Raw genomic sequence first — 57,671 nt, 5'->3', positions numbered from 1 at the left:
AGGTCGACGGCGAGCGTCTCCTCGCCCGAGTCGGCCGCCTCGAAGACGGCGCGCAGGCGGCCGCGTACGGAGCGGAAGCGGGTCACGTCCGCGTCGGCGGCCCGCCTGGCCGCGGACGCGTTGCCGCCGAACAGGTCTCTGACCGCGTCCACCGTGGTCAGGGAGTCCGTGCCGCGGCCCGGTTCCTCGCTGTTGACCAGGCGCACGGCGTAGTCCGAGTAATGGGCCAGTTCCACTTGTAGTCCTTACGGAGGCGGGCTAGGGTCGTCCATGTCTTGGTAATGGGCGTTCTTACGTCCAGGGTATTACGAGGTGGAGGCGTTCCGATGACGGAAACCACTGCGGGAACCGACTGGCTCGCCTGGCAGGAAAGCTGGGACCGGCAGCAGGAGTGGTACATGCCGGACCGCGAGGAGCGGTTCCGGGTGATGCTCGACATGGTCGAGGCGACGGTGGGCCCCGAACCGAGGGTGCTGGATCTCGCCTGCGGTACGGGCAGTATTACGGACCGGCTGCTCAAGAGGTTCCCGAACGCCACGAGTACGGGTGTCGACCTCGACCCCGCGCTGCTCGCGATCGCCGAGGGGACGTTCGCCGGGGACGAGCGGGTCACGTTCGTCACCGCCGACCTCCTGGATCCGCAATGGCCGCACGCGCTGCCGCACGACTCCTACGACGCCGTACTCACCGCCACCGCGCTGCACTGGCTGCACGCCGAGCCGCTGGCCGGTCTCTACGGCCGGCTGGGCCAACTCGTGCGTGACGGTGGCGTGTTCATGAACGCCGACCACATGCGCGACGAGGCGACCCCGCGGATCAACGAGGCCGAGCGCGCCCTGCGCGTCGCCCGCCGCGAGGCCGCGCAGTCCGCGGGTGCGCTCGACTGGGCCCAGTGGTGGGAACTCGCCGCCGAGGACCCGGTGCTCGCCGGGCCGACCGCGAAGCGGTTCGAGATCTACGGGGAGCACGCGGAAGGCGACGTGCCGTCGGTCGAATGGCACACCGGCACGCTGCGCGAAGCCGGCTTCGCCGAGGCCCGCGCGGTCTGGGCCTCGCCCGTGGACGCGCTGGTGCTTGCGCTGAAGTGACGTGTGGGGGTGGGAGGTTGAGGCCGCCCACCCCGTACGGGCCGGGTCAGGTGCCGCGGACGAACGTCGCGCAGTCCGGGCAGTCGTCGAGGTACCGGTGCCGGCACTCCAGGGTGTGCCGCAGGTAGGTGAGCGCCTGCTCGCGGTGAGCGATCTCTTCCTCGAGATCGGCGATCTTCGCCCGTACGACCCGCTGCGCGGCCACCTTCGTCGGGGCCATCGCCGCCATGACCTCGGGCAGCGACAGGCCCACGCGCCGCAGCCTGAGGACGGTACGGGCCTGCTCCAGGGTTCGGTCGTCGAACACGCGGTAGCCGTGGGTGTCACGTGACACGGTCAGGGCGCCCACATCCTCCCAGTGCCGCAACACATGTGCCTCGACGCCGAGTTGTGCGGCTGCCTCGCCGACCGTCCGCGTTGTGCCCATGACCGCCTTGCCCTCCGGCTTCTTGCCTTCGTGTCGACCTGAACCCCTAGCTTCGCCAGCATGCCTGAAACGATGCGTCCGGTGGGCGCCCTTCCCCCTGCCTCCGTTCTGGTCACCGGGGCGGCCGGCCACCTCGGCCGCGAGATCGTCGTACGCCTCCGGGCGCGCGGAGTGCGTGTGCGCGGTCTGGTGCGCCGGGAGCCCGGAGCTGCACCGCCCCTGGGCGTCGCATGGGCGGTCGGAGACCTCACGGACCGGGCCGCGGTGCGCGCGGCGCTCGCCGGCGTCGATGCGGTCCTGCTGATCTGGCCGTTGCCGGAGACCGGGGAGCCGGCCGATGCGCTGGTCGCGGAACTCGCCGCGTTCGCGCCGCGGGTCGTCCAGGTGTCGTCCACGGCGGTCGACGACACCGCTCTGCGGCAGAGCGATCCCATCGTGCAGGTGCACGCGGACATGGAGACGCTGCTCCGGGAGGCGGGGGTACGCCCGGTGGTCCTACGGAGCGACACGCTGGCGTCCAACGCACTCGGCTGGGCGGGCCAGTTGAGGGCGGGGGACGTGGTCGCGGGGCCGGAGACGGCGCGTACCGCGGTGGTCGACGAGCGCGATGTCGCCGATGCCGCGGTGTCGGCGCTGCTCGCCGAGGACGGCCGACTCACCTGCGGGCCACACCTGTTGACCGGGCCGCAGGTACTCGAGCGCGCCGACCAGGTCGCTCTGCTCGGTACGGCACTGGGGCGGCGCCTGCGCTTCGAGCCGGTGCCGGCGGAGCTGGCCGCGGCCCGGATGCGGGCGGACGGGCGTCCGGAGCGGCTGGTCTCCGCCCTTGTCGAGGCAGCGCTGGGGAGGCGGGGGTCAGATCTGGTCACGGACCATGTGAGGCGCCTCGTGGGGCGCCCGGCCGGGGGATTCGGCGCGTGGGCGCTCGACCACGCGGCCTGCTTCCCGCCCGTCCGGCGAGGTTGAAGCTCGTCCGCACGCTTGCGACGGTCCGCCCCCGGCCCGTCCGGCTTACGAGCGAGTGCCCCCGGTCGCCGGCGGGGTCGAGGGTGGCGGGCACCCCCGACCCCGGGCGAAGCGCCGGGAGGCTACAGCACCTTCGACAGGAACGACTTCGTGCGTTCGTGCTGCGGGTCCGTCAGGACGTCACGCGGGTGGCCGGATTCGACGACGACGCCCCCGTCCATGAAGACGAGCGAGTCACCGACTTCCCGGGCGAAGCCCATCTCGTGGGTGACGACAATCATCGTCATGCCGTCCTCTGCGAGGGACCGCATCACGTCGAGCACCTCACCCACCAGCTCGGGGTCGAGCGCCGACGTGGGCTCGTCGAAGAGCATCAGCTTCGGCTCCATCGCGAGTGCGCGCGCGATGGCCACCCGCTGCTGCTGACCGCCGGAGAGCTGCGAGGGGTAGGTGCCCGCCTTGTCGGCGAGCCCCACCCGGTCGAGCAGCCGCTCGCCCCGCTCCCGGGCCACCGCCTTCGTCTCGCCCTTGACCTGGACCGGCGCCTCCATGACGTTCTCCAGCGCCGTCATGTGCGGGAACAGGTTGAAGCGCTGGAAGACCATGCCGATGTCCCGGCGCTTGAGGGCGACCTCGCTGTCCTTCAGCTCGTAGAGCTTGTCGCCCTTCTGCCGGTAGCCGACCAGGTCGCCGTCGACGTAGAGCCGGCCGGCGTTGATCTGCTCCAGGTGGTTGATGCACCTGAGGAAGGTGGACTTGCCGGAGCCGGACGGGCCGATCAGGCAGAGCACCTCGCGCGGTGCGACCTCGAGGTCGATGCCCTTGAGGACCTCGACGTGACCGAAGGACTTGTGGACGCCCTCGGCCTTGACCATGGGCGTCATCGCTTGGCCTCCGGCGAACGGGTGGAGAAGGAGAACAGGTTGGTCCGCAGCTTCTGCAGCGGCGTCGGCGGCAGACTCCGGGACGAGCCGCGGGCGTAGTACCGCTCCAGGTAGTACTGACCGACGCTGAAGACCGTGGTCAGGACCAGGTACCAGAAGGCGGCAAGGAACATCATCTCGACCGTGGCGCCGGAACTGGTTCCGATGTCGGTGGACTCCTTGAGGAGCTCGTAGTACTGCACCACGTACACCAGCGAGGTCGTCTTCAGCATGTTGATGACCTCGTTGCCGGTGGGCGGCACGATCATCCGCATGGCCTGCGGGATGACGATCCGGCGGAGCGTCTTGCGGTGGCTCATGCCGAGCGCCTGGGAGGCCTCGGTCTGTCCCTCGTCGACCGACATCAGGCCGGCCCGGCAGATCTCCGCCATGTACGCGGCTTCGTTCAGGCCGAAACCGAGCAGCGCCGTCAGGAACGGCGTCATGAAGTCGGACCATTCGTCCTTGTAGATCGGCCCCAGGTTGATCGTGTCGAAGACGAAGCCCAGGTTGAACCAGACCAGGAGCTGGACGAGCACCGGGGTGCCACGGAAGAACCAGATGTAGAACCAGGCGATCGACGACGTCACCGGATTCTTGGACATCCGCATGACGGACAGGATGATGCCGCCCACGATGCCGATGACCATGGCGACGAGGGTCAGGATGAGGGTTTCGCGGACACCGTGCAGGATGCGGTCGTCGAAGAAATAGTCCGGGATGACGCCCCAGTTGATGTCGCCCTTCGCGAAGGCGGCGACGATGGCGACGAGGAGGCCGAGCGCGATCAGCGCGGAGACGTACCGGCCGTAGTGACGGACCGGGATGGCCTTGATGGCTTCCGGACGGGGCGGAGGGGTGTCCTCCGGGCCCGGCTTGTTGATCTCAACAGTCACAGGTCATGCCTTTCAACAGCGACGGGCGGTGTCACTTGCCGCCGTTGATCTCGGCCGAGGTGATGGCGCCGTCCTCGACACCCCACTTCTTGACGATCTTGTCGTACTCCTTGTTCTTGATGATCGCGTCGACGGCTTCCTTGATCGCGTCCCGCAGTTCGTCATTGCCCTTGGGCACGGCGATGCCGTACGGAGCGGCCTGGACCTGCTCGCCGACCAGCTCGAAGTGCTTGCCGCCGCCGGAGGTCTTCACGGCGAACGCGGCGACCGGGAAGTCGGAGGATCCGGCGTCCGCGCCGCCGGACCGCAGCCGGGTCTGCGCCTGCTGGTCGTTGTCGAAGGTCTCGAGGGTGATCTTGCCCTTGCCGGCCTTCTCGCACTTCGCCGACTCGTCCTTGGCCAGGTCGTGCGAGACCGTGCCCCGCTGCACGACCATCTTCTTGCCGCAGAGGTCGGCCCAGGTCTTGATGCCCTGGGTGTCGCCCTTCTTGGTGTAGATCGAAACGCCCGCGGAGAAGTAGTCGACGAAGTCGACGCCCGCGCCGACCGCCTTGCCGGTCTCCGGGTCGACGCCTTCCTGGCGGTCCTTGGTGTCGGTCATGGCCGACATCGCGATGTCGTAGCGCTTGGAGCGCAGACCGCCGAGCAGGGTGTCGAAGGTGCCGTTCGAGAACTTGAATTCCACGCCGAGCTGCTTGCCGAGCGCCTTGGCGATGTCGAGGTCGATGCCGACGACCTTGCCGCTCTTGTCCCGGTACTCCACCGGCGGATAGGCGATGTCCGAGCCGACCTTGATGACGCCCTCGTCCCGGATGTCCTTCGGAAGCTTGTCGGCGAGAGGGGCGGAGGACTGCTTTTCCTTGGACGCGCCGGAATCGGCGGTCTGGTCGCCGCAGCCGGTCAGGATCAGGGCGCCGGCCACCGCCGTCGCGCCGACCGCGGCGATACGGGACTTCGCGGGGCGACGGCGACAGCTGCTGCGTGCGGTCATGGTGGGTTCCTCCGGCGGGGGGTGTAACCGATCGGTCGGGCACACACCTTCGGGTGTCGCGACCTAGTGTGATTACGGCATCCTGCCATTCGGACGCCCTGGTTCAGGGGCCAGGCATGTCAAAAATGGATAACAGCAACCGGCTTGGTGCCGGTTCTTGTCCGGTTCGGGTGTGCCTTCTCCCGATCAGTACCTGGGTGGCCGTAGATTCTCCGATCCGTCTCGGATTCCGGCGCCGTTCATTTCGCCGTCTTCTGCGTTCCGGGCGCCGCGCCTAATGTCCGGATTTCGGACTATGAGGGATCTCACCGCTCAGTATCGGACTCGTCTGCCGCCCGTGCCATCCGGTAAAACAGAGCGTTACACCCCTCATCCGGGGCTCAGGGCGCGTGTGCGGCGCGCCCGCGTGTCCGTACCTCCCCTTGTGGAGGCGGTCCAACCGCCGAGACAAGGCACGGACACGGTGCCCGCCCACCCCTCAACCAGGGAGTGGTCACCCTCAATTGATAAAGACTTAAGGGGTCAGACAACAGTGGCAGCGGAGATCGTCAATCCTCGCAGCGACGCCGGTACGGACGGCCCGGAAGAGGCCTTCGACCCGGCATTCGCACTGCACCGTGGCGGCAAGATGGCCGTGCAGGCCACGGTGCCGGTCCGGGACAAGGACGACTTGTCCCTCGCGTACACACCGGGCGTCGCCAAGGTGTGCAGCGCCATCAACGAGAAGCCGGAACTGGTCCACGACTACACGTGGAAGTCGAACGTGGTCGCCGTCGTGACCGACGGGACCGCCGTGCTCGGACTCGGTGACATCGGTCCCGAGGCCTCGCTCCCCGTCATGGAGGGCAAGGCGATTCTGTTCAAGCAGTTCGGCGGGGTCGACGCGGTGCCGGTGGCGCTCGCGACCACCGACGCCGACGAGATCGTCGAGACCGTGGTGCGGCTCGCCCCCTCCTTCGGCGGCGTGAACCTCGAGGACATCTCGGCGCCGCGCTGCTTCGAGATCGAGCGCAAGCTCCAGGAGCGCCTGGACATCCCGGTCTTCCACGACGACCAGCACGGCACCGCCGTGGTCACCCTCGCGGCGCTGCGCAACGCGGCGAAGCTCACCGAGCGCACGCTCGGCGAGCTGCGTGCGGTGATCTCGGGTGCGGGTGCGGCGGGCGTGGCCATCGCCAAGTTCCTGCTCGAGGCGGGGATCGGCGATGTGACGGTCACGGACCGCAAGGGCATCGTCAGCAGTGACCGCCAGGACCTCACCGAGGTCAAGCGCGAGCTCGCCGAGCTCACCAACAGGGCAGGTCTGACCGGATCCCTGGAGGACGCGCTGTCCGGCGCGGACGTCTTCATCGGCGTCTCCGGCGGTACGGTCCCGGAGCCGGCGGTCGCCTCGATGGCGCGAGACGCCTTCGTGTTCGCCATGGCCAATCCGAACCCCGAGGTCCACCCCGACATCGCGCACAAGTACGCGGCCGTGGTGGCGACGGGCCGTTCGGACTACCCGAACCAGATCAACAACGTCCTCGCCTTCCCGGGCATCTTCGCGGGTGCGCTGCAGGTGCGGGCCTCTCGTATCACCGAGGGCATGAAGATCGCCGCGGCGGAGGCGCTCGCGGGGGTCGTCGGGGACGAGATCGCTGCGGAGTACGTCATTCCGTCTCCGTTCGACGAGCGGGTCGCGCCTGCGGTGACCGCGGCGGTCGCTGCGGCCGCGCGGGCCGAGGGGGTTGCGCGGCGGTGAGTGCCGCGTTGCGCGGGCTGATCCGGGGCCGCTGAGCCGCTCCGGTGATCGAGGACGGACGATGGCGGGGCACGTTCCAGGCGTCGGCCTGGAACGCCTCGTCCCCGATCGCCGGCCCGGCCGCACGACGTCCTCGGTCGCCGCCGGGCCGGGTGTGCCGTAACGGGGTTGATCCGCGTCACACCGCGGCGCGGTACCGCGACCCGAGGCCCGCGGCCTATCGTCAGCCGCATGTTCGCTGCCTACGCTTCCCGAATCGACCGTGACCAGCCGCTCGACGGCCTCGAGTTGGGGGAGCGTCCGGCCCCCGAGGACCGTCCCGGCTGGACGACCGTCAACGTCCGCGCCACCTCGCTCAACCACCACGACCTCTGGTCGCTGCGCGGTGTCGGTCTGCCCGAGGAACGACTGCCGATGATCCTCGGCTGCGACGCGGCAGGTGTCGACGACGACGGGAACGAGGTCGTCCTGCACTCCGTCATCGGCCAGACCGGTCACGGAGTCGGGCCGAAGGAGCCGCGCTCCATCCTGACCGAGCGCTACCCGGGCACCTTCGCCGAGCAGGTCTCCGTGCCCGCCTGGAACGTCCTGCCGAAGCCCGCCGGCCTCTCCTTCGAGGAGGCCGCCTGCCTGCCGACCGCATGGCTCACCGCGTACCGCATGCTCTTCACCAACGCGGGTGTCCGCCCGGGTGATTCCGTACTGGTACAGGGTGCGGGCGGTGGCGTCGCGACCGCGGCGATCGTCCTCGGCAAGGCGGCGGGCCTACGGGTCTTCGCCACCAGCCGCGACGAGGCGAAGCGCAAGCGGGCCCTCGAACTGGGCGCTGTGGAGGCGGTGGAGAGCGGCACGCGGCTGCCGCAGCGGGTGGACGCGGTCATCGAGACGGTGGGCGCCGCGACCTGGTCGCACTCCATCAAGTCCCTCAAGCCCGGCGGCACCGTGGTGATCTCCGGCGCGACCAGCGGGGACGCGCCCTCGAAGGCCGAGCTGACCCGGGTCTTCTTCCTGGAGCTGAAGATCGTCGGCTCGACGATGGGGTCCAAGGACGAGCTGGAGGACCTGCTGTCGTTCTGCGACGCGACGGGCGTACGTCCGGTGATCGACGAGGTGCTGCCGCTCGACCGTGCCCGCGAGGGTTTCCAGCGGATGGAGGCGGGCGGCCAGTTCGGCAAGATCGTCCTTACGGTCTGAGGCCGGACCGGCGGTCTGAGGGCGGAATGCGGCCCGAGACGCCACCGACCGCCTTCCGGGGCAGGCCTCCCCTGCCACCGTTCTGTCAATGAAGGTTGACGGTCGGGATGCTGTCAACGTAAGTTGACGGCATGACCGAAGCGACGGATCTCGCCGAGCGGGCCGGAGATCGTGATCCACGGGTCGGGCTGCGGGCGGTCGCCGCATTGCGGCGGCTGCTCGAGCAGCTCGAGTCGGTCCAGGTGCGCAGTGCGCGCAACCAGGGCTGGTCGTGGCAGGAGATCTCCGCCGAACTCGGGATCAGCAGGCAGGCCGTGCACAAGAAGTACGGGAGGCGATGATGTTCGAGCGGTTCACCCAGGGGGCGCGTGCGGTGGTCGAAGGGGCCGTCGCGTACGCGGAGTCGCGTGAGGCTCCTGCCGTCACGGACGAGCATCTGGTGCTCGCGCTGCTCGATGCGGAGGGCACGAAGGGCTCTTTCGTCCTGCATGCACTGGGGATGGAACGCCAACGGGACACGGTGGAACGGGAGTTGGCCGAGGCTCGGCGCCGTGGCGGGGTCTCGGACGCCGATGCGCGGGCCCTGGCCGGTCTCGGTGTCGACGTCGACGCGATCGTGGCACGGGCGGAGGAGGAGCACGGCGAGGGGGCGCTCGCGGGCACGGCCCGCCGGGCGAGACGCCGCCTCACCGGGCACCGCCCCTTCACTCCCGAGGCCAAGGACGTCCTGGAGAAGTCGCTGCGGGCGGCCTTGGGGCGAGGTGACCGCAGCATCGGCGACGAGCACCTCCTGCTCGCCCTCACCGCCCGCCCCGGCGTCCCCCGAGACGTGTTGGCCGGCCACGGGCTGTCCCATGACGCGGTGGTACGGGTGCTGGGGTAGGTCGAGGCTGTCATGCCCGTCCGCGGGGTCCGGACGAGGCCGGGCGGGTGGCGGCCGAGGCTGCCAGGCCGATGCCTGGCAGCCCGCGGGGCGCGCGGCAGCGCCTCGGCGGCACACCGGCCGTCAGTCCTGCTGCGAGCCGCCCCCCGCCGGGTCCGCCCCGGAACGGAGCACCGCCCCGATATGCGCCGCCGCAACGGAAAGATGACGCCGGGCGTCCCGCAACTGCGCCTCCGTCACTCCATGATCACGCGCAGCGTCCCGCACATCGTCGCGGAACCGGTCGAGCAGCCGCTCGAGGTCCCGCGCGGGGTCACCGCTCGACGCCTCACGGGCCCACGCGGGTTCGTCCGGTTCCGCATCGTCCGCCGGTACGCGTTCCACGGTGACCTCGGTGGCGGCGGTGTCCTTGCCCGGACCGGGCGAGGGTGACGAGGAGTCGGCTGACGAGGCCGACCCCGGTCCCCACCCGAACCGCCCGAACTCACGGGTGAGTTCGGTGAGTCCCTCGCGCAGTCCCGTCGGCCAGTCGCCGCGGGTGAAGTGGCCCTGGACCTGTTCCTGGACCCGGCGCGCCATCCGCTGCACCTCCTCGCGGGCCTCCTCGTGCGCGGCCTGTGCCTGCCGGCGGGCCTCCGTGGCGTCCTCGCGCGCCCTGCGCGACTCGTCCTTCGCGCGGCGGGCCTGGTCCTTCCACTCCTCCTTCGCACGGCGCAGCTCCTCCTTCGCCGTGCGCCAGGCCTCACTGTCCCCGGCTCCGCCCTTCCCTGAACTGCCTTGTCTCGCACCGGACTTGCCTGCGCCGTTGCGGTTCGCCCCGGCCGCCTCGCGCATCTCGCGGCGCAGGTCGCCCGCGGCGCCCCGTACGTCGTCGCGGATCTCGGCGGCCAGTTCGGCCACGGAGTCGCGGATCTCCAGTTCCAGGTCCGCCAACTCGCCGCTGCGGTCGGCGAGTTCGGCGCGGCCGGCCTCGGTGATCGAGTAGACCTTGCGGCCGCCCTCCGAGGTGTGGGTCACCAGGCCCTCGGCCTCCAGCTTGGCGAGCCGCGGGTAGACCGTGCCGGCCGAGGGCGCGTACAGGCCCTGGAAGCGCTCCTCCAGGAGCCGGATCACCTCGTACCCGTGGCGCGGGGCCTCGTCGAGGAGCTTGAGCAGGTAGAGGCGCAGGCGCCCGTGGGCGAAGACGGGGGGCATGTCAGAGCACCTTTCCGGTGGGCGGGACGTCATCGGCGGGAGGAGTGTCGGCCGGTGGTTCGTCCTCGTGCGGCGCGGGCCGGTGGAGCAGCGCGATGGCGCCTGAGACCGTGTTGGCCTTGAGCGAACCGCCGCCCGCGCCGAGTCGGCCGGTGACCCGCTTGGCGCCCCAACTGCCGCCCACGTGCAGGTCGTCGAAGGAGTTGGAGACCGCGCCGCTCGCTGTGTTCGCCTCGACGCTCGCGTCGGCGGAGTGCGGGAGGCGGACGGCGATCTCGCCGGAGACGCTGTTCAGCTGGATGTCCGTCGGGCCGTCGCCCGGCTCCACGTCGACGATGGTGTCTCCGCTCACCGTGTCGGCCCGGACCGATGCGCCCGAGCCCTCGACGACGGTGAGTCCGCCGGACACCGAGCTGAAGCGCAGTTTTCCGGTGACGGCCTGGGCCTCCACGTTGCCCGATACGGTCTCGGCCACCACCGGGCCGGAGAGGGCGAGCAGGGTGGAGTCGCCGCTGACGCCCCGGACCGTGGTCTTCGCCGTGATGCCCGAGATGACGGCGCCGGCCCCGACCACGCCGACCTCGACGCGGGTCGCGGCCGGGACCGCGAGGGAGACGATCGCCCGGCGGCGGTGGCCCTTGCGGTCGAACCACTTCAGGAAGTTCTGCCAGGGCAGATCGTCGTACGCGACAGTGAGGACGCCGTCCTCGACGGTGACGCGGAGCGGGGGACCCTCGATCTCCGTGACCTCGAGGCGGGCGGAGTCGTCGTGGTTGTCGTCGGTGCCCACGACGTTCACGGTGCCGTCGACCGTGCGGACGTGGAGGTCCGTGAGGGGGTCGTCGAACGTGAGCTTCTGTGGCTCCGTGACGTCCCACGATGTCCTTGCCATGGGGTGACCTCCGTCTTGGCGGGGAGTCGCGCCATATCGCGTCTCCTCACGACACACGATATATCGCGGAGGCTCGACGTCAAGGTCTGCGGTTGTTCTGCCGTCTCCGGAGGCAGGGGCCCCGCGCCTCGCGCCAGGGCGCCCGGATCCGCCTCAGTCCTCCTCGTCGTCCAGTCGCGCCAGCCACGTGGCCAGGCGTTCCACCGGGACCTCGAAGTCCGGATTGAGATCCACGAACGCGCGCAGCTGCTCGGCCAGCCACTCGAACGTGACCTCCTCCTCGCCGCGCCGCTTCTCCAGCTCCTCGATGCCACGGTCGGTGAAATACATGGTGCGTGCTCCGTCGGTTTCAGGCGGTGGTGGATTCGTTCCCAGGTGAACAGGGAAGGTGTTGGTGCCCCGAGCGGGGCCCGAGGGGGAAGGGGGCTCGTACGGGGACGGGAAAAGCATAGGCAGGCGCATACCGGCCATGGCACGCAAGGACCCTCGCGTGCGAGCCACCGTCCGATTACTCTGCGCAGGCGGTGTCGGCCGTGCAGGCGGATGCCGTGGAGGTGCGGGGGACTTCAGGGAACGGGGTGAGTCATGGGGAACGGAACGAGCCGGATCGCGCAGATCGACATGCCCGACGGTTCGCAGGTGTGGGCCCGGATCTCGGTGGCCGACGATCCGGCGGAGCCGTCCGGTGAACTCTCGTACACGGACACCGGGTTCAGGGACCGGGCCCAGCTCCAGGTCGAGAGTCTGCACTCGGTCGTGACGAGTGTGGCGCGCTCCCTGGCGGGCCCGTTGCGTGCCGTGAAGCCCGACGAGGTCAGTGTCGAGTTCGGGATCGAACTCACCGCCAAGGCCGGGCGGGTGGTGGGCATGCTCGCGGACGGCGAGGCCAAGGCGAGTCTCGCGGTCACGCTCACCTGGCAGGGCGGCCCGCCCGATCTGGAGGCCTCGGACCCGGCGGGTACGCGTACCGAGGACCCGCCGCCACCGCCGGTCCCGCCGGCCGATCCTGCGCCGACCGTGCCCCCGCAGCCGCCCCCGGCCGCCGTCCCGCCGATCCCCATGACCGCGCCGAGCCCTCCGCCACCCGCCGGTGCCCCGCGCTCGGGCGCATCCCCCGGCGCTGCGGGGCGCACGGACGACACCGACCCGCCGGCCGGAGGCGGCGCGTGACGGACGAGAGCGACCGGGGCGCACCGGGACGCCCCGACGCCGCTCAGCGTGCACTGCGTGAGCTCGTGATGGCGGCCACCGTGCGCATCCATCGGCCCGGTGTCGGGTATGCCCAGGGCGAGCCCGGGACGTTTCTCGGCAGCGGATTCTTCGTCGCGCCGAACTGGGTGCTGACGTGTGCACATGTGGCGCTCGGCGGGGAAGGGGGTGAGGTCGTGGTCGTCCACGGAGGCGGGCCCGGCGTGGACGTGTCCACCGTGCACGGGGAAGTGGCCGCCACCGTCCCCGAGCGCGCGGGCCCCGACGCACGCGGCAACTGGCCAGGACCCGATCTCGCCCTCGTCCGGCTCCGCGAACCCACCCACCACGAGTGCGTCTACGTGTCGGAGCGGCCCGCCGCCTACTTCGGCGAGGGGACGGTGTTCTACGCCGGATGGACCGTCCTCGGCGGCGAGATGCAGGCCCTCGACGGACCGCTCACCGTGCAGGGCACGCTCGGCGGCTGGTCCGCCGGAGTCCAACTACGCCTGGGGCACAACGACTTGCCGCCCGGGGTCTCCGGTGGACCGGTCATCGACCCGGTGCGCGGCGAGGTCGTCGGCGTACTCAAATCGCGGTCGGACCGGGGGAGCGGCGGCACCTGCACCGGCATCGAGCAGCTCCGGGCGCTGCCTGTGCCGCGCCAGGCGCTGCGGGCCGAGCACGACGACCTCTACCAGGCCGTCTTCCACGCGCACGACCGCTACCACCGCGACCGCCAGCGGCACCCCGGCGCCGGCCGGTCCACCTGGACGGACGTCCAGTCCCGCCTCGGAGTGCGGCCCGGTCGCGCCCTCGAGCCGGACGAGCGGGCCCAACTCCTCGGGAAGCTCGCCGAGTTGCCGCCACCGGTGAGCACCCGCACGCTGCTCGACCTGCTCGAGTCGCTGCCCGACTTCCCGGCCGAGCTGCCGTCGCCCGCGCCGCGCGCCTGGCGGGACGGACTCGGCGCGCTCTACGAAGGGGCGCGCCAGGACGGTGCGCTCGAACTCCTCCTGGCGTACGCGATGGGGGTCATCTCCGCCGAGCAGCCCTATGTGGCACCCGGCACGGAAGCGGCCGAGCAGAGTCTGTGGGAGTGGGTGCGCAGGTCGGCGGGGCGCACCGGTCGCCCGCGTCTGCGGGACCGGCTCGCCGAGCAGCACATCGAGCATCTGCGGCGGCGGCAGCAGCCGAGCGCCCCGGACCTCCCGGTCTCGGCCGAGGGCGACGGCGGCCAAGTGCCGTACCCCTTCACCCTGTTGGAGATCGGGCAGCGGGGCTGGGAACCCGACCACTGCTTCTGGCGGATCTGCGTGGTGCGGCAGGACGGCACAGTGGTCCGGCTGCCCGAGGGAGACCGCGCACCCCTGGACGACCTGCCGGCCGTGCTCGCCGGACCGCTGGAGGAGGCTTTCCGGCGCTGCGACGAGCCCGGGCGGCCCGGGGCCCTGCAGGTCGCGCTGCCTCCCGCACTGTTCGGACTGGACGTCGACGCCTGGCAGTCGAGCCCGGACGCCGCACCGCTCGGCGCGCGCCGGCCCGTCGTCGTGCGCTGCGCCGACCGGGACAAGGCGGCGGTGGACGGCGCCGTTGATCCGGGGGCGGCATCGGCCGGAGAGTACGAGGAGCCCGGGGAACCCGGTGAGCGTGAGGCGCGGTGGCGTCGTGTGCACGAGCACGAAGCCGGTGTCGAGGTACTGGACTGCGACGACGGGCTGCGGATGCCGGTGCCGTCCGTGGACCGGCTCAGAGGCCTTCCGCACGGCGCCGTCCCGGTGCTCTGCCGGTACGGCGACCGGCGCTTCGAGGACGACGGTGTGGCGCTCGCGCGGATCGTGCACGGCGGCTTCTCCGTCGCCCTGTGGCGGCGCTGGCGGGGTGAACGCGACGCGGTGTGCGGCGAGTTCCACCGCCGCGCGGGAGAGACCGTCGCAGGCGCCGGCAGCGCGGCGCGGCTCCCGGGCCTGGTGCACGAACTGCGGGCGGGCCTGAGCGAGAGCCGGCCCGAGACCTACTGGGCGGACGGAATCACCCTGTTCTATGACGACCCCCACCTTCCGCTCCTCGGCGCGGACGACCTGCTGGAGGCGCCGTGAGACGACCTGACACCGGTACCTCCGAGCACTTATCAGGCCCCCTCGCGGTGGATACCGTGAGGCACGTCCGGACGGCTGCCCTGGTGGACGAGCGACGACGAGGAACCGGATCATGACCGAATCCAGCGAATGGCTCATCTACCGGGGTGCGGGCGAGCCCCACGGCGGGATGGCCCGGCTCCCGGCACCGCCGCCCTGGCGCGACTTCGCCGGCCGGGACGCGGAGAGTGGCGACGGCTCCGAGGACCGCAGGCTCGGCATCCACCGGCACCTCGCCGAACTGCACCGGCCGGGCGCCGAGGAACTCGAGATGATCAATGCGGCGCTGTATCTGCGCCGCCCCCTCCTGGTCACCGGCAGCCCCGGCGCGGGCAAGAGCACCCTCGCGCACTCCGTCGCGCACGAACTGGGCCTCGGCGGCGTCCTGAAATGGTCCATCGTCAGCCGCTCCGGACTCCAGGACGGCCTGTACCACTACGACGCCATCGCCCGGCTGCAGGACGTACAGATCGCGGCACAGGGCGGCGGGCCATCCACCGACGGCGCCGCCCCCGGCGCGGCGGAGAGCATCGGCAGTTACATCCGGCTCGGCCCGCTCGGCACCGCGCTGCTGCCCACGGACACCCCTCGGGTGCTCCTCATCGACGAGCTGGACAAGAGCGACATCGACCTGCCGAACGACCTCCTGAACGTCCTGGAGGAGGGCGAGTTCGCGATCCCGGAGCTGGAACGGATCGCCGACCGGCTGCCGAATCGCGAGGCCGAGGTACTCACCGCCGACGGCGCCAAGGTGCGGGTCAAGGACGGCAAGGTGCGCTGCCGCGCCTTCCCCTTCGTCGTCCTCACCAGCAACGGCGAGCGAGACTTCCCCGCCCCGCTGATGCGCCGTTGCATCCACCTCGAGCTCGAACGCCCCGACCACAAGCGCCTCGCCACCTTCGTACGGGCCCATCTCGGCGACGAGGCGGCACGGGCCGGCGACGACCTGATCGCCCGGTTCCTCGAACGGTCCCGCAGCGAACTCCTCGCCGCCGACCAGCTGTTGAACGCCATCCACCTCACCGACGCGGCCGCACCGCCGAGCCGTGAACGCCTCGCCGACCTGCTGATCCAGCGGCTCGACCGGCCGAGGTGAGGCGCTGATGCCCGACGCCCAGGGGCGCGACGGAGCCTCCGTCGGTCCGCCTGCGGCCGGCCCGCCGAACGCGAGCCGGCCGGGCGAGGACGCACCCGGCGGCGACCCGGTCGCCGAACTGATCGCGCGACTGCGCGGGGCCGGCCTCGACCCGGACGGCGAGCAGCTCTGCGACGCCCTCTGGCTGGCCCGCTGGACCCGCACGGCCGAACCCGAGCCGCCGGGCGAACCTGCGCCGGACTCCCGCGACCAGCCGGCCCCACGCGACCGGACGACGACTGCGGGGAACGGCCCCGTACCGGCGGACCCGCCACTCCCGGCGGACCAGCAGGTACCCGCACCGCTCGCGCCGCAGCGGCACGACGGAGGCGGCGACCGGCGCGTGGCGCTGTTCCCGCTGCCGCAACCCGGCGAGCGCACGACCGGCAGCCCGGGCCGGGCGGCGCCGCTCCCGGTCGGAGTGCCGGCGGCCACCGCCCTGCCCGCCCCGCTCGAACTGCAGCGCGCCTTACGGCCGTTGCAGCGCTACCGCAGTCCCGCGCCGCCCCTGCGGACCGTCCTGGACGAGACAGAGACGGCCCAACGCAGCGCGCTCGCGGGCCTGGTGACGCCGGTGTTCCGCGGAGTGACCCGGGCCGACGCGCGGCTGCAGCTCGTGATGGACGCCTCGTCGTCGATGCGCGTGTGGGACAGGATGTTCGCCGAATTGGAGCAGATCTTCGGCAGGCTGGGCGCCTTCTGGGACATCCAGGTCAGTCACCTGCACGAGGGCCCCGACGGCCGCCCGGCGGTCAGCCGCAGCCCGGACCGCCACGCGCTGCCACTGCACTCCGTGGACCGGCTGAACGACCCCACCGGCCGCCGCCTCACCCTCCTGGTGAGCGACTGCGTGGGCCCGCTCTGGCGCAGCGGACAGGCGCACCGACTCCTGCACCACCTGTCCCGCCAGGCCGCCGCCGCGGTCCTCCAGCCGCTACCGCAACGCATGTGGCAGCGCACCCGACTCCCCGTCTCCTACGGCGAGTTGACCAGGGGCGAGGGCCTCGGCGGCGCCGCCGCGCTGCGGGTGCGCAGCCGCTCGGGAACCCCGGTGCCGGCCCGGCCCGGCATGCTCCCGGTGCCGGTGATACCGCCGGAACCCGCGGCCCTCGGCGCCTGGGCGCGGCTGCTGTCCCGTACCGGCGCCGGTACGGTCACCGGCGCCATCGGCTGGGTCAGCGCGAACCAGCCCCCGGCACCGGCGGCCCGCCCGGGACGCCGCCCGTCCGGGCTCGAACTGGTCAGCAGATTTCGCTCCAACGCCTCCACCGGTGCGGGCCGGCTCGCGGTCTACCTGGCGGCGGCGCCGCTCTGCCTGCCCGTGATGCAACTGGTGCAGCGCACCATGCTCCCCGACTCCGGACCCGCCGAACTCGCGGAGGTCCTGCTCGGCGGCCTCGTCTCCCGTACCCGGGAGACGAACGGTTCGGGTGGCCCCCAGTGGTACGAATTCGCCCCGGGCGTACAGGAATCGCTGCTCGCACCGCTGGGCAGGGACGAGGCCGTACTGATCCTCAAGCACTGCTCGCAGTACATCGAGGGACGCTTCGCCAAGGGCGGCCCCAACTTCCCCGCCCTCGCCCTGGCCCAGCTCGGCGGCGGCAGTCCGCCCGGGCCCTACGCGCGCGACGGCCGCGACCTGGAGCCGGCCGGTGACGGGGGCGAGACGCAGCTCGTCCCGCAGCCCTTCGCCGAAGTGGCGGCCCGCGTCCTGGAGCGCTTCATGCCGCTGCCCGAGCAGTTCGCCCTCTACGGCGCCCGCGACCGCCGGGAGGCGTCCGAGGACCGGCCCGTACACCCCGCCGTGGCTCGTGCACGCTCGCTCGTGGAGCGGTTCGACGGCGAGGGAATGGTCCAGGACCTCATCGATGCCGTGCAGTTGCTCCGCCGGGCGACCGAGCAGGACACCCCCGACTCTGCCGCGGCACAGGACTTCGAGCTGTGGGGCGAGTACGGGCAGAGCGTGCTGCGGCTGTGGGAGGTGCAGGGCGGTCCCGAGTTGCTCGCGGAGGCCGAGCAGGCGGCCGGACGCGCGGTCGCTCACCCGCGCGGGCTACGTGAACGGGCGGTGCTGGCACGGGTGTTACGCGCCGGAGCCACCGACCACTGGCGCCACGGGGACCGGCGGCAGGCGCTCGAACTCCTCGGCCGCGCCGACCGCGAGTATGCAGTCGCCTGTTCGGCGCCCGGGCTCGACGAGTCGGAGGTGCTCCGGCTGACCCTGGAGCGGGTGAGCGCACTCGAGTCGCGCTGGCGCCTCGGCGGCGACAGCTCCCAACTGCAGGCGGCCGTAGGCATGCTGGAGGCCTACGTCGACGCGTGGCCGGACCGCGACCGGACCCCCGCGGAGATCCTGCTCGCGCACGGCCGGGTCCTGCTGCGGCTCTCCGGCGCCACCTCCCATCCGGAACAGGCCCGCAGATACGCCGAGCAGAGTGCCGGCTCGCTGCGCGAGGCGCTCGACCACGACTCTGACAGCGACGCGGCGCGCCGCGTCCACGTCCTGATCGACCTGGTCGATGCGATCCTGGCGTCCGGCGGAGTACTGGACGACGCCAGCTCGGCGGTCGAGGAGGGCCTCGGCCTCGCAGGCAACCAGCATCAGCGCGCCAGGCTCGAGGTCCGCGCCGGCCGGATCGCGGTCGCCGCCTATGCGGAATCGGGAGGGCCCAGGGAACTGCACGCCGCGGCGCGGCACTTCGAGCAGGCGGCCCAGCGGATGTCACGGGACGCCGCCGCACATGCCGACGTTCTCGCCGAATGGGGCGAAGTACTGCTGCGACGCGTGCAGTTGGGCGAAGGCATCGCTACGCAGGACTCGTTGTCCAGGGCCATAAGTGTGCTGCGCGACTGCCGGGCCCAGACCTCGGCGGGCAGCGCTCACCTGGCCCGGCGCCTGCTGCTGCTCGGCCGGGCCCTGATGCTCCGCTACGGCCTGGGCGGAGAGCGTGTCGACCTGCGGGAGGCCGAGCATCTGCTCGGACTCGCCGCGGCCGAGGCGGAGGACGCCCTGCTCGCGGCGCAGTGCTGGCTCGAGCTGGGACAGGCACAGTTCGAGGCGTACGCGAGCCTCGGCCGGACGAGCCGCCTGGACGAGGCGGTCGACGCCTTCCGGGCGGCGGCGGAGTCGGCCCGCCGCGCGCAGCGGGACGCGGCGACGGAACGCCGGGAGCAGGAAGCGGCCCGACTGGAGGCACAAGCACACCACTTGCGGGGTATGTCCTATGAGGCGGCGGCGCGTCCGCGCTCCGCGCGTGAGGCCTATCGCGAGGCCCGGACCCGGTGGGCGAGACTGCCGGATCACCACATCGGCACCAGCGAACCGACCGCGGAACAGACCGCGTTGCGGCTCGCCGAACTGGAGTGAGAGGCAGGGAGGACCGAACCGGACGGCCTGGCAGGCCGGTTCGGATACGGGTGGGTGTCGAGAGACCGAGGAGAGAGGGGAGAGTGGACAGACATGGATGAGCGGGGACAGCAGGACGGGCCGGGGGAACGAGCCGGGGCGCTTCCGGATCTGACGGGACTGGCACTCGCGGATCTGCGGGACGTCCGGCATCCGGTTCTGGACCAGGTGCTGGCCGACCTCAGGGAGCGTGCCGCGCGGCCCGACGAACTGCTCTGGGGCTACAACAGCGCTTTGTGAGCAGCGCCTCCACACGCCCGTACGGAGCGAACGGACCGTCCGTACGGGGTTTTCGGCCGCACGGTCCGCGGAATCGGTCAGAGTCGAACAGGCGGCGTTTGAAAGCGCAACGGCATTGGGAAGGACGGCCGGGGACGAGCGGCGAACCGTAGGCAGGGGGCTGGCGTGTCTGGACGAGCTCCTGCCGATTCTGCTGCCCAACCAGCCGTGCCCTTCGGGCAGTTCATCGTGAAGGTGCACGGCCGCTGCAACCTCGCCTGCACCTACTGCTACCTCTACGAGGGCCCGGACGACACCTGGCGAGACCGCCCCGCCGCCGCGTCGCAGGACGTGCTCGACGCCACGGCGACTCGTATCGCCGAGCATGTGCGCACCCACGCACTGGGCACCGTAGCCCTCGTCCTGCACGGCGGAGAGCCGCTCCTGGCGGGTGCGGACCGCCTCGGCCGCTTCACCGACCTGGTGGGTGCACGGGTACCTGAGGGCTGCACGGTGCGCACCACACTGCAGACCAACGCGACCCTGCTCACCGAGGAGCGCCTGCGCACCCTGGCCCGGCACCGCATCGGCGTCGGCATCAGCCTGGACGGCGGCCGCGCCGTCCACAACAAGCGCCGTGCGTACCGCTCCGGCCGCCCCTCATGGCCCGCAGCCCAGCGCGGGGCCCGCCTGGTGGCCGACCGCTTCCCGGGGGCGTACGCGGGAATCCTGGCCGTCGTCGACCCCACCCAGGACCCCGTCGACACCTACGAGTCCCTCCTCGCGCTCGGCCCGCCGACCCTCGACCTGCTCCTCCCGCACGGCAACTGGTCGGCACCGCCGCCGCATTGGACCCCGGAAGGGTCCGTGTACGGGGACTGGCTGTGTGCCGTCTTCGACCGCTGGTGGGGTGCCGGACGGCGTGAGACGCGGGTGCGCCTCTTCGAGGAGTGCCTGGCGCTGCTCCTGGGCCTTCCGGCGGTCACCGAACAGATCGGCCCGGCCCCGTTCGCGTCCGTCGTCGTGGAGACCGACGGGGCGATCGAGCAGGCGGACTCGCTCAAATCGGCCTACGACGGCGCGGCGTACACGGGCCTGAACGTCCTCGGAAACAGCTTCGACGAGGCGCTCGGGCATCCCGCGATAGCCGTGCGCCAGGCCGGCACCGCCGCGCTGTCCGCCGACTGCCGCAGATGCCCGCTCCTCGGCATCTGCGGCGGCGGCATGTACGCCCACCGCTACCGGGCGGGACACGGGTTCACCGGCCGCTCGGTGTACTGCGCCGACCTGTGGCGCTTCATCAGCCATGTGGCGGACCGGCTGGCGAAGGACGCGGCGAGAGCCGCCACCTCGCCGGCGGCCCACCGGAACGGAGGCAGGCCGTGAGGGTCCCGCCGGTCACGGACCACGTCCTCACCGAACTCGGCAGCACCGGCGGCGGCCCCGACGCCCTCGCCCTGCTCGCCCGCGACCAGGACACCCGTCGGCTGCTGCTGCTCCGTGCCGTCCTCGACGCCGTGGACGAGGCGGACGAGGCCTTGTGCCCCGCCGCCCTGCGCAGCCGGCTCCTCGACGACTGGGCGCTGCTCGTGGCCGCCGACGCGCCCCCGCCCAAGCGCGCCGAGCCGACGGCGCAGCGGACAGGCGCCCCCTCGCCCGCCCGGGAACGCCTCCTCCACCCGCTGGTCGGCCCCTGGGCGCAGAGCTGCCTGAGCGCCCTGGACCGCCGTACCACCGCAGCGGGCGCGCACCGCCTCCGCCGCGACCTGGCGCACTTCAGCGCCCTCGCCGCCGCCGCAGCAGCCCGTGCCGATCTCTCGTTCACCGTGCGTCTCACCGCCCACGACGGCGTACTCGACCTGCCGTCCATCGGCACCCTGCGCATCCCGCACGCCACCGACCGCGAGCTCGAAGTCCGGAACGCCGAGGGTCGATTGACCGTCCGTCAGCACGATGCGGCAGACGTGACCGTGCACCCGGAACGCGGTACCGGCGGCTGGTCCGGTGCCGCGGGGTGGACATCCGCCTACGCACTGCCCGCCCTGACCCCCGCCGCCGCACCCGTCCCGCTCGACGACCTGGGCCCCTATCGCGCCGGCCCGGGCGGCTCCGGCTATCCCGGACTCGGCGGGCCCGGGGAACCCGGCGACGCGGAGCGCAAGCAGTGGCTGCAGGCCTGGTCCGGCACCTCGGTCGAACTCCGCCTCGGCGGCGACCAGCGCCTCCTCGAGGCCGCGACCCTCCTGCGGGGCCTCGTCCCCCTGACCTCCCCGGACGACTCGGGCTCCGACGACACCATGGGCGGCACCTGCAGCGGAACCCGGCCCGAAGCCTTCGGAGCCGTCCTCAGCACCGCCCCACCCGCCCCGGACGTCTTCGCGGTCACCCTGGTGCACGAACTCCAGCACACCAAACTCGTCGCCCTCAGCCAGCTGGTGACACTGCATCAAGCGGGCCCGGACAGGCGCTACTTCGCGCCCTGGCGGACCGGACCCCGCCAGTTCGACGGACTCTTCCAGGGGACCTACTCGCACCTCGCGCTCGCCGACTTCTTCCAGCAGCGGGCACTCACCGCCGCGCACCATCCCGACCGCGAAGCGGCCTGGTCCGCCCACGCCCGATGCCGCGAACAGGTCGCGGCCGCCCTTCCCGTCCTGGCCGGCTCACCCGACCTCACCGTCCCGGGCCGCCGTTTCGTCGACGAGATGATCGGCCGGTACGAACGCATGGCGCAACACCGGCCACCGCGCCACCACGTCGTACGCGCACAGGCCTACGTGGCCGCGGCCCGCGCCCTCTTCGAGGTTCGGCGAACAAGGCCAACTGGGTGACTACAGTTGCCATTTGGGGTGATGATCGTTGCGCTGCGGGAAGAGAGAGAAAGCCGGACGGAGCGCGCGACGGCCACCCACGGGCAGCAGCCCCGTGCCTGTTGCGGAGCCGCGCCGAGTCTTAACATGATGTGCGGGGAGGCCGCTGGATGTCTGGAGTTCGAAGGCCGGTCAGGTCCACCGGAGGCGGGGCCACGAGAGAGACCGTCACCATCAGCTATGCCGGCTTCAACCGGCCCTGGGCGGCCTGGATCGCCGACCGTCTGGAACGCCGGGGCATCCGAGTCGTCCAGATGCGCTGGGACTCGCCCGCCGAGGTCCCCCTGGTGGAGCTGCTGCAGGACCTGAAGCTGAGCGAGGGCCGGATCCTCGTGCTCGTCAGCGAGTGGTACTTCCAGCTCGGCCCGCGTACCCACGACGAATGGAACCGCGCACTGCGTGCGGTCGTCGGCCCCGACCCGTCCCGGTTCGCCGCCGTATCGGTCACCGGCGCCTCGCTGCCCACCGCCACCACCGTGCTCGCTCCGGTCGAACTCCTCGCCATGGACGCCGAGGAAGCCGAACGCCGCCTCCTCGACCGCCTCGACCTGCCCACCACTCCGCTGCCCGCGCCCGCCGAAGGGGCACCGCGCGGCCCGCGCTTCCCGGCCGCGATGTCCGAGGTGTGGGGCACCGTCCCGAGGCGCAACACCCGCTTCACGGGCCGCGAGCCGCTCCTCAACGAGGCGTACCAACTCCTGCAGAACGCCGAACCGGGCGCCGGCGTCGTCACCCTGCACGGCATGCCCGGAGTCGGCAAGACCCAGCTCGCCGCCGAGTACGCCCACCGCTTCGGCTCCGAGTACGACGTGGTCTGGTGGGTCGGCGCCGAGAGCCGGGTCACCTACCGGCGCTCGGTGGCCGAACTCGCCCCGAAACTCGCCCTGCCCACCGGCGCCGAGTACGGCGAGCGACTGCGCGCCGTCCGCGACTCGCTGCGCCGCGGCGACCCGTACTCCCGCTGGCTGCTCATCCTGGACGGCGCCGACGACCCCGACCAGATCTGGGACCTGGTGCCCACCGGGCCCGGCCACGTCCTGATCACCTCCCGCAACCCGAAGTGGACCGAGCACAACAGCCGGCTCCTCGAAGTACCCGTCTACGGCCGCGAGGAGTCCGTCGCCTTCATCCGCCGCCGCGCCCCGCGCCTCACCGAGGCCGACGCCGACCAGCTGGCCTCCGCGCTCGAGGACCTGCCGCTGCTCCTCGACCAGACCGCCGGCTGGCTCAACGACTCGGACCTGTCGGTCGCCGAGTACATCGACCTGCTCGAGGACGGACTGGACCAGGACGTCGTCAAGGTGTCCGCGGACTTCCCGTACGCCTTCCAGACCGCCTGGTCGATACTGCTCAACAAGCTCCGCGAGACCGTCCCGGCCTCCGTGGACCTGCTGCGCCTGTGCACGTTCTTCGCGCCCGGCTCCATCCCGGTGCGGCTCCTGAAGGACACCCCGCTCGACGAACTGCCCGAGCAGATCGCCCGGCTGCTCAACGACCCGCTGCTGTGGAACCGGGCGATCAACCAGCTGCGCCAGTACTCCGTCGTACGCCTGGAATCCCACGAGGTCGGCGGCGATTCGGCGTCCGCCGGTGAGTCGCTGTACCTGCACCGCATGGTCCACCAGATCGTGCGCAAGGACATGCCGGCCGCCGACGAGCGCGAGTTCATCGACGTGGTGCGCCGGGCCCTGGTCGTCGCGGACCCGGGACGCCCCACCGACACCCGCCTGTGGGACGCGTACGCCGAGATCGTGCCGCACCTGAACTACGCGGACGTCCTCAACAGCGAGGACCGCGCGGTGCAGCGCATGGTCCTCAACTGCCTGCGCTACATGTTCTTCACCGGTGAGTACCAAGCGGCCATCTCGCTCGGCGAGCGCGCTCTCGAGAGCTGGCGTTCGCTGCTCGGCGAGTCCCATCCGCGCATCTGGGAGGCGAACTTCCATCTCGCGAACGCCCTGCGCTCGGCGGGCGAGTACCGGCGCGCGGCAGACCTCGAGCGGGACGCCGTCGAGCGCCTGCGGGCCGAGCGCGGCGAGCAGGACCTCGACTACCTGCGGGCCGCCAACGGTCTCGGCGGCGACCTGTGGGGCCTCGGCCGCTACGACGAGGCACGTGAGCTCTATGAGGGGCTCTACCCGGCCTACCGCGAACTCCTGGGCGACCAGGACTCCCGGACCCTGAACACGCTGAACAACCTGGGCTTCGCCCTGCGCCTGCTCGGCCACTACGAGGAGAGCCTGGAGATCGACCGGCGGACTCTGGAGTCCCGCAGGCAGCTCCTGAAGGGCCGTCACCCGTGGACGCTCTTCTCCGAGATCCACTACGCCACCAATCTGCGGCTGCTCGGCCGCTACACCGAAGCCGAGTCCGTACAGGCCAGGAACGCCCGCGAATACCGCCGCGTGATGGGCGCCGAGAACCCGATCTCCCTGCTGGCCGAGCACAACCTCGCCCTCTGCCTCCAACGGCTCGGCGATCACGGCACGGCCGGACCGATGCTCACCCGCATCCTCGAGCGCTACGAACGCAAGCTCGGCGAGAAGGACCCGCTCACCCTGGGCGCAGCCGTCAGCCAGAGCTGCTTCGCCCGCGAACACGGAGACATCGACCAGGCACGGGCGACCAGCGAGGGCGTCATCGCCCGCTACGAGGCACAGCTCGCCGAAGGGCACCCCTTCATCGCCGGAGCCCGCGCCAACCACGCCCTGATGCTCCGCAGCGTCGGCGAACGCGAACAGGCCCAGGCGCTGTGCGAACAGGCACTCGCCGACCTGGCCACGACCGTCGGCGAACAGCACCCGTGGACACTGGGCTGCGCCGTCAACGCCTCGGCCCTGCGCAATCTGGTCGGCGACCCGGAGTCCGCCGCGGCACTCAGCAGGACCACCGTCGCGGGCGCGACCGAGACGCTCGGCCGTACGCATCCGCTGACACTGGCCGCACGCATCGCCTACGCGGCCGACCTGCGGGCGCTGCGGGAACGCCGCGCGGCCGAGAAGGCCGAACAGGAGGCGCTCTCCGACCTCGCCGCCACCCTCGGCCCCCAGCACGTGGACACGGTGGCGGCCCGCGCCCGGCACAGGCCCTACTGGGACTTCGAGCCCCAGGTGACCTGAGCCGGACGCCGAGGCCGCCCCCGGCCGGCGCGCCCCACGGGAACGCGGAACGGGCCCGGTACCCCCTCGCTCGGGGGTACCGGGCCCGTTCCGCGTGTGCCGGACCGAAGCGTCCTAGGCGTCGAACACCTCACGCACCAGCGCTTCCTGCTCCGCCTGGTGGCGCTTCGCCGAGCCGACCGCGGGCGACGAGCCGTGCGGCCGCGAGATGCGGCGCAGCCGCTCGCCGTGCGGGACGTCGGCGCCGACCGCGAGGTCCAGGTGGTCGATCAGGTTGAGCGCGATGAACGGCCAGGCACCCTGGTTCGCCGGCTCCTCCTGCGTCCACAGGTACTTTTCCGCGTTCGGGTACTTGGCGATCTCCTCCTGGAGCTCCCTGCCCGGCAGCGGGTAGAGGCGCTCGATGCGGATGATCGCCGTGTCCGTGGCGCCGCGCTTCTTCCGCTCGGCGTCCAGGTCGTAGTAGACCTTGCCGGCGCAGAAGACGACCTTGCGGACCGCGGCCGGGTCGACCGAGGCGTCGCCGATCACGGGGCGGAAGCCGCCCGTGGTGAACTCCTCCGCCTTGGAGGCCGCGGCCTTCAGACGCAGCATCGACTTCGGGGTGAAGACGATCAGCGGCTTGTGGTGCGGGTTGTGCACCTGCCACCGCAGGAGGTGGAAGTAGTTCGACGGCAGGGTCGGCATCGCGACCGTCATGTTGTCCTGCGCGCACATCTGCAGGAAACGCTCCGGACGGGCCGAGGAGTGGTCCGGGCCCTGGCCCTCGTAGCCGTGCGGGAGCAGCAGCGTGACGCCGGAGGTCTGGCTCCACTTCTGCTCGGCCGAGGTGATGAACTCGTCCACGACGGTCTGCGCGCCGTTGACGAAGTCACCGAACTGCGCCTCCCACATCACCAGAGCCTCGGGACGGGCCAGCGAGTAGCCGTACTCGAAGCCCATCGCCGCGTACTCGGAGAGCAGCGAGTCGTAGACGTTGTACCGGGCCTGGTCGTCCGCGAGGTACAGCAGCGGCGTGTAGTCGTCGGCCGTGTCCCGGTCGATGAGGACCGCGTGCCGCTGACCGAAGGTGCCGCGGCGCGAGTCCTGGCCGGACAGGCGCACCGGGGTGCCGTCGAGCAGCAGCGAACCGATGGCCAGGGTCTCGCCCATGCCCCAGTCGATGGTGCCGTCCTCGACCATCGCGGCACGGCGCTGCAGCTGCGGGAGCAGCCGCGGGTGCACGGTGACGCGGTCGGGGATGTTCACCTGGGACTCGGCGATGCGCTTGACGACCTCCTGGGAGACCGCCGTGTTCACCGCCACCGGGAACTCGGCCTCGGGGTCGGGGACTTCGGTCGGAGCGGCGTGCGAGGTGGCCTCGCGGACCTCGGTGAAGACCTTCTCCAGCTGACCCTGGTAGTCCTGCAGGGCCTGCTCGGCCTCTTCCAGGGTGATGTCGCCGCGACCGATGAGGGACTCGGTGTAGAGCTTGCGCACCGAGCGCTTCTTGTCGATCAGGTCGTACATCAGGGGCTGCGTGAACGCCGGGTTGTCGGTCTCGTTGTGCCCGCGGCGGCGGTAGCAGATGAGGTCGATGACCACGTCCTTGTTGAAGGACTGGCGGAACTCGAAGGCCAGCCGGGCGACCCGGACCACGGCCTCGGGGTCGTCGCCGTTCACGTGGAAGATCGGCGCCTCGATCATGCGGGCCACGTCGGTCGAGTACATGGACGAGCGCGAGGACTCGGGCGCCGCCGTGAAGCCGACCTGGTTGTTGATGACGACGTGGACCGTGCCGCCGGTGCGGTAGCCGCGCAGCTGCGACATGTTGAGCGTCTCGGCCACCACGCCCTGGCCCGCGAAGGCCGCGTCGCCGTGGATCGCGATCGGCAGCACGGTGAAGTCGGTGCCGCCCTTGCCGATGATGTCCTGCTTGGCGCGCACGACGCCCTCCAGGACCGGGTCGACCGCCTCCAGGTGCGAGGGGTTGGCCGTCAGCGAGACCTTGATCTGCTCGCCGTCGAGACCCGTGAAGGTGCCCTCGGACCCCAGGTGGTACTTCACGTCGCCGGAGCCGTGCATCGACTTCGGGTCGAGGTTCCCCTCGAACTCCCGGAAGATCTGCGCGTACGACTTGCCGACGATGTTCGCCAGGATGTTGAGCCGGCCACGGTGGGCCATGCCCACGACGACCTCGTCCAGGCGCGACTCGGCGGCCGAGTCGAGGACCGCGTCGAGCAGCGGGATGACGGACTCGCCGCCCTCGAGCGAGAAGCGCTTCTGCCCGACGTACTTGGTCTGCAGGAAGGTCTCGAAGGCCTCCGCCGCGTTCAGCCGGCGCAGGATGCGCAGCTGCTCCTCGCGCTCCGGCTTGCCGCGGGGCCGCTCGATGCGGTCCTGCAGCCACTGGCGCTGCTTCGGGTCCTGGATGTGCATGAACTCGACGCCGGTGGTGCGGCAGTACGACTCGCGCAGCACGCCGAGGATGTCGCGCAGCTTCATCATCGTCTTGCCGGAGAAGCCGCCGACCGCGAACTCGCGCTCCAGGTCCCACAGCGTGAGCCCGTGCTCGGTGATGTCCAGGTCGGGGTGCTTGCGCTGGCGGTACTCGAGCGGGTCGGTGTCGGCCATGATGTGGCCGCGCTGCCGGTAGGAGTGGATCAGCTCGAAGACCCGGGCGGCCTTGGTGACGTCGTCGTCGTGGCTGACGTCGATGTCCTTGAGCCAGCGGACCGGCTCGTAGGGAATCCGCAGCGCCTCGAAGATCTCGTCGTAGAACCGCTCGTCGCCGAGCAGCAGGTTCGCCACGATGCGCAGGAACTCGCCGGAGGCGGCTCCCTGGATCACGCGGTGGTCGTACGTCGAGGTCAGGGTCATGACCTTCGAGATGCCCAGCTTGTTCAGGGTGTCCTGCGAGGTGCCCTGGAACTCGGCCGGGTAGTCCATCGAACCGACGCCCATGATGACCGACTGGCCGGGCATCAGACGCGGCACGGAGTGGACCGTGCCGAGGCCGCCGGGGTTGGTCAGCGAGACCGTGACGCCGGAGAAGTCGTCCATCGTGAGCTTGTTGTTGCGCGCACGGCGGACGATGTCCTCGTAGGCCTGCCAGAACTCGAAGAAGTTCAGCGTCTCGGCCTTCTTGATGCCCGCGACGACCAGCTGGCGGTCGCCGTTGGGCTTCACCAGGTCGATGGCCAGACCGAAGTTGATGTGCTCCGGCTTGACCAGGGTCGGCTTGCCGTCCTTCTGGGCGAAGGAGTGGTTCATCGTCGGCATGGCCTTGATGGCCTGCACCATCGCGTACCCGATGAGGTGCGTGAAGGAGATCTTCCCGCCGCGGGCGCGCTTGAGGTGGTTGTTGATGACGATGCGGTTGTCGAAGAGCAGCTTCACCGGGACCGCGCGCACGGACGTGGCCGTGGGCACCTCGATCGAGGCGTTCATGTTCTTCGCGACCGCGGCGGCCGGGCCGCGCAGCGTCTGGTAATCGGGGCCCGCGGGGGCCTCGGCAGACTCGGCCTTCGGCTCCTGCTCCGCCGGGGTGGGCTTGGCCGCGGCCGGTGCGGCCGCGGGCTTCGCCGGAGCGGCGGGCGCGGCGGCGGCCGGCTTCGCAGCGGGCTGCGCCGACTTCGCGGCGGGCTGCGCGGGCTTGGCTGCCGGGGCGCTGGGCGCGGTGCCCGCAGCCCCCGCGGCTGCGGTACCGGACGGGGCGGGCGTCTGGGCCGGCTTGGGGGCCGCTGCTGCTCCGGCGCCCGGCTTGTAGTCGGCAAAGAAGTCCCACCAGGCACGGTCTACCGAATTCGGGTCCTGGAGGTACTGCTGATAGATCTCGTCGACGAGCCACTCATTGGGACCGAAAGCGGCAGCGGGGTTCTTCTCCTGCGCTTCCTGGTCGGCCGAGGTACTCGGGTTACTGGGGGACTGTGGCGACACGGCGGCAACCGCCCTCTTCCGCTTCACAAGGTGATGGACAGCGGGAATAAAGGCTACGCCCCCATGGCCGGGAGGTGCAGACCGGGCGGGTCATTGGTCGCGTAAGTCACATCGGATCGCGTGTTTCACCCCTGGAAATGGCGGGAAACAACCGTGGTTTGAGCCGACGGCCCACAGCAGTGGCCCTCTTCTCCGCGCCCCTGCAGCCTGGAGACGCCGATCCGCGTCCGCTGGGTTCGAAGATCGTGCGCTTCGCTATCGAACCCTACGTCAACTCGGGTTTTCGGGCTTTCCCGGAAGGGTGACGACGACCCGGCAGCCACGAGTCGATTCAGCCACTCCGATGCGCCCGCCGTGCAGGTCCACCGCCCACCGGGCGATGGCGAGGCCGAGTCCCGTACCGCCGTCGCTGCCGGGACCGTGCGGGGTGGAGGCCGCACCGCGGTTGAAGCGCTCGAAGACGCGGTGCCGCTCGGCCTCCGGAATGCCGGGTCCTTCGTCCAGCACCTCTATGTCGAGCGACTCCGGGCCCTCGCCGCGGCGTGCCTTCACGGTCACGCGGCCGTGCTGCGGGCTGTGCTTGACCGCGTTGTCGATGAGGTTGGCGACGACCTGGTGCAGCCGCTCCACGTCCGCGTGCGCGGTCAGCTCGGGCGGCGAGACGTCCAGGTGCAGATGGACGTCGGTCCGGGTGTGCCGGCCCGATGCGGACGGCATGCCGCCGCGGTGCGAGGCGATCATGTTCGCCTCCTTCAGGACACCGGACAGATACGGCCAGACCTCGAACCGGCGGGCCTTGAGCGGTATCACGCCGTTGTCCAGGCGGGAGAGATCGAGCAGGGTCTCGACCAGCCGGCCGAGACGCTCGGTCTGTTTCAGCGCCGTCCGCATCGTCTCGGGGTCGGCGGCGGACACCCCGTCCACCACGTTCTCCAGTACGGCACGTAGCGCGGCGATGGGGGTGCGCAGCTCGTGCGAGACGTTGGCGACCAGCTCCTTGCGCTGCTGTTCCTGCGCCTCGAGCTCGTCCGCCATGCGGTTGATGGTGTCGGCGAGGTCGCCGAGTTCGTCGTGGCGCCCGGCTCCGCGTACCCGCCGGGTGTAGTCACCGTGCGAGATGGAGCGGGCGACGGTGTTCATCTCGTCCAGCGGGGCGGTGAGCGAGTGCGCCACGAACTGGGTGATGAGCAGGGTGGCGATCACCGAGAAGACCGTGATGAAACGGAACTCGGTCTTCGTACGGACCGCGATCATCAGCAGGCCCGTGGTGATGAACACCGAGACGACGACGAGCGCCCCGAGCTTGGTCTTGATGGAGAAGGGACGCAGGGAACGCAGCGGCGTTCCCCGGTCGCTTCCTCGGGACAGCGCCTTGCGGAGCTGTCCCACGGCCCCCGCGGCGTTCACGGATTCGGGGTCTCCAGGGCGTATCCGACACCGTGGACGGTGCGGATCCGCTCGGCACCGATCTTGCGTCGCAGCGCCTTGATGTGACTGTCCACGGTGCGGGTGCCGGAGGCGTCCGCCCAGTCCCACACCTCGGCGAGCAACTGTTCGCGGGAGAGAACGGCGCGCGGCGAGTTGGCGAGGCAGACCAGGAGGTCGAACTCGGTCGGGGTCAGGTGCACGTCCTCGCTGCGGACCCGGACCCGGCGCTGCGCGTGGTCGATCTCCAGCTCGCCGAGCCGCAGGATGCCGCTGCGCGGGGTGGACGCGGCGAGTGCGGCGCGCTCCATGCGGCGCAGCAGCACGTGCACGCGCGCGGCCAGCTCCCGCATCGAGAACGGCTTCGTCATGTAGTCGTCGGCGCCGACCCCGAGGCCGACGAGCATGTCGGTCTCGTCGTCGCGCGCGGTGAGCATCATGACCGGCACCGGCCGCGCCGCCTGGACCCGGCGGCAGACCTCGAGGCCGTCGAAGCCGGGCAGCATCACGTCGAGGATCAGCAGGTCAGGCTGCCAGGCCTCCGCGGTCTCCACGGCTGCCGGGCCGTCACCGGCGGTCTGGACGAGAAAGCCCTCGGCGCGTAGCCGGGCGGCGATGGCGTCGACGATCGTGAGGTCGTCCTCGACGACCAGTACCCGGCGTTGGGCGCCGGGCGCGGCGGTCGTGCCGTTGTGGGAGGTGTGTGTCTGCTCCATCGCCCGCCCCTGGAACCTTGATTTCGGTCGGTGAAAACGCTGGAAGGATCCGCGTGTCGTCAGAGAGTACGGGCACGGAGCGCGCCGCGGCTACGCAGGTCTTACCGCGAGATGCACCGCGTCGGGAACGCCCCGGGCAACGGGGATCTCTTCGGTACGGACCGCTAGGAACCCGGCATTCCGCAAGGTTCCTTCGAATTCGGCGGACGGTTTCGCGGACCAGACGGCGAGCACACCGCCCGGTCGGAGCCTGGATTTGCAGGCCTGAAGGCCATCGGCGGAGTACAGGCTTCCGTTCTCGTCGGTCACGGTCCAGTCGGGCCCGTTGTCGATGTCCAGACAGAGGGCGTCGTATCCGCGCGTGTCATCTCTCACATGATCGAGCAGATCGGCCCGCACGATCTCGGTGCGCGGGTCGGCGAGCGCGGCGGCCGAGAGAGCGGCGAGCGGGCCGGTGCGGTGCCAGTCGATGATCGCGGGCTCGCGCTCGACGACGGTGATACGACCCCAGCGGGGGTCGGCGGCGGCGTGCGCGAGGGAGAAGCCGACGCCGAGGCCACCGATGAGTACGGCCGGGGCGGGGCGGTCGTCGAGCGCGTCGCGGGCGGCGTCGACCAGCAGCCGCTCGGACCTTCCGTCGGATGTGTCCATCAGGAAGCAGCCGTTGGCGATGATCTGCAGGGTGTCCCCGTGCCGGCGCAGCGCCACCTCTCCGTACGGGCCCTCGCGCCGGTCGAGGACCTGGGGTGCGCCGCTGTCGTGGATGCCGGGGCGCCCGTGGTTCCCGTGGCTTCCGGAAGTGGTGCGGTCGTGCTGGTCGGACATGGGGACATCCTGCCTCAGGCGGTGCTCCGGGCGCGGGGGTGGTCCGTGGGCCCCTGCGCCGGCTCCGCGGCGGGGCGGGGCGGGGGAGACTCTGGTCGGCGTTGTACGGCGCCCGAGGGCCGCAGCGGCTGTCATGTGGCGCCTGCCGAACGGGACTTGCGCACTGTGCCGGGCCGTTGCGGTCACGCCGGGAAAGCCGCCCGTTCGCGCAACTTCCGTGCACAGGGCCACGATCAGGGGGAACTGAATGTCGAAGAAGCAGACCCAGCCATGGAGCGAGTTCCGCACCCGGCTGCGGGAGGAAGTGGCCGCGCTGAGCGCAGGGGACAGCCTGCTGGTGGCCGAGCCCGATCCGGCTGGGGGTCCGGCGCCCGACGAGGTGGGTCCGCGTCGGTGGCGCCGTCGCCCGAAGCCCCGGCGTGGCATCGGGCGTTACGTGCAGTTCCTGAGGTGGGACGAGGGAATCGGCGCCGAATGCGTGTCCCGCTCCTATCGGGACACGACCGACGAGCAGCAGCGGCGACTGCTCGGCCTCGGCTGGTCCGATCCGCGGGACCACCCACCGCGCAGCGGACGCTCGGACAACCACGAGATGTGGTTCGGCCTCGACGAGGTCGACCGGCCGGCGGAGATCTGCGAGCAGTCGCTCCGCATCCTCGGCGACGAGGCGCCCGACGAGCGATGGACCTGGCAGCAGGACCCGCCGGCCGGCCACGGCTTCCGCGGCTGATCCGGGTCAGACCCGGCGCAGCAGGAAGGTGGCGAAGCCGAGGGTGTGGCGGTAGCCGCGGAGCCAGCCGGTGCGGTGCCGGTCGGCGGCGGCGAGGGCCGCGGGGCGGTCGGGGTCGTCGGGGTGGTCGAGGGCCCAGCGGGTGAGGGAGCCGGTCCAGGACCACTCGTAGTCGTCCCATTCGTCGACGGTGCTGGTGTGGGCGTGGACCGGGGCCCAGCCGGCCGCGGTGATGCGGTCGACGGTCGTCGCCAGGTCGGCGTACTCGTCCGCCGAGAAGCCGACGCCGAGCGTGTCCCGGCCCGGCTCCCGCTCCCAGAAGCCGTCTCCGACGAGGACGGTGCCGCCCGGTGCCAGGTGCCGGTCGGCCGCGGCGAGGGTCGGCAGCAGACCGCCGAAGGCGTGCGTCGCGCCGACGCAGAGCACGAGGTCGTAGGGGTGCGGGGCGTGGTAGGAGGTGACGTCCGCGGTGTGCAGGCCGAGGCGGTCATCGAGGCCCGCCGTCGCGCGGTCCGTGCGCGCGTCCGCCAGTGCGTCGGCGCTGGTGTCCACGCCGTCGCCGCTCAGGCCGGGCCGTCCGCTCAGGGCGCGCAGGAGCCAGGCGGCCCGTCCGCAGCCCAGGTCGAGTACGCGCTCGTCGCCCCGGGGCAGCGCCAGGTCGAGCAGCCGGTCGACCGAAGTCGTGTGCAGGGGTGCGGCGATGGGGTGGTCACGGTGGGCGAGTGCGCTGATCCGTTGGCGGTCCATGTCCGGCATCCTGCCGTCCGGCCCGCTCCGCCGTCCGGAGGTGCCGGCACCCGGGCCGGACTCGTGCGGCGGGGCGGGCGCCCGGCGTCCGTGTCACCGGGGAGGCAGGACGTCGGCGAGGGTGTGCATGACGGGGGTGCGGCGGATCTCGATGTGGGCGTGGGCGAGTGCCTCGGCCAGCCGGGGGCGGCCCTCGTGGATGGCTCCGTAGATGTTCCGGTGTTCCGCGCAGTGCTGTTGCGGTCCCGCCTCGGTGGCCGTGAGGCGGAACAGCCAGTGCATCAGGCCGAGCGAAGGCTGCAGGGACGCCTGGAGCAGACGGTTGCCGGTCATGGCGATGATCTCGGCGTGGAAGGCGGTGTTCGCCGCGGCGATGCCGGCGGGCGAGCCGAGGCGAGTGGCGTCCTCCGCCTCGGTCATGACCCTGCGCAGGCCCGGGTGGCCGCCGCCGTCCGCGACGATCTCGGCGGCGCGTCGGGCAGCGAACACCTCGAGGCTGAGCCGCAGGTCGAACAGCTCGTCGACGTCGCGCAGCGTGAGGCGCCGGACCGAGGCGCCGCGGCGCGGTGACTGGACGACGAGTCCCTCGGCAGCGAGACGGTTCAGGGCTTCGCGCACCGGGACCCGGGAGACGCCGAGGGCGTCGGCGAGCTCCCGTTCGCGCAGCCGGCTGCCCTGCGGGTGGGCGCCGGAGTGGATGCCCGTGCGGATGACGCCCTCCGCACGGTCCACGTGCGAGGCGTTGCCCGGCCGGGCCGGAGCGCCTTCCGCGGGCACGGTCGCGGCGCCGCGAGCGGTCATCCCTGTTCCCGGAAGGCGGGAAAGGCCGGCGGGAAGAGGTGATCGGCGTCCCGGCGCAGGAAGTCCCGCTCCCCGTACGCCGCGCGCATCCGCTCGAACAGTTCCTGCGCCCGGGTCCGGAGCCGCGGCAGGTCGACGCCGGGCAGCGAGCCGTCCACCAGGACCGGACGGCCCGCGACGACCGAGTCGGTGGCCTGGCGTGCGGTGCCGTTCAGGAGGAACGTACGGACCGGGTCGTCCTGCACTCCGTCGCGGATGTCCGCCAGCGAGAAGGCGACCAGGTCGGCCTGCGCGCCGGGAGCGATCCGGCCCAGGTCCTCGCGGCCGAGCGCGCGGGCGCCGCCGAGTGTCGCGGCCTCCACGTACGTCTCGGCGGGCGCCGCGTCGGAGCGTCCCTCGACGACCTTCGCCAGGTGTACGCCGACGTCCATGCCGCGGATCAGGTCCGGCGGGAAGGAGTCGGTGCCGAGGCAGAGGTTGATGCCGGCCTCGCGGTAGGCGCGGAAGGAGTGCAGCATCTCGCCGTAGCGCAGGGAGGTCTGGGGGCAGTGGATCACCGAGACGCCGGCGTCCGCGAGGGTGGTCAGATCGCCGCGGTCCTCGCCGTGCACGCCGGGGTGCCGGTCGGTGGTGACGGTGTGCGGGATGAGCAGGTTCGGCCCCAGCAGGCCGTTCTTCTCCAGGAGTTGGAGCGGCGTGATCCCGTGGCGCCGCTGCACGAGGTCGCGTTCGACCAGGCCCTGCAGGGCGTGCAGGCGGACCAGGACACCGCGTTCGCGTGCGAGGCCGGCGGTCTCGCGCAGCAGGTCCTCGGTGAGCGTCTCGATCCGGCAGGGCAGCAGGACGCCGGTGAGCAGCGGATCGTCGAGTTCCGCCAGGTGGTCGAGGAAGCGCACCGCGTCGCGGAAGCCCGCCCTGCCCGCTTCCTCGTCGAAGGCGACGTCCCGACTGCCGTCAGGCAGCACGACGTTCACGCCGGAGCGGTACGCGGGGCCGAGGTAGCCGCGCAGGCCGAGGCGGCGTGAGGCGCGCGCCGTCTCGACCAGTTCCTCGTACGGCTCGGCCCAGGCGCTGTGTACCTCGGAGGCGATCGGCATGTACGTGGTGATGCCGTGCAGGGCGAGCTGGACCAGGGCGTACTCCCGGATCTCGACGCGTTCCGCGGGCGTGAAGACGTCGTGGCGGCGGTCGGTGAAGTAGTCGAGGGACCACTGCAGTCCGCGGCCGCGCTCGGGGCCGGCCCAGGAGTCGAGGACCAGGTGGTCCACGTCGGTGAGGGCGTCGAGGTCGATCAGGCCGGGCATGACGAGTGACTCGCCGAGGTCGCGCTCGACGTCGACGGGGCCCTCGTACCGGGGCCCGACGTACCTGACGACGTCGTCCTCCCACACCACCTCACCGTCCGTCAGGAGGGCGTGGCCGCCGTCCTGGTGGGCGAGTACGTGCCGGGCGCGCCAGCGGGTGCGCATGCTGCCTCCGTAGGGGATCGGGTGCGTGCCGCCGGGCGGGGCCCGAGGGCGCCTCCCACGAGCGGGTCCGGGCGGCGGACGCTGTCGTGCCGCATCGTACAAACTGGCATACCAAAATGGAAGGCAATGCTCGGTTCGCGATGTCCACAGGTGGAGCCTTCGGTAAGGGATCCCCATAACCAGGCGGTTTCTGCAGTGTTGCGGGAAGGAGTCCTTGGATGCCTCTGGTGGGATCGCGTCAGTCTGGTATACCGTCCCGGCCATCATCTCTCCCGAGCGCCGAAGGACCGTGACGTGACGGATTCCCCCGTGCTGCCTTCCCGGCCGCCCTCCGGCGCCGACGGCGATGCCGACGGCCCGGCCACCGCTCCTGCCACTCCGCCCGCCGCCTCACCCGCCGGGGGAGGCGCGACCGTCACCGCCCGCTCGCTGCTCGGCACCGCCTGGCTGCGCATCCGGCGCAGCCGTATCGCGCTCGCCGCGCTCGCCGTCATCGTGCTGATGGTGCTGTTCGCCGTACTGGCCCCGCTGCTCACCGGCATCGAGGGCCAGGACGCCTACACCACCAGGACCAGCCCCGACGTCCTCGACGACTACGGCACCCCCGGCCTGCCGCTGTCCTACTACCGCTACCCCTCCGGCGAGCACTGGCTCGGACTCGAACCGGGCCTCGGCCGCGACATCTTCGCCCGCATGGCACACGGCGCCCGGATATCCCTGGTCATCGCCCTGCTGTCGACGGCCGTATCGGTGGTGCTCGGCACCGTGCTCGGCGCCGCCGCCGGCTACTTCGGCGGCAAGGTCGACATGGTCATCAGCCGGATCATGGACCTCTTCCTGGCCTTCCCGCACCTGCTGCTCGTGCTGTCGCTCACCCCGATCCTGCAGTCCCGGCTCGGCGGTACCGCGCTCGACGAGGGCAGCCTCCTGCCGATCGCCTCACTCGTGATCATCCTGGGCTTCTTCGGCTGGGCGTATCTCGCGCGGGTCGTGCGCGGCCAGGTGCTCTCCCTGCGCGAGCAGGAGTTCGTCGAGGCCGCACGGTCCTACGGAGCCTCGCACCGCTCGATCATCCTGCGGCAGATCGTCCCCAACGTGATGGGCGTCGTCCTCGTCTACGCCACGATGATGATCCCCACGAACATCACCGCCGAGGCCGCTCTCTCCTTCCTCGGCGTCGGCGTCAAGGACCCCACCCCGTCCTGGGGCCAGATGCTGAATGCCGCCCAGGCCGGCAACTGGTATCTCACCGACCCGTGGTTCCTGGCCGTCCCCGCCGGTGCCCTGGTGATCACCGTGCTCGCCTTCAACCTGCTCGGCGACGCGGTGCGCGACGCCCTCGACCCCAAGTCCTCCCGCGGCTAAGGAGCAGCAGTGAATCGACGCCAAGGGGCGGCCCTCGCATGGACGTTGGCCGCGACAGTCGGCCTCAGCGCCTGCGGCGGCGCCAAGCCCGCGCCCGGCTCCGGCTCGCGCGCCCCCGCCGACGCCTTCGACCCGGTCAAGGCCGGCTGGGGCCACACCGGGCGCGGCGGGAACGTCAACGTCCTGATGTCCGCCGACTTCCAGACCCTCGACCCCGGCAACAGCAACTACGTGCAGACCGCCAACGTCGGCCAGCTCTACTACCGCACCCTCACCATGGCCAAGGAGGACGCGGGCAAGCCCCCGAAGGTCGTCCCCGACCTCGCCACCGACCTCGGCAAGGTCTCCAAGGACGGCCTCACCTGGACGTACACCCTGAAGAAGGGCCTCACGTACGAGGACGGCACGCCCATCACCAGCAGGGACGTCAAGTACGGCGTCGAGCGGACGTACGCCCGCGACGTCTACACCCAGGCCCCGCAGGAGCTGAACGCCGCCCTGTCCGACGACGGCTACAAAGGCCCGTACAAGGGCGGGGACTTCAAGGGCATCGAGACCCCCGACGACCGCACCCTCGTCTTCAGACTGAAGCAGCCCTTCGCCGAGTTCCCCGCACTCGTCTCCCGGTCCAACACCGCGCCCGTGCCGGAGAAGAAGGACACCAAGCTCGACTACACCAACCACCCGGTGTCCACCGGCCCGTACAAGATCGCGCACTACGACCGCGGCCGCTCCATGAAGCTGGTGCGGAACAAGGAGTGGGACCCGGCCACCGACCCGAACCGCACCGCCCTGCCGGACACCTTCACCTTCAGCCTGTCCACCGCCCAGGCCACCATCAGCCAGCAGCTGCTCGCCGACTCCGACCCCACCGCCGTCACCCTCGACAGCGCCGGCGGCCTGCAGGCATCCGACGCCGCCGAACTCGACCGGCCCGAGGTGGACAAGCGCACCGCGTCCGGCCTCACCGGCTGCACCGACATCCTCAACTTCAACACGGAGACCATCAAGGACCCGCAGGTCCGCAAGGCCCTCGCGCTCGCCGTCGACCGCAAGGCCATCCATCTCCAGTACGGCGGCGCCCGGTTCGGCAAGATGGCCCAGTCGTACATCAACGCCGACCAGCGCGGATTCGCCGAGCAGCACTCCGCGCTCGACCCGGCCGGCCAGCCGAAGCTCGACGAGGCCAAGAAGCTGCTCAAGGGCCGCAGTTACCCGAAGAAGCTGGTCTACGGCTACGCGGACGCCACCGCCCGCTTCAAGAACATGGGCACCTCGCTGCAGCAGAACCTCGCCCGACTCGGCATCGACCTGGAGCTGCGCCCCATCCCCGCCGCCAACTACTTCACCACCCTGGCGGGCGAGAACATGCCCGACCTCGCCCGCAGCGGCTGGTGCGGCGGCGCCGACAGCGGGTCCGTGCGCACCACCATCGACCCGAACATCGGGCCGAGCATCGACGGCAGGACCTTCGGCTTCTCCAACATCCCCCGCTACCACGACCCGGAGATCTCCAAGGCCATGTACGAACTCCGCGACGCCAACGGGACCAGCGAGGAACTCGGCCGCCGCTGGTCGGGCCTCCTGGACCGGGCCATGCAGGACTACCCGCTGGTCCCGCTGGTCAGGAACGTGACCCGCAGCGTGGTCGGATCCGACATCCGCAACGCCCAGGTCGGCTACTTCTTCGGTGCGATCGACCTGTCGACCGTCTCCGTGGCCAGGTGATCGGGATGAACGGGATGCCCGCCTTCCTGCTGCGCCGGCTGGCCGCCACCGTCGGCTTGCTGATCGTCATCAGCTTCGTCACCTTCTGCCTGTTCCAGTTCGGTCCCGCCGATCCGGCCGCTGCCGCCTGCGGCCAGGAGTGCACGCCCGAACGGGTCGCCGAGGCGCGGGTGGCACTCGGCATGGACAAGCCGTTCCTCACCCAGTACTTCTCCTACATGTCCGGGCTCTTCGACAGCCGGGCCGTGGGCGCGCCGGGTGCGCAGACCCTCTGCGAATGGCCCTGCCTCGGCAAGTCGTTCCAGACCAACGAAGACGTCACCACCATCATCCAGCGGGCCCTGCCCTACACCCTGTCGGTCGGCGTGGGCGCCGTCGTGCTGTGGACGGTGGCCGGGGTGACCCTCGGGACTCTTGCCGCGCTGCGGAAGGGAAGGACCACCGACAAGCTGATCGTCGGGGCCGCGTCCGTGGGCGTCTCGCTGCCCATCCCGGTGACCGGGCTGCTGCTCCTGCTGGTGTTCGTCTCCACGTTCGACGTGCTGCCGTTCACCACCAATGCGATCACCTCGCCGTTCGGGCCCGACGGGTTCGGCGGGTGGTTCCTCAACTACCTGTTGCCGTGGGTGGCGTTGGCGGTGCTGTTCAGCGCGCAGTACGTCCGTGTCACCCGGAGCAACATGCTGGAGACGCTCGGCGAGGACTTCATGCGGACGGCCCGCTCCAAGGGCCTGTCCCGTACGCAGACCGTCGTACGGCACGGAGCCCGGGCCGGCCTCACGCCCGTCGTCACCATGCTCGGGCTCGACATCGGGCTGCTGCTCGGCGGCGCCGTGCTCACCGAGCAGATCTTCTCGGTGCCGGGCATCGGCTTCACCGCCGTGCACGCCGCGCAGCTGGGCGACCTCCCGGTCACCATGGCCATCACCATGCTGGCCGCCTTCTTCATCATCGTCGCCAACGTGATCGTCGACGCCGTCTACGCCGTGATCGACCCGCGAGTGAGGGCCGCCTGATGCCTCCTGAGAACTCCTCCGACACGTCTCACGGGGCGTCCGAACCCTTGCTGCGGATCCGTGATCTGCACGTCGGCTTCCCCACCGACGACGGCACCGTGCACGCCGTCAACGGCATGGACCTCAGCCTGGGCCGCGGCGAGACCGTGGGCCTGGTCGGCGAGTCCGGCTCCGGGAAGACCGTCACGAGCCAGGCCCTGATGGGGCTGCTCAAGGAGACCCGGGCGCACGTCACCGGCGAGATCCTCTTCGACGGCACCGACCTCAACGCGCTGAGCGAGGACCGGATGCGGGCCTGGCGCGGCAAGAAGATCGCCATGATCTTCCAGGACCCGCTCTCGGCCATGCATCCCCTGCACACCGTCGGCTCCCAGATCGCCGAGGCCTACCGGGTGCACAACAAGGTCTCGAAGAAGGCCGCGGCCGCCGTCGCCGTCGACATGCTCGGCCGGGTCGGCATCCCCGACCCGAGGCGCCGGGCATCGGCCCATCCGCACGAGTTCTCCGGCGGCATGCGGCAGCGCGCGATGATCGCCATGGCGCTGGTCTGCGAACCCGAACTCCTCATCGCCGACGAGCCGACCACCGCGCTCGACGTCACCGTGCAGGCCCAGATCTTGGACCTGCTCGGCGATCTGCAGAGCGAGACGGGCACGGCCGTGATCCTCGTCACCCACGATCTGGGCGTCGTCGCCGAGGTCTGCCACCAGGTGGTGGTCATGTACGGCGGCCAGTGCGTCGAACGGGGCGCGATGCGGGACGTGTTCCGCGATCCGCGCCACCCGTACGCGCAGGGCCTGCTCGCCTCGATGCCCTCGCTCGGCGACGCCGCCGGACGCCTGGAGCCGATCCCCGGGTTCCCGCCGTCGCTCACCGTGCTGCCCACCGGCTGCCTGTTCGCCGACCGTTGCCCGCAGACCCATCTCGTACCGGACGACGCCTGCCGCACCGCACGGCCCGAACTCACCGGGGCCGCCGCCCATCCGTCCCGGTGCCACCAGGAAGACCACGCCGCACAGCGGGAGGCAGCGCGATGACCGAGACCACGACCCGGCCCGACGGGGCGCCGCCGCTGCTGCAGGTGGACGGTCTCACCAAGCATTTCCCGGGCCGCGGCGGGCTGTTCGGGCGCGGCGGGAATCCCGTGAAGGCGGTCGACGGGGTCAGCTTCTGCGTGCGAGCCGGCCAGACCCTCGGCATCGTCGGCGAGTCCGGCTGCGGCAAGTCGACCACCGGGCGGCTCCTGATGCGGCTGCTCGACCCGACGGCCGGTTCGGTACGCCTCGACGGCCGGGAGCTCGCGGAGCTGAACCGGGCCGAGATGCAGGAGTACCGGCGCCAGGTCCAGATGGTGTTCCAGAACCCCGCCTCCTCGCTCAACCCCCGGCAGTCCATCGGCAGCGCCATCGCCGCCCCGCTGCACGCCCAGCGCATCGACCCGCCCGGCGGGATCAAGGCGCGGGTGCGGGAGTTGATGGACCGGGTCGGACTCCGGCCCGACCACTACAACCGGTTCCCGCACGAATTCTCCGGCGGCCAGAAGCAGCGCGTCGGCATCGCCCGCGCGCTCGCGCTCGACCCCCGCCTGATCATCTGCGACGAGCCGGTCTCCGCGCTCGATGTCTCGGTGCAGGCGCAGGTCGTCAATCTGCTCGACGACATCCAGCGCGACACCGGCGTCGCCTACGTCTTCATCGCCCACGACCTGTCCGTCGTACGCCACTTCGCGGACCGGGTCGCCGTGATGTACCTCGGGAAGATCATGGAGAGCGGCCCGACGCAGGACGTGTTCGGCGCACCTCGGCACCCGTACACCCGGGCTCTGCTCTCCGCCGTGCCGCAGGCCGATCCGGACGCCGAGCGCGGCCGGCGCATCCGGCTCAGCGGCGATCTGCCGACCCCGGCCGATCCTTCCTCAAGCTCTTCGAGCGGGGGAGGCACCGAGCCCGGCTGTGTCTTCCGCACCCGCTGCCCGCTGCGCCCGCAGCTGGACGAGGAGCAGCAGCTCCGGTGTGCGGGCGAGGTGCCGCCGGCGCCGGACGGTGAAGGGACCGCCTGCCACTTTCCCGGTCTGACGGACGGGGAGCCCGGCACGTCCCGTGGCTGACACCGCCCGGGCCGCACGGCAGGTCCGAACTCTGTTGCGAGAAAAGGAAGTTGATCACATGCTCATCCGTGACGTCCGCCCCTGGGGCGGCGAGCGCAGCGACGTCGAGCTCGACGGGGCCCGTATCGCCGCCGTCCGCCCGCACGACTCCTCGGCCGCGGCGCCCGACGGGTGCGTCGAGGGGCGCGGGCGGCTGCTGCTGCCGTCGTTCAGCGACGTCCACGTCCACCTGGACTCCACCAGGATCGGGCTGCCGTTCCGCCCGCACACCGGAGGCCCCGGGGTGTGGACGATGATGCTCAACGACCGCGCGCACTGGCGCGACGCCGAGGTCCCGCTGACCGAGCGGGTGGCCGGCACGCTGGAGCGCATGATCGCCCGCGGTACGACCCGGGTGCGGACGTACGCGCAGATCGACGTCGACTGCAAGCTGGAGAAGTTCGAGGCGGTCGTCGCCGCGAAGGAGAAGTACGGGCATCTCGCGGACGTCCAGATCATGGCGTTCCCGCAGGCGGGCATCCTGCGCGAGGCGGGTACCGCCGACTATCTGGAGGCCTCGCTCAAGGCGGGTGCGGACGTGATGGGCGGCATCGACCCGTGCACGCTCGACCGCGATCCGAAGGGGCATCTCGACGTGGTCTTCGCCCTGGCAGAGAAGTATCAGGTCGATGTCGACATCCATCTGCACGAGCCCGGGCACCTGGGGGTCTTCTCCACGGATCTGATCCTGGAGCGGACCAGGGCGCTGGGTATGCAGGGCCGGGTCACGATGTCGCATGCGTACGAGCTGGGTTCCGTCGACGAGGCCACGAGCCGGCGCCTGATCGAGGAGTTCGCCGAGCTCGACGTCTCGATGGCGACGGTCGCGCCGTCCGGGCGCGGGAGCCTTTCGCTCGTGGACCTGACCGAGGCGGGCGTACGGGTCGGGCTCGGCGAGGACGGGCAGCGGGACTACTGGAGCCCGTACGGCAACTGCGACATGCTCGACCGGTCGTGGCAGCTGGCCTTCACGCACAACTTCCGGCGTGACGAGCATGTGGAGATGTGCCTGGCCGTGGCGACGGTCGGCGGGGCCGGGATCATGGACGGCTCACTGGCGCGGCTCCGGGGCGTCGCGGATCGGCCGGGGGTCGCGGAGGGGGACCGGGGCGATCTTCTTCTGGTCGACGGGGAGACTCCGACGAGCGCGGTCATGGACCGCGGAGGGGACCGGACGGTGCTGCACGACGGGGTCGTCGTGGCGGACGGGCTGTCCTTGGTGTGACCTGCGCTGGGGGCGGGCCGCCGGGGATCGGCCTGGCGGCCCCGCCCTCGATCGCCGGACGAGCTCCGTCGGTCATCGAGCGCCCGACGGGCTGATCCGCACGACAGGCCCTACTTGCCCGGGCCGACGTACTTCGCATTGGTGAGGGGGGCCACCGTTTTCCAGCCGACCGCTTCGTAGAGGAGGCGGCCCTGTGGTGTGCAGGCGAGGACGGCGGTCTCGGCGCCGAGGGCGTGGGCCTCGCGCTGCAGGGTGTGCATGACCAGGGCCCCGAGGCCCCGGCGCTGGTGTGCCTCCGCCGTCTCGATCTGGTCGACGACGGCGCTCGCGCCCGTAGGGGCGATCTGGCCGCGGGACGCCCAGTCGCCGTCAGCGTCGGTGACCAGGCAGCGGAAGACGCCGCCGCGGGTCCAGGTGCGGAGGTGGTAGCCGGCCGGGACGGTGCCTGGTGTGGCTGGGCCCAGGCGGGTGGTCATGAGGTGGTCGCCGGAGCCGAAGGGCTCCCAGCCGGGGGCGAGCCACGGCACGACGCGTTCCGGCTCCTCGAAGACCTTGAGCTGCATGCCGGTGGCGCGTGTCGTCGCGGTGACCTTGCGTACGTCGGCCTCGCGCACCGCGTCGCCCGTACCGGCGAAGACGTGGCGCCCCACGTGCTGCGGCAGGCCGACGTCGATCGTGTAGCCCCAGGGTTCGACGACCGGCGGCGCGGCGCCGCGCGAGACGACCCATCCGTCGACCCAGGCCCTCACGGCGTTCTCCATGCTTTCCATCCCGGGTGCTCAGCGGCGGCGTGTGCGCCGGTAACGGGTCACGGCCGCCTGTAATAGGTAACGGCCAGGAAGGAACCTTACGCACGCGGCTTGGCGAGTCGGGAGAGGCGATCGCTCAGAGCGAACGGGGCCTCGGGAACATCCGACGGCTCTCCTGCATTGAGTCGGTATAGCTCAACTTGATTGCCGAAGGGGAGATCATGCCTGCTGAGTCCGCCAAGCCCAACGCACCGCTCACCCTGCCCGTGCTGCCGCTCGACGACGAGGTCGTACTGCCCGGCATGGTGGTGCCCCTCGATCTGAACGACACCGAGGTACGAGCCGCGGTGGAGGCCGCCCAGGCGGCGGCCCGCTCCAGTGGTCCCGATGGGGGTAGCAAGCCGCAGGTGCTGCTTGTTCCGCGTATCGACGGCACATACGCCAACACCGGCGTGCTCGGCATCGTCGAGCAGGTCGGCCGTCTCGCCGACGGCGACCCCGGCGCCCTGATCCGAGGCCGCGACCGCGTCCGGATCGGCGCGGGCACGACGGGGAACGGCGCCGCCCTGTGGGTCGAGGGCCTCACCGTCGAAGAGACGGTCCCCGAGCCCCTGCCCGGATCCGTCACCGAGCTCGTCACCGAATACAAGGCACTCGCCACCGACTGGCTGAAGAAGCGCGGCGCCTGGCAGATCGTGGACCGAGTCCAGCAGATCGACGGCGTCTCCGCTCTCGCCGACAACTCCGGATACTCGCCGTTCCTGAGCACCGCCCAGAAGGTGGAACTCCTGGAGACCGCCGACCCGGTCGCGCGACTCAAGCTCGCCACCGAGCAGCTGCGCGAACACCTCGCCGAGCAGGACGTGGCCGAGAGCATCGCCAAGGACGTCCAGGAGGGCGTCGACAAGCAGCAGCGCGAGTTCCTGCTCCGCCGCCAGCTGGAAGCCGTCCGCAAGGAACTGCGCGGCCTGAACGGCGACGCGTCGGACTCCGCCGAGGAGTCGGACGACTACCGCGCCCGCGTCGAGGCCGCCGACCTGCCCGAACACGTCCGCGAGGCGGCCCTCAAGGAGGTCGAGAAGCTGGAGCGCGCCAGCGACCAGTCGCCCGAGGGCTCCTGGATCAGGACCTGGCTCGACACCGTCCTCGAACTCCCCTGGGAGGAAAGGACCGAGGACGCCTACGACATCCGCGGCGCGCAGGAGGTGCTCGACGCCGAGCACGCCGGCCTCGAGGACGTGAAGGAGCGCATCACCGAGTACCTGGCGGTCCGCAAGCGCCGTACCGACCGCGGCCTCGGAGTCGTGGGCGGCCGCCGCGGCGGCGCCGTGCTCGCGCTCGTCGGCCCGCCCGGCGTGGGCAAGACCTCGCTCGGTGAGTCCGTGGCGCACGCGATGGGCCGCAAGTTCGTCCGCGTCGCCCTCGGCGGTGTCCGGGACGAGGCGGAGATCCGCGGTCACCGGCGCACCTACGTGGGCGCGCTGCCGGGCCGGATCGTACGGGCGATCAAGGAGGCCGGCTCGATGAACCCGGTCGTCCTGCTCGACGAGATCGACAAGGTCGGCTCCGACTTCCGCGGCGACCCCGCCGCGGCCCTGCTCGAAGTCCTCGACCCGGCGCAGAACCACACCTTCCGCGACCACTACCTGGAGGTCGAACTCGACCTCAGCGACGTGGTGTTCCTGGCCACCGCGAACGTCCTGGAGTCCATCCCGGAGGCCCTGCTCGACCGTATGGAGCTGGTCCGCCTGGACGGCTACACCGAGGACGAGAAGGTCGTCATCGCCCGCGACCACCTGCTGCCGCGGCAGCTCGACCGCGCGGGCCTGAAGGACGACGAGGTGGCTCTGGACGAGTCGGCCCTGCGCAAGCTGGCCGGCGAGTACACCCGGGAGGCGGGCGTACGGAACCTGGAGCGTTCGGTCGGACGGCTGCTCCGCAAGGTCGCGGCCCAGCACGAACTCGGCGAGCGGGAACTGCCGTTCACGGTCAAGGACGAGGATCTGCGCGCACTCATCGGGCGCCCGCACCACGTGCCGGAGTCCGCACAGGACCCGGCCGAGCGGCGCACCGCGGTGCCCGGTGTGGCCACCGGCCTCGCCGTCACCGGCGCAGGGGGTGACGTCCTCTACGTGGAGGCCTCGCTCGCCGACCCGGAGACCGGCGCCTCGGGGCTGACCCTGACCGGTCAGCTCGGTGACGTGATGAAGGAGTCCGCGCAGATCGCGCTCTCCTTCCTGCGCTCGCGCGGCGCGGAGCTGGAGCTGCCGGTCGCCGACCTGAAGGAACGGGGTGTGCACATCCACTTCCCGGCGGGCGCGGTCCCCAAGGACGGCCCGAGCGCCGGCGTCACCATGACCACCGCTCTCGCCTCGCTGCTCTCCGGCCGTCAGGTGCGTACCGATGTGGCGATGACCGGTGAGGTCTCGCTGACCGGCCGGGTCCTGCCGATCGGTGGCGTCAAGCAGAAGCTGCTCGCCGCGCACCGCGCCGGGGTCACCACGGTGGTCATCCCGAAGCGGAACGAGGCGGACCTGGACGACGTACCCGCCGAGGTCCTCGACAAGCTGGAGGTCCACCCGGTGACCGACGTCCGGCAGGTGCTCGAACTGGCCCTCGCCCCGGCGACACAGGACGCCGCGCCGGAGGTCCCGGTCGCGGCCTGAGCGAAGCGTTCCGTCAGGTCGTGGCGAGCGAGCGGCGGTGACCGGCGTGCGGCGGCCGTGACGTGACGGAATCGGCCGGCGCATGAAGGACGGCCCGGTACCCGGTGACAACCCGGGTGCCGGGCCGTTGCCTGTGTACGGGCGGGCCGTCCCGAGGTGCGGAGTGCGGCGCCGTGGCTTTCGGCAGCCATACGCTGCGAAATACTTGCCGGGCCGCGGCGAACGGCCGTACCTGGCGGAAACTTTGAAGGATGGAAACAGGATTCATGGCTGCTGACGTGCGGGAGAGCGGTCCGGGCGGGGAGCCCGGGGGCTCCGGGAACGCCGGTATGGACCCCGCGTTCCTCGCGCTGGAACGCGAGTTGACGATCTTCCTGCGCCGCGCCCGGGCCTCGTCCGGCGAGATGGCACGGGAGGTCCACCCCGACCTCGAACCCGCCGCGTACGGCCTGCTCGGCCGTCTGGAGCGGACGGGGCCGCAGCGGGCCACGGACCTCGCCGCGTTCATCGGCGTCGGCAAGGCGACGATGAGCCGGCAGCTGCGCGGGCTCGAGCAACTCGGTCTGGTGGCTCGCGAGCCCGACCCCGTCGACGGGCGCGCGTCGCTGCTCCGGCTCACCGAGGAGGGACGGGAGCGCTTCCGTGTCGTACGGGACGCGCGGCGCGAGCGCTACATCCGCAAGCTGGCCGACTGGGACCGCCTCGAGGTCGCCGAACTGGCCCGGCTTCTCGGCCAGTTGAACGAGCGCTCCGGGGACTGACGCCCTCGGGCGGCGCGCCGGAACCCCGGACCGTCAGAGCGCGACGAACACCGCCGCCGCGTCGTCGTGCTGCTTGCCGCGGGGGAACGCCGTACCGTCCGGGTCCGCGAGCTCCAGCTCCCTGACCCGGTCGATGAGGCGCTGCGGCCCCTCCTTGTCCAGCACGCCGAAGCAGTCCGTCCAGTCGCCCTCGCGGAACTTCTCGACCCAGCGGGTCGCACCGTCGCTCAGCGCGGCGAAGGCCCGGACCCGGGAGTGCGGAAGCGTCCCGGCCACCGCACGGCCCGCCACCGACGGGTCGGCCGCGGCGGTGTGGAAACCGCCCTCCGCGTTGCGCAGCGCCTCCACCAGGCCGACGTACTCCCGGCCCGCCGCGTCCCGTTCGGCCGAGCCCTCGGGCAGGGCGCGCACGGCGGTCCGCGCGGCGGCGATGTGCGGCGGCAGCGTCGCGAGGCGCTCGTCGAGGACGGGGGTGACCGTGCCGTCCGGGGCCTGCACGAGCAGCGCGGAGTCCGACAGGACGAGGTACTCGACCCGCTCCGCGTCCCAGCGCGCGAGCACCACGGTTGCCTGCGGCGTACGCGGGTGAGAAAGGTCACAGGTGTCCCGATGGGCGTCCGCAGTACGGGAAATGGCCGCCGCGAGAACGCCCGGCAACCCCATGTCCCGCCGCGAAACGGACAGTTCGCCCAGAGCTCCGCCGAGTCGTGCCGTGAACCAGGTGACGGAATGCAGACATCCGTCGTCCTCGCGCGGTGGAGTCACGCCGTCGAGCAGGACCAGTGATCCGCCCTGCCCGGAAGCGGGGAGCGCCACCGCGGCGTAGTCCTCGTTGGGGTGCTCGGGGCGGCCCGGCTCCGTGGCCAGTTCGATACGCATGTGAGCCAGTCTGCACGAGGCCTTCACAGGGCCGGGAGCAGGCCTGTACCAGCAGGTCATCCGGGGAATCTGCACCGGATTGAACCCTTCCGGAAATCTGGGTGGGGCATCCTGCCAAAGGTCTCCCGGCCCGTCCAACCGGCGCTCCGGCAGGGCCTCGTGAGTCTGCCTCAGGGACTTGCCCGTCCACTCGCGTCGATGTTCACTCCTTCGGGTGGCGGGTCGGACGATGGGCGACCACGTGTCAGGCGCACTGGAAGGGTCGTGGCCCGTACCGGGTGTGTCCGATCCGGAGATCGGTACTGACCGACCGGCGGTCCCTACTGACCGTCCCTCACCTGGGCCTGGGCAGACGAGTACTTCAAGAAATGCGAGCACCGGTGCAGAAGAAGCGGCTTCGGGGCAAGGGCGACACCGGCGCGGAACGACCCGAGGGCGAGGCCGCCGGTGGGCGGGCCGTGCGCGTACGCAGTCGGCTCGTCATCGCCGTGGCCGTCGTGGCGGCCACCGTGGCGGGGGCCGGTGCGCCCGCGATCGTCGGGGCCTCGTCCGAGCTGAGCGAGTCGCAGCGGCTCGTCACGCTCGCCGAACTCACCCAGCAGTCCGTCACCCTGGCCCACTCGCTGGCCGACGAACGCGACGAGGTCACCTCGTACATCGCGGCCGGCCGGCCGGAGGGCAAGGGACTCACCGAGAGCCGCAGCGGCCGCGTCGACCGGCAGATCACCGAGATCCGCGGCGCGGCACCGGCCGGACTGCGCGACGACCTGGACTCGATCGCCACGGTCCGCCGGGGAGCCCTCACCGGCAAGCAACAGGCTCTCGACGCGCACACCTCGTACACCGAGGCCATCGGTGAACTGCACGCGCTCGCCGCCGATCTGGCGGACGAGATGCCGCCGAGGGCGGGCGGCGGGCGCCAGGCGCTCGCCGATCTGGATCGCGCCGTCGAGCAGGGCGCAGCCGCCCGCGGCCTGCTGCTCGCCGCCTTCGCCACACCGCGCCCCGAACCGGCCACCAGCATCGACCCGGTCACCGGGCTGCCGGTCACCTCGACCGCCGCCACCCCCGACGACCGCCGCAGGGACGCGCTCAGCGCCGCCGCGCAGCAGGCCCGGGTACGCGAACAGGCCGCGCTCGCCGACTTCCTGCAGGACGCGCCGCGCGCCGACCGCGACCGGCTCGAGTCGACCGTCAGCGGCCCCGAGGTCGCCACCGCCGAGAAGTACCTGGCCCGGCTCACCGACCAGCCGTCGCTCTCCGACACCGAACTGGGCTTCAACCCGACGAAGGTCGACAGTGCGCTGTCCGCCCGTATCGAGCAGATGCGCGGCGTGGAGAACCGCCTCGCCGCCGACCGCACCGAGGCCCTGGCCCAGCTGCGCGACGACGACGTCACCGCGCTCGAACTGCGTATCGCGCTCGTCGGCGTCCTGCTGCTCGTCGCCGTCGGCGTCTCGACGGGTGTGGCCCGCACGCTGACCCGCCCGCTCGCCGTGCTGCGGCTCGGCTCCGCCCGGCTCGCCGAATTCGCCGAACAAGGCGGCAAGGACGGCAAGGACGGCAAGGACGGCGGCGAATCCGTCGAGCCGATCCGGTTCACCGGGCGCAACGACGAGTTCGCCGCCGTGGTCCGCTCGGTGAACGCCCTGCACGAGCATGGCGCCCGCATGCGGGAACGCATCGGCGTCCTGGAGGGCGACCGCAAGCACCTGATCGGCCAGCGGGAGAAGCTCGCCGACGAGCGCGAGGAGCTGCGCGCCCAGCTCGCCGAGGCCGGCAGTGAGCTGGACCGGGCCCGCCGGAGCATCAACACCACGTTCGTCAGCCTGGCCCTGCGCACCCTCGGCCTGGTGGAACGCCAACTGGCCGTCATCGAGCAGCTGGAAGAACGCGAGCAGGACCCCGACCGGCTCTCCACCCTCTTCAAGCTCGACCACTTCGCCACCGTCATGCGCCGGCACAGCGAGAACCTGCTCGTCCTGGCCGGCGCCGAGCACAAGCACACCCACCCGGGCCCGGTGCCGCTCATCGATGTGGCACGGGCGGCGGTCAGCGAGATCGAGCGGTACGAGCGGGTACGGATCGCCACGCTGCCGCCGCACGCGCACATCGCCGGGTTCGCCGCGGACGACCTGAGCCACCTGGTCGCCGAACTCCTGGAGAACGCCACCACGTTCTCGCCGCCGGACGCCCAGGTGGAGATCTCCGGCTGGCTCCTGGAGAGCGGTGAGGTGATGCTCTCCGTCCAGGACGAGGGCATCGGCATGACCGACGAGCGGCTCGAGGTGCTCAACGCCCGCCTCAGCGACTTCGACCCGACGGCGACCTACGACGCCGAGGGCGGCGACGGGCTCGGACTCGGCCTGTACGTGGTGGCCAGGCTCGCGGCCCGGCACGGCACCCGGGTCCAGCTCCGCGACCAGAAGCAGGGCGGGGTCGCGGCGGTGGTCGTGCTGCCCAAGGCGATACTGGCCGCGGCGCCGGAGGGCGGGGTGCCGCCCCGGCACGCGCCCGTCGCGGGCGCGGCGCCGGCCATGCATCTGCCCGGCTCCGAGGCCGAGGTCAACTCCAATGTCCTCACCGGTCGTTCGGCGAACCGCGTGGAGACGGACGGGGCGGAGACGGACGGGGCGGAGACGGACGCGGCGACCGGCGAGGTTCCGGGCGAGGCGGCCGATGCCGACGGCATCGAGTCCGACGCCCACGGCCCCGTGTCCGACGCCCACAGCCCCGAGCCCGGGAGCGACGCTCCCGAGCCGGCGCGGGCGGACGGCGTGGACGGTCCCGCGGCCCCCGGCGAGGACCCGCTGATCGCCGCCGCGGAGGCTGCGGTGCGGTCGGCCGAGGCGGCCGATGCGGATGAGGCGGCCGATGCGGATGAGGCCGTACTCGACGACGTCGGCCCGATGACTGACGAGACCGGTTCGGGCCACTCCGCAGCAGGGGAGGGCGACGAGGAACTCCCGTCGGCCGAAGGCACCTTGTCGTCAGCGGAGGACGGCATCCCGGCCTCCGAGCTGACGCTCCAGCTGATGGCGCCGATCGATCCGGACGCGCCGGAGCCGGATGCGGACTCCGTGCAGGACCGGGCGGGTGCGGATACGGCGCATGCCGCGGACGTGGAGGCCGGCTTCGCGCCGGGCTCCGGCGCAGCGGCCGCGGAAGCCCGAGGTGACGACGACGCCTTCGGCGACGACGCCCCCGACACCACCTCGCTCCGGCCCACACCGGTCGTGCCGGCCCCGCGCACCCCCGATCGCACCACCACCGGATTCGGCACCGCGGACCTCACGCGCGCCTTCACCCGCGAGCCCGAGCCGGTAGTCGAACCGGCCGCCGAACCGGCCGTGGAACCCGCCGCCGAGCCGGCCCCCGCGCGCGCCGCGGAGACCACACCCGAGCCCGACTCCACGCCCGACGGCACCGACGACGACGCGGACCGCCCCGGCTCCCCGGACCGCTCCGGCGGAGCCCTCGCCCCCCGCATCCCCGCGGCCCGCTCCGGCGAACAGGCCGATTCCGGCGTGCAGTCGGACCGGTCGCCGCAGCCTGGACCCAGGGTCACCGCCAAGGGCCTGCCCAAGCGCACCCCGAAGATCTCCGCCCCCGTACCCGCTCCCGCACAGCCGGGCGCCGGCAGCGTCGACGCGGAGGCGCTGCGGCGCCGGCTCGGCGGCTTCCGCCGCGGAGCCATGGCCGGCCGCCGCGACGTGGAGGCGGAACTCGCGGCCGACCCGGACGGCAGCACCGCCGCGCCCGATGCCGGGAACCGCACGACCGAGACCACCCACCCCGGAACCACCCCCGAAACAGGGGGCGAGCCCAGGGAACTGCCGGGCACCGAAGGACACGTGGGGCCCGACGAGCCAGACACCGCGGCGCAGCCGACCACTGCCGCCGCCGAGACCGCACCGACCGACGGGGATCCAGTCGAGGAGGCACGCAGTTGACTGCGCCCATGCGTACGTCCGGCACCCCGAGTACGTACAGCAGCCAGGCGAGAAATCTGCACTGGCTGCTGACCAACCTGGTCGAGGAGGTGCCAGGGCTGCACTCCGTCGCGGTGGTGTCCTCCGACGGGTTGCTCCTGCTGTCGTCCGACCCCGGGAGGCACACCGAGGAGCGCGCCGGCAACTCCGAGGGCCCCAAGGGATCGAGCGCCGATCTCGCCACGATCGTCTCCGGCATCGGCAGCCTGACGCTCGGCGCCGCCAAGCTGATGGACGGCGGCGGCATCAAGCAGACGATGGTCGCGATGGCGGAGGGCAGCCTCTTCGTCACCGCGATCAGCGACGGTTCGCTGCTCGGCGTGCACGCCACCCCGGACTGCGACATGAGCGTGGTCGCGTACCACATGGCACTCTTCGTGGGACGTGCCGGACACGTCCTCACCCCCGAACTCCGCAGCGAGCTGCGCCAGTCGATGGAGAACGCCCAGTGAGTACCGCCCGGCTCCCGGTGCGCGGCGCCGACCGCAAGCCCGCCCGCGTACGCCCCTATTCACTCACCGGCGGCCGTACCCGCTTCGGTCATGTGCTGCTCGTCGAGACCTTCGTCGCCGCTCTCGAGGCGCCCGAGGAGCGGCTCGAGCTGGCCAACAGCCCGGCAGGCGCCCGGATCATGCCCGAGATGCGGGCGATCGTGGAGCTGTGCCGCCGGATGCGCACCGTCGCCGAGGTCGCGGCGCTGCTCAGAATGCCGCTCGGCGTGGTCCGCGTACTGCTCAGCGACCTCGCCGACCAGGGAAGAATCCGGGTGTACGGAACCGGCCACGGGCCGGGACAGCCGGACCGCGCTCTCCTCGAAAGGGTGCTCAGTGGACTCCGCCGTCTCTGATCTGCTGCCGGACGCCGAGGCCGCGGAAGAGGGCGCGCAGGCCTGGCAGACCGACCACACCAGAGCCCCCATATCGACGAAGATCGTGGTGGCCGGAGGCTTCGGGGTCGGCAAGACCACCCTGGTCCGGTCCGTCTCCGAGATCACCCCGCTGCAGACCGAGGCCCTGATGACCTCGGCCAGCGAGGACACCGACGACCTCACCTCGACACCGGACAAGACGACCACCACGGTCGCCATGGACTTCGGACGCATCACGCTCGACGACGACCTGGTGCTCTACCTGTTCGGTACACCGGGCCAGCAGCGTTTCTGGTTCATGTGGGACGACCTGGTGCGCGGTGCGATCGGCGCGGTCGTACTCGCCGACACCCGGCGCCTCGAGGACTGCTTCCCCGCCCTCGACTACTTCGAGAGCTCCGGTATCGCCTACGTGGTGGCGGTCAACCACTTCGAGGGCACCGAGCGTTTCGAGGCCGAGGACGTGCGCGAGGCCCTGACCGTACGTCCCGAGATCCCCGTTGTGATCATGGACGCACGCAAACGCTTCCCGGTCGTCGAGACTCTGCTCGCCCTGGTCGGCCACGCCCTGGACGTCACCCCCGAATAGGCGTGTCCTGACCGTACGGGGCACACCCGGGCGTCCTGACCCGACCAGGGCGCCGCCCCGACGCCGTCCAGCACCAGCATCCCTAGGAGAACCCGCCCATGCGGAAGATACTTGTCGTCGGAGCCGGCCAGTCCGGGCTCCAGCTCGCCCTCGGCCTGCAGTCCAAGGGCTACGAGGTCACCTTGATGTCCAACCGCACGGCCGACGAGATCCGTTCGGGCCGTGTGATGTCGACGCAGTGCATGTTCCACACCGCCCTGCAGCACGAGCGCGACCTCGGCCTGAACTTCTGGGAGAGCCAGGCCCCGCGCATCGAGGGCCTCGGTGTCTCGGTGGCCGGCCCGACCGGCGAGCAGCCCGGCACCACGCCCCGCGTCATCGACTGGGTCGGCAAGCTCGACGGCTACGCCCAGTCCGTCGACCAGCGGCTGAAGATGGCCGGCTGGATGGAGACCTTCGCCCAGCGCGGCGGTCAGCTCGTCATCCACGGTGCGGCCGTCTCCGACCTCGACTACTTCGCCCGCACCTACGACCTGGTGCTGGTCTCGGCGGGCAAGGGCGAGCTGGTCTCCATGTTCGGCCGCGACGCCTCCCGTTCGCCGTACGCCGAGCCGCAGCGCGCACTCGCGGTCGCGTACGTGCACGGGCTCGCGCCGCGTCCCGAGCACCCCGACTACGAAGCGGTGCGCTGCAACCTCGTACCCGGGGTCGGCGAGCTGTTCATCATGCCGATCGTGACGATGTCCGGCACCGGACACACGCTGTTCTGGGAAGGCGTGCCCGGCGGCCCGCTCGACGTGTTCCAGAACATCAAGGATCCGGCCGAACACCTCTCGGTCACCCTGGAGTTGATGGAGAAGTTCGTGCCGTGGGAGTACGCCCGCGCCACCAAGGTCGAACTCACCGACGCGGCAGGCACGTTGGCCGGACGCTACGCACCGACCGTGCGCAACCCGATCGGCCGGCTGCCTTCCGGAGGGCTGGTCCTGGGTGTCGGCGACGTCGTCGTCGCCAACGACCCGATCACCGGCCAGGGCTCCAACTCGGCGTCCAAGTGCGCCGCTTCGTATCTCGACTCGATCGTGGAGCGCGGTGACGAGCCGTTCGACGAGGCCTGGATGCAGTCGGCGTTCGACCGCTACTGGGACACCGCCCAGCACGTCACCAAGTGGACCAACGCGATGCTCGGCCCCCCGCCGGAGCACGTCCTCAACCTGATCGGAGCGGGCGGCGACCTCCAGCCCATCGCCGACCGCTTCGCCAACGGCTTCAACGACCCGGCCGACTTCGAGAACTTCTTCTACGAGCCGGCGCTCACCGAGGCGTACATCGGCGAGGTGGCCGGTCAGGCACAGCAGGACGCCGTCTGAGCACGGGTACGGGGCGGGAGCCCGGCAGCATGCCGGATTCCCGCCCCGTACGCACGCGCTAAGACCGGCGGCGCATCGTCGCCCGCGCGGGCAGCGTCACGGCCAGCAGCGCCAGGCCGCCCGCGGCAGCCGCGAAGAGGCCGTAGAGCAACGGCGGCACGTAAGGCGCCTCGCCGGTCATCCCGCGCATCATCGGGATCAGCGTGGCCGCGGCGATCGCCGAGCCGATGACGACACCGACCGTGGACACCAGCAGACCCTCCCAGCGAAGCATCCCGAGCACCTGGCGCCGCGTGGAGCCGACCAGGCGCAGCGTGCCCAGCTCGCGGCGGCGGTCGAGGACGGTCATCACCAGGGTGTTGACGGCGGCGATCGCGGCGAAGCCGCCGAGGACCGCGGCCATGGTGTTGTTGCTCCAGGCGCCCAGCTTCGCGTCCAGGTTCTGCTCGGTGGCGTAGCCGGAGGCGTCGGTGACCCGGCCGAGCGGGGCGAGGTCCTGTGCGTCTCCGCCGCGTACCAGGAGCGTGCTGTCGAAGCCGGAGCCGACGTGCCCGGCGAGCGCGTCCCGGTCCATGGTCACCGTGGCCAGGCCCAGCCCGCGGCCGTAGACCGCGACGACTTCGGGACTGACCTCGGTGCCGTCCGGGAGGTAGAGCGGGAGCCGGTCGCCGACGCCCGCGTCCGCCGAGTTCGACAGGCTGCGGTCGATGGCGATACGGCCCTTGCCGAGCCGGTCGAGACTGCCGTCGGTGACGTCCAGGTCCTGCACCTGCCCGAGTTCGGCGCCGGATCCGCCGACGCCCTGGGTCGCCGCGCCCTGCAGCGACTTGAACTCGCCGGAGCCGACCGGCACAAGGACCTGGGTGTTCAGCAGGCCGACCGCCGCGTCCACGCCCGGTGCTCGTCCGGCCTGCGCCGCCGCGTCCACCGGGAGCCCGGCCGGGTCCGTCACCACGTGGTCCGCGGTGATGCCGGCACGCAGCTGCTCGTCGGCGATGTGGTTCTCGCTGGTGTGCATGAAGACGAGCGTCGAGGCGAAGGCCATGGCGAGCACGATCGGGGTGATCGCGGAGGCCAACCGGCGTGCGTTCGTGCGGGAGTTGGCGGCCGCCAGCTCGGCGGCCGGTCCCGCGCCGCGCAGCGGCAGGCCGAACAGGCCCGCACACAGGCGTGCCACGAGCGGGCCGAGCAGGCCGACGGCGAGCATGAAGAGCATCACGACACCCAGCGAGGCGCCGGCCGCGTCGTCACCGGCCGAGCGGGCCGAGACGCCGGTGAGGATCGTGCCGCCGACGAGGGCGCCGATGCCGAGGACCGTGCGGACGACGCCCGGCCGCAGCCGTTCCACCGATGCCGCGGCCAGCGCCTGGCCCGGCTTGGTCTTCGCCGGCCTGCGCCCGGCCATCCAGCCGGCGCCGAGCGCGGTGAGCAGGCCCATGACGACGGCGGCGAGCAGCGGGAGCGCGGTGACATGGATCTGCACGGCCTCCGGGATCGCGCCGCGTTCCTTCAGCTGCCCGAACCACCAGTGCGCGAGCCCGATGCCGGGCAGGCAGCCGATGATTCCGGCGAGCGGTGCGACGAGCAGGGCCTCGGAGGCGACCGCGCGGCGGATCTGTCGCGGGGTGGCGCCGACGGCGCGCAACAGGGCGAATTCGCGAGCCCGTTGACCGACGGACAGCGCGACGGTCCCGGCGGCGGTGAAGACCGCGACGATGGCGGCGATACCTCCGAAGGAGCCGCCGATACCGAAGAGCGTGTCCTTGGCGTAGCCGAGGCCCGGGTCCTCGATGGCGCCGCGGTCGTCGCCGGTGTGCACGTCGGCGCCGGAGCCGGCCAGTGCCTTGCCGACGGATCCGGCGAGCGCGTCCGCGTGCGTGCCGTCCTTCGCCAGCACGGCGATGGCGTCCGCCTTGCCCGGGTGACCGGCGAGGGTGGCGGCCTGCGCGTCCGGGAACCAGGCCAGGGCGCCCGCGGCGCCGGTGTCCCGGTCGGTCTCGGCGGATCCGGCCTCGGCCAGGCCCGCGATACGGAAGTCCCGCTGTCCGGCCGCGGTCCCGAGCGTGACGGTGTCGCCCACGTCGGCCTTCGCGGCACGGGCCGTACCCGCGTCGAGTACGACCTCGCCCGCGCCGGGCGCGGAGCCGGCGGCCAGTTCCGTACCCGTGAAGGCGTGCGAGCCCCATCCGTGGCCGGTCAGCGCGCCGCCCGGAACGGGCAGGTCACGGGCGCCGGAGGCGGACCCCGCTGCCGTGTCGGCCGTGTGCACGGGGAAGGTGAAGTCGGGTACGGCGGCCGCCGCGCCCGGCGCGCGAGCCGCCTTCGCCGCGAGGCCGGTGTCGACCCGTGCCGTGTCCGGCAGCGGGACCGCTTCCTCCTCGCGGTCCTCGCCACTGCCCGTGACGATGTACTCGTA

At 71.6% G+C, this 57,671-nt stretch carries 46 protein-coding genes (1 of these 46 running past the window's edge); 28 read left to right on the top strand and 18 right to left on the bottom strand.

Features of this window, described 5'->3' with window-relative positions:
* Positions 1-236: the 5' end (the start) of a CGNR zinc finger domain-containing protein gene (locus DSC45_RS15790; RefSeq protein ID WP_119291359.1), read on the bottom strand. The gene continues 439 nt to the left of window position 1, outside the view; 236 of the gene's 675 nt are visible here — the first part of the coding sequence; it begins with the start codon at positions 234-236; the stop codon falls past the left edge of the window.
* A gap of 90 nt (positions 237-326) precedes the next feature.
* On the opposite strand from DSC45_RS15790, the gene DSC45_RS15785 reads away from it, so the two are divergent.
* Positions 327-1,088 (top strand): class I SAM-dependent methyltransferase, encoded by a 762-nt coding sequence (locus DSC45_RS15785; protein WP_119291357.1) that lies wholly within the window; start codon positions 327-329, stop codon positions 1,086-1,088.
* Between the two features lie 46 nt (positions 1,089-1,134).
* On the opposite strand, the gene DSC45_RS15780 is transcribed toward DSC45_RS15785, so the two are convergent.
* Positions 1,135-1,515 (bottom strand): MerR family transcriptional regulator, encoded by a 381-nt coding sequence (locus DSC45_RS15780; RefSeq protein WP_119291356.1) that lies wholly within the window; start codon positions 1,513-1,515, stop codon positions 1,135-1,137.
* A 60-nt stretch (positions 1,516-1,575) separates the two neighbouring features.
* On the opposite strand from DSC45_RS15780, the gene DSC45_RS15775 reads away from it, so the two are divergent.
* The gene (locus DSC45_RS15775; RefSeq protein WP_119291354.1) at positions 1,576-2,481 is read left to right on the top strand and encodes an NAD(P)H-binding protein; all 906 of its coding nucleotides are present in this window, start codon (positions 1,576-1,578) and stop codon (positions 2,479-2,481) included.
* A gap of 122 nt (positions 2,482-2,603) precedes the next feature.
* On the opposite strand, the gene DSC45_RS15770 is transcribed toward DSC45_RS15775, so the two are convergent.
* From DSC45_RS15770 to DSC45_RS15760, 3 genes are read right to left on the bottom strand one after another with little or no spacing between them, the layout of a single operon-like run.
* Positions 2,604-3,365: an amino acid ABC transporter ATP-binding protein gene (locus tag DSC45_RS15770; RefSeq protein WP_119291352.1), complete on the bottom strand. Its 762-nt coding sequence runs from the start codon at positions 3,363-3,365 to the stop codon at positions 2,604-2,606.
* Complete coding sequence (locus DSC45_RS15765) at positions 3,362-4,300, bottom strand: amino acid ABC transporter permease (protein ID WP_119291351.1); 939 nt, start codon at positions 4,298-4,300, stop codon at positions 3,362-3,364. The genes DSC45_RS15770 and DSC45_RS15765 overlap by 4 nt, the downstream gene beginning before the upstream one ends.
* 31 nt (positions 4,301-4,331) lie before the next feature.
* Positions 4,332-5,291 (bottom strand): ABC transporter substrate-binding protein, encoded by a 960-nt coding sequence (locus tag DSC45_RS15760; RefSeq protein ID WP_119291349.1) that lies wholly within the window; start codon positions 5,289-5,291, stop codon positions 4,332-4,334.
* A gap of 532 nt (positions 5,292-5,823) precedes the next feature.
* Between DSC45_RS15760 and DSC45_RS15755 the strand changes: the two genes are divergently transcribed.
* The 4 genes from DSC45_RS15755 to DSC45_RS15740 all read left to right on the top strand — a co-directional run bounded on the left by DSC45_RS15755 (position 5,824) and on the right by DSC45_RS15740 (position 9,109).
* Complete coding sequence (locus tag DSC45_RS15755; protein WP_119291348.1) at positions 5,824-7,032, top strand: NAD(P)-dependent malic enzyme; 1,209 nt, start codon at positions 5,824-5,826, stop codon at positions 7,030-7,032.
* Between the two features lie 231 nt (positions 7,033-7,263).
* Positions 7,264-8,226, top strand: a complete 963-nt coding sequence (locus tag DSC45_RS15750; RefSeq protein ID WP_119291346.1) for a zinc-binding dehydrogenase — start codon at positions 7,264-7,266, stop codon at positions 8,224-8,226.
* A 131-nt stretch (positions 8,227-8,357) separates the two neighbouring features.
* Positions 8,358-8,567, top strand: a complete 210-nt coding sequence (locus tag DSC45_RS15745; protein WP_119291344.1) for a helix-turn-helix domain-containing protein — start codon at positions 8,358-8,360, stop codon at positions 8,565-8,567.
* Positions 8,567-9,109 (top strand): Clp protease N-terminal domain-containing protein, encoded by a 543-nt coding sequence (locus tag DSC45_RS15740; RefSeq protein ID WP_119291342.1) that lies wholly within the window; start codon positions 8,567-8,569, stop codon positions 9,107-9,109. The genes DSC45_RS15745 and DSC45_RS15740 overlap by 1 nt, the downstream gene beginning before the upstream one ends.
* A 123-nt stretch (positions 9,110-9,232) precedes the next feature.
* Here the strand turns inward: DSC45_RS15740 and DSC45_RS15735 are convergent, their stop codons facing one another.
* The 3 genes from DSC45_RS15735 to DSC45_RS35735 all read right to left on the bottom strand — a co-directional run bounded on the left by DSC45_RS15735 (position 9,233) and on the right by DSC45_RS35735 (position 11,525).
* Positions 9,233-10,303: a PadR family transcriptional regulator gene (locus DSC45_RS15735; RefSeq protein WP_119291340.1), complete on the bottom strand. Its 1,071-nt coding sequence runs from the start codon at positions 10,301-10,303 to the stop codon at positions 9,233-9,235.
* A 1-nt stretch (position 10,304) separates the two neighbouring features.
* The gene (locus DSC45_RS15730) at positions 10,305-11,195 is read right to left on the bottom strand and encodes a DUF4097 family beta strand repeat-containing protein (RefSeq protein ID WP_119291338.1); all 891 of its coding nucleotides are present in this window, start codon (positions 11,193-11,195) and stop codon (positions 10,305-10,307) included.
* 153 nt (positions 11,196-11,348) lie between these two features.
* Positions 11,349-11,525, bottom strand: a complete 177-nt coding sequence (locus tag DSC45_RS35735) for a DUF6104 family protein (RefSeq protein ID WP_162929236.1) — start codon at positions 11,523-11,525, stop codon at positions 11,349-11,351.
* Positions 11,526-11,780: 255 nt separating this feature from the next.
* Here DSC45_RS35735 and DSC45_RS15725 point away from each other — a divergent pair, with 255 nt between their 5' ends.
* The 8 genes from DSC45_RS15725 to fxsT all read left to right on the top strand — a co-directional run bounded on the left by DSC45_RS15725 (position 11,781) and on the right by fxsT (position 25,270).
* Complete coding sequence (locus DSC45_RS15725) at positions 11,781-12,365, top strand: CU044_2847 family protein (protein WP_119291336.1); 585 nt, start codon at positions 11,781-11,783, stop codon at positions 12,363-12,365.
* On the top strand, positions 12,362-14,482 hold the full coding sequence (locus DSC45_RS15720; protein WP_346426663.1) for a VMAP-C domain-containing protein: 2,121 nt from the start codon (positions 12,362-12,364) through the stop codon (positions 14,480-14,482). The genes DSC45_RS15725 and DSC45_RS15720 overlap by 4 nt, the downstream gene beginning before the upstream one ends.
* Before the next feature lie 112 nt (positions 14,483-14,594).
* Complete coding sequence (locus DSC45_RS15715; RefSeq protein WP_119291334.1) at positions 14,595-15,617, top strand: AAA family ATPase; 1,023 nt, start codon at positions 14,595-14,597, stop codon at positions 15,615-15,617.
* 7 nt (positions 15,618-15,624) lie between these two features.
* The gene (locus DSC45_RS15710; protein ID WP_240434658.1) at positions 15,625-19,023 is read left to right on the top strand and encodes an SAV_2336 N-terminal domain-related protein; all 3,399 of its coding nucleotides are present in this window, start codon (positions 15,625-15,627) and stop codon (positions 19,021-19,023) included.
* Between the two features lie 93 nt (positions 19,024-19,116).
* Positions 19,117-19,302 carry an FxSxx-COOH cyclophane-containing RiPP peptide gene (gene fxsA, locus DSC45_RS15705; RefSeq protein WP_119291332.1) on the top strand — a complete coding sequence of 62 codons (186 nt, stop codon included), beginning with the start codon at positions 19,117-19,119 and terminating at the stop codon, positions 19,300-19,302.
* Between the two features lie 165 nt (positions 19,303-19,467).
* A complete protein-coding gene (locus tag DSC45_RS15700) occupies positions 19,468-20,667 on the top strand; it encodes an FxsB family cyclophane-forming radical SAM/SPASM peptide maturase (protein ID WP_240434657.1) in 1,200 nt (399 codons plus the stop codon).
* Entirely contained in the window at positions 20,664-22,112 is a 1,449-nt protein-coding gene (locus DSC45_RS15695) for an aKG-HExxH-type peptide beta-hydroxylase (protein ID WP_119291329.1), read from the top strand. Before DSC45_RS15700 ends, DSC45_RS15695 begins: the two co-directional genes overlap by 4 nt.
* A 149-nt stretch (positions 22,113-22,261) precedes the next feature.
* The gene (fxsT, locus tag DSC45_RS15690; RefSeq protein ID WP_119291327.1) at positions 22,262-25,270 is read left to right on the top strand and encodes an FxSxx-COOH system tetratricopeptide repeat protein; all 3,009 of its coding nucleotides are present in this window, start codon (positions 22,262-22,264) and stop codon (positions 25,268-25,270) included.
* A 114-nt stretch (positions 25,271-25,384) separates the two neighbouring features.
* On the opposite strand, the gene DSC45_RS15685 is transcribed toward fxsT, so the two are convergent.
* From DSC45_RS15685 to DSC45_RS15670, 4 genes are all read right to left on the bottom strand, one after another.
* Entirely contained in the window at positions 25,385-29,188 is a 3,804-nt protein-coding gene (locus DSC45_RS15685; RefSeq protein WP_119291326.1) for a multifunctional oxoglutarate decarboxylase/oxoglutarate dehydrogenase thiamine pyrophosphate-binding subunit/dihydrolipoyllysine-residue succinyltransferase subunit, read from the bottom strand.
* Between the two features lie 270 nt (positions 29,189-29,458).
* Positions 29,459-30,517, bottom strand: a complete 1,059-nt coding sequence (locus DSC45_RS15680) for a HAMP domain-containing sensor histidine kinase (RefSeq protein WP_119291817.1) — start codon at positions 30,515-30,517, stop codon at positions 29,459-29,461.
* Positions 30,518-30,591: 74 nt separating this feature from the next.
* Positions 30,592-31,329: a response regulator transcription factor gene (locus tag DSC45_RS15675; RefSeq protein WP_119291324.1), complete on the bottom strand. Its 738-nt coding sequence runs from the start codon at positions 31,327-31,329 to the stop codon at positions 30,592-30,594.
* A gap of 90 nt (positions 31,330-31,419) precedes the next feature.
* Entirely contained in the window at positions 31,420-32,154 is a 735-nt protein-coding gene (locus DSC45_RS15670) for a spermidine synthase family protein (protein ID WP_240434656.1), read from the bottom strand.
* Positions 32,155-32,401: 247 nt separating this feature from the next.
* On the opposite strand from DSC45_RS15670, the gene DSC45_RS15665 reads away from it, so the two are divergent.
* Complete coding sequence (locus DSC45_RS15665) at positions 32,402-32,884, top strand: TY-Chap domain-containing protein (protein WP_119291322.1); 483 nt, start codon at positions 32,402-32,404, stop codon at positions 32,882-32,884.
* Between the two features lie 6 nt (positions 32,885-32,890).
* On the opposite strand, the gene DSC45_RS15660 is transcribed toward DSC45_RS15665, so the two are convergent.
* From DSC45_RS15660 to DSC45_RS15650, 3 genes are all read right to left on the bottom strand, one after another.
* On the bottom strand, positions 32,891-33,631 hold the full coding sequence (locus DSC45_RS15660; RefSeq protein WP_119291320.1) for an SAM-dependent methyltransferase: 741 nt from the start codon (positions 33,629-33,631) through the stop codon (positions 32,891-32,893).
* Positions 33,632-33,724: 93 nt separating this feature from the next.
* Positions 33,725-34,432: a GntR family transcriptional regulator gene (locus DSC45_RS15655; protein WP_119291318.1), complete on the bottom strand. Its 708-nt coding sequence runs from the start codon at positions 34,430-34,432 to the stop codon at positions 33,725-33,727.
* Positions 34,429-35,901 carry a chlorohydrolase family protein gene (locus DSC45_RS15650; RefSeq protein ID WP_119291316.1) on the bottom strand — a complete coding sequence of 491 codons (1,473 nt, stop codon included), beginning with the start codon at positions 35,899-35,901 and terminating at the stop codon, positions 34,429-34,431. Before DSC45_RS15650 ends, DSC45_RS15655 begins: the two co-directional genes overlap by 4 nt.
* A 294-nt stretch (positions 35,902-36,195) precedes the next feature.
* Between DSC45_RS15650 and DSC45_RS15645 the strand changes: the two genes are divergently transcribed.
* From DSC45_RS15645 to DSC45_RS15620, 6 genes are read left to right on the top strand one after another with little or no spacing between them, the layout of a single operon-like run.
* Positions 36,196-37,266, top strand: a complete 1,071-nt coding sequence (locus DSC45_RS15645; RefSeq protein WP_240434655.1) for an ABC transporter permease — start codon at positions 36,196-36,198, stop codon at positions 37,264-37,266.
* Positions 37,267-37,275: 9 nt separating this feature from the next.
* Positions 37,276-38,994 carry an ABC transporter substrate-binding protein gene (locus DSC45_RS15640; protein WP_119291314.1) on the top strand — a complete coding sequence of 573 codons (1,719 nt, stop codon included), beginning with the start codon at positions 37,276-37,278 and terminating at the stop codon, positions 38,992-38,994.
* 5 nt (positions 38,995-38,999) lie between these two features.
* A complete protein-coding gene (locus DSC45_RS15635; protein ID WP_240434654.1) occupies positions 39,000-40,010 on the top strand; it encodes an ABC transporter permease in 1,011 nt (336 codons plus the stop codon).
* On the top strand, positions 40,010-41,047 hold the full coding sequence (locus DSC45_RS15630) for an ABC transporter ATP-binding protein (RefSeq protein ID WP_119291312.1): 1,038 nt from the start codon (positions 40,010-40,012) through the stop codon (positions 41,045-41,047). Before DSC45_RS15635 ends, DSC45_RS15630 begins: the two co-directional genes overlap by 1 nt.
* Entirely contained in the window at positions 41,044-42,117 is a 1,074-nt protein-coding gene (locus tag DSC45_RS15625; protein WP_119291310.1) for an ABC transporter ATP-binding protein, read from the top strand. The genes DSC45_RS15630 and DSC45_RS15625 overlap by 4 nt, the downstream gene beginning before the upstream one ends.
* A gap of 58 nt (positions 42,118-42,175) precedes the next feature.
* Positions 42,176-43,381 carry an amidohydrolase family protein gene (locus DSC45_RS15620; protein ID WP_119291309.1) on the top strand — a complete coding sequence of 402 codons (1,206 nt, stop codon included), beginning with the start codon at positions 42,176-42,178 and terminating at the stop codon, positions 43,379-43,381.
* A gap of 110 nt (positions 43,382-43,491) precedes the next feature.
* Here the strand turns inward: DSC45_RS15620 and DSC45_RS15615 are convergent, their stop codons facing one another.
* Positions 43,492-44,142 carry a GNAT family protein gene (locus DSC45_RS15615; protein WP_119291307.1) on the bottom strand — a complete coding sequence of 217 codons (651 nt, stop codon included), beginning with the start codon at positions 44,140-44,142 and terminating at the stop codon, positions 43,492-43,494.
* A 209-nt stretch (positions 44,143-44,351) separates the two neighbouring features.
* Here DSC45_RS15615 and lon point away from each other — a divergent pair, with 209 nt between their 5' ends.
* Both lon and DSC45_RS15605 read left to right on the top strand, forming a co-directional pair.
* Positions 44,352-46,796: an endopeptidase La gene (gene lon / locus DSC45_RS15610; RefSeq protein WP_119291305.1), complete on the top strand. Its 2,445-nt coding sequence runs from the start codon at positions 44,352-44,354 to the stop codon at positions 46,794-46,796.
* Between the two features lie 266 nt (positions 46,797-47,062).
* The gene (locus DSC45_RS15605; protein ID WP_119291303.1) at positions 47,063-47,557 is read left to right on the top strand and encodes a MarR family winged helix-turn-helix transcriptional regulator; all 495 of its coding nucleotides are present in this window, start codon (positions 47,063-47,065) and stop codon (positions 47,555-47,557) included.
* Positions 47,558-47,590: 33 nt separating this feature from the next.
* Here DSC45_RS15605 and DSC45_RS15600 read toward each other — a convergent pair whose 3' ends face one another.
* Positions 47,591-48,436, bottom strand: a complete 846-nt coding sequence (locus DSC45_RS15600) for a protein phosphatase 2C domain-containing protein (RefSeq protein ID WP_119291301.1) — start codon at positions 48,434-48,436, stop codon at positions 47,591-47,593.
* Positions 48,437-48,804: 368 nt separating this feature from the next.
* Here DSC45_RS15600 and DSC45_RS15595 point away from each other — a divergent pair, with 368 nt between their 5' ends.
* The 5 genes from DSC45_RS15595 (at position 48,805) to DSC45_RS15575 (ending at position 55,255) form a co-directional block, all read left to right on the top strand.
* Positions 48,805-52,389, top strand: a complete 3,585-nt coding sequence (locus tag DSC45_RS15595; protein ID WP_119291300.1) for a sensor histidine kinase — start codon at positions 48,805-48,807, stop codon at positions 52,387-52,389.
* 8 nt (positions 52,390-52,397) lie between these two features.
* Positions 52,398-52,880, top strand: coding sequence for a roadblock/LC7 domain-containing protein (locus DSC45_RS15590; protein ID WP_119291298.1), 483 nt, complete (start codon positions 52,398-52,400; stop codon positions 52,878-52,880).
* Positions 52,877-53,275: a DUF742 domain-containing protein gene (locus DSC45_RS15585; RefSeq protein ID WP_119291296.1), complete on the top strand. Its 399-nt coding sequence runs from the start codon at positions 52,877-52,879 to the stop codon at positions 53,273-53,275. Before DSC45_RS15590 ends, DSC45_RS15585 begins: the two co-directional genes overlap by 4 nt.
* Positions 53,256-53,885: a GTP-binding protein gene (locus DSC45_RS15580; RefSeq protein ID WP_119291294.1), complete on the top strand. Its 630-nt coding sequence runs from the start codon at positions 53,256-53,258 to the stop codon at positions 53,883-53,885. Before DSC45_RS15585 ends, DSC45_RS15580 begins: the two co-directional genes overlap by 20 nt.
* Before the next feature lie 98 nt (positions 53,886-53,983).
* The gene (locus tag DSC45_RS15575) at positions 53,984-55,255 is read left to right on the top strand and encodes a styrene monooxygenase/indole monooxygenase family protein (protein WP_119291292.1); all 1,272 of its coding nucleotides are present in this window, start codon (positions 53,984-53,986) and stop codon (positions 55,253-55,255) included.
* Between the two features lie 58 nt (positions 55,256-55,313).
* Here DSC45_RS15575 and DSC45_RS15570 read toward each other — a convergent pair.
* Positions 55,314-57,671, bottom strand: a 2,358-nt coding sequence (locus DSC45_RS15570; protein WP_119291290.1) for an ABC transporter permease, incomplete at its 5' end; no start/stop codon positions are given.

Origin of the sequence: Streptomyces sp. YIM 130001 (assembly GCF_003574445.1) — a bacterium.
GTDB lineage: Bacteria > Actinomycetota > Actinomycetes > Streptomycetales > Streptomycetaceae > Streptomyces.
The sequence above is the reverse complement of the archived record's forward strand: the minus strand, read 5'-3'. Positions and strand labels throughout refer to the sequence as shown.

Bases quoted from the DNA above. Each gene is read 5' to 3' on its own strand.
- DSC45_RS15735 (WP_119291340.1), bottom strand. From the start codon at position 10,303: ATGCCCCCCGTCTTCGCCCACGGGCGCCTGCGCCTCTACCTGCTCAAG.
- DSC45_RS15670 (WP_240434656.1), bottom strand. From the start codon at position 32,154: ATGTCCGACCAGCACGACCGCACCACTTCCGGAAGCCACGGGAACCAC.
- DSC45_RS15625 (WP_119291310.1), top strand. From the start codon at position 41,044: ATGACCGAGACCACGACCCGGCCCGACGGGGCGCCGCCGCTGCTGCAG.
- DSC45_RS15730 (WP_119291338.1), bottom strand. From the start codon at position 11,195: ATGGCAAGGACATCGTGGGACGTCACGGAGCCACAGAAGCTCACGTTC.
- DSC45_RS15715 (WP_119291334.1), top strand. From the start codon at position 14,595: ATGACCGAATCCAGCGAATGGCTCATCTACCGGGGTGCGGGCGAGCCC.
- DSC45_RS15775 (WP_119291354.1), top strand. From the start codon at position 1,576: ATGCCTGAAACGATGCGTCCGGTGGGCGCCCTTCCCCCTGCCTCCGTT.
- DSC45_RS15760 (WP_119291349.1), bottom strand. From the start codon at position 5,291: ATGACCGCACGCAGCAGCTGTCGCCGTCGCCCCGCGAAGTCCCGTATC.
- DSC45_RS15575 (WP_119291292.1), top strand. From the start codon at position 53,984: ATGCGGAAGATACTTGTCGTCGGAGCCGGCCAGTCCGGGCTCCAGCTC.
- DSC45_RS15635 (WP_240434654.1), top strand. From the start codon at position 39,000: ATGAACGGGATGCCCGCCTTCCTGCTGCGCCGGCTGGCCGCCACCGTC.
- DSC45_RS15710 (WP_240434658.1), top strand. From the start codon at position 15,625: ATGCCCGACGCCCAGGGGCGCGACGGAGCCTCCGTCGGTCCGCCTGCG.
- DSC45_RS15595 (WP_119291300.1), top strand. From the start codon at position 48,805: ATGCGAGCACCGGTGCAGAAGAAGCGGCTTCGGGGCAAGGGCGACACC.
- DSC45_RS15655 (WP_119291318.1), bottom strand. From the start codon at position 34,432: ATGACCGCTCGCGGCGCCGCGACCGTGCCCGCGGAAGGCGCTCCGGCC.
- fxsT (WP_119291327.1), top strand. From the start codon at position 22,262: ATGTCTGGAGTTCGAAGGCCGGTCAGGTCCACCGGAGGCGGGGCCACG.
- DSC45_RS15650 (WP_119291316.1), bottom strand. From the start codon at position 35,901: ATGCGCACCCGCTGGCGCGCCCGGCACGTACTCGCCCACCAGGACGGC.
- DSC45_RS15725 (WP_119291336.1), top strand. From the start codon at position 11,781: ATGGGGAACGGAACGAGCCGGATCGCGCAGATCGACATGCCCGACGGT.
- DSC45_RS15665 (WP_119291322.1), top strand. From the start codon at position 32,402: ATGTCGAAGAAGCAGACCCAGCCATGGAGCGAGTTCCGCACCCGGCTG.
- DSC45_RS15785 (WP_119291357.1), top strand. From the start codon at position 327: ATGACGGAAACCACTGCGGGAACCGACTGGCTCGCCTGGCAGGAAAGC.
- DSC45_RS15780 (WP_119291356.1), bottom strand. From the start codon at position 1,515: ATGGGCACAACGCGGACGGTCGGCGAGGCAGCCGCACAACTCGGCGTC.
- DSC45_RS15745 (WP_119291344.1), top strand. From the start codon at position 8,358: ATGACCGAAGCGACGGATCTCGCCGAGCGGGCCGGAGATCGTGATCCA.
- DSC45_RS35735 (WP_162929236.1), bottom strand. From the start codon at position 11,525: ATGTATTTCACCGACCGTGGCATCGAGGAGCTGGAGAAGCGGCGCGGC.
- DSC45_RS15675 (WP_119291324.1), bottom strand. From the start codon at position 31,329: ATGGAGCAGACACACACCTCCCACAACGGCACGACCGCCGCGCCCGGC.
- DSC45_RS15590 (WP_119291298.1), top strand. From the start codon at position 52,398: ATGCGTACGTCCGGCACCCCGAGTACGTACAGCAGCCAGGCGAGAAAT.
- DSC45_RS15750 (WP_119291346.1), top strand. From the start codon at position 7,264: ATGTTCGCTGCCTACGCTTCCCGAATCGACCGTGACCAGCCGCTCGAC.
- DSC45_RS15615 (WP_119291307.1), bottom strand. From the start codon at position 44,142: ATGGAGAACGCCGTGAGGGCCTGGGTCGACGGATGGGTCGTCTCGCGC.
- DSC45_RS15620 (WP_119291309.1), top strand. From the start codon at position 42,176: ATGCTCATCCGTGACGTCCGCCCCTGGGGCGGCGAGCGCAGCGACGTC.
- DSC45_RS15630 (WP_119291312.1), top strand. From the start codon at position 40,010: ATGCCTCCTGAGAACTCCTCCGACACGTCTCACGGGGCGTCCGAACCC.
- DSC45_RS15600 (WP_119291301.1), bottom strand. From the start codon at position 48,436: ATGCGTATCGAACTGGCCACGGAGCCGGGCCGCCCCGAGCACCCCAAC.
- DSC45_RS15770 (WP_119291352.1), bottom strand. From the start codon at position 3,365: ATGACGCCCATGGTCAAGGCCGAGGGCGTCCACAAGTCCTTCGGTCAC.
- DSC45_RS15740 (WP_119291342.1), top strand. From the start codon at position 8,567: ATGTTCGAGCGGTTCACCCAGGGGGCGCGTGCGGTGGTCGAAGGGGCC.
- fxsA (WP_119291332.1), top strand. From the start codon at position 19,117: ATGGATGAGCGGGGACAGCAGGACGGGCCGGGGGAACGAGCCGGGGCG.
- DSC45_RS15660 (WP_119291320.1), bottom strand. From the start codon at position 33,631: ATGGACCGCCAACGGATCAGCGCACTCGCCCACCGTGACCACCCCATC.
- DSC45_RS15605 (WP_119291303.1), top strand. From the start codon at position 47,063: ATGGCTGCTGACGTGCGGGAGAGCGGTCCGGGCGGGGAGCCCGGGGGC.
- lon (WP_119291305.1), top strand. From the start codon at position 44,352: ATGCCTGCTGAGTCCGCCAAGCCCAACGCACCGCTCACCCTGCCCGTG.